53 protein-coding genes (1 of these 53 running past the window's edge) are annotated in these 56863 nt (G+C 73.0%); 7 read left to right on the top strand and 46 right to left on the bottom strand.

All coding sequences use genetic code 11. The features are described from left to right. Window positions 1-795: 795 nt before the first annotated feature. Window positions 796-1197 carry a M23 family metallopeptidase gene (locus BOQ63_RS17875; protein ID WP_232543256.1) on the top strand — a complete coding sequence of 134 codons (402 nt, stop codon included), beginning with the start codon at window positions 796-798 and terminating at the stop codon, window positions 1195-1197. Window positions 1198-1285: 88 nt separating this feature from the next. Here BOQ63_RS17875 and BOQ63_RS17880 read toward each other — a convergent pair whose 3' ends face one another. From BOQ63_RS17880 to proS, 18 genes are all read right to left on the bottom strand, one after another. Further along, complete coding sequence (locus tag BOQ63_RS17880; protein WP_030287958.1) at window positions 1286-1870, bottom strand: TetR/AcrR family transcriptional regulator; 585 nt, start codon at window positions 1868-1870, stop codon at window positions 1286-1288. A 112-nt stretch (window positions 1871-1982) separates the two neighbouring features. Then, complete coding sequence (gene whiG, locus BOQ63_RS17885; RefSeq protein WP_046386902.1) at window positions 1983-2825, bottom strand: RNA polymerase sigma factor WhiG; 843 nt, start codon at window positions 2823-2825, stop codon at window positions 1983-1985. A 618-nt stretch (window positions 2826-3443) separates the two neighbouring features. Continuing rightward, window positions 3444-4682, bottom strand: a complete 1239-nt coding sequence (dprA, locus tag BOQ63_RS17890; protein WP_079183654.1) for a DNA-processing protein DprA — start codon at window positions 4680-4682, stop codon at window positions 3444-3446. After that, entirely contained in the window at window positions 4679-6388 is a 1710-nt protein-coding gene (locus BOQ63_RS17895) for a YifB family Mg chelatase-like AAA ATPase (RefSeq protein ID WP_078938976.1), read from the bottom strand. Before BOQ63_RS17895 ends, dprA begins: the two co-directional genes overlap by 4 nt. Before the next feature lies 1 nt (window position 6389). Beyond that, entirely contained in the window at window positions 6390-6893 is a 504-nt protein-coding gene (locus tag BOQ63_RS17900) for a YraN family protein (RefSeq protein WP_370863300.1), read from the bottom strand. 168 nt (window positions 6894-7061) lie between these two features. Further along, window positions 7062-7388 (bottom strand): DUF2469 domain-containing protein, encoded by a 327-nt coding sequence (locus BOQ63_RS17905; protein WP_030056781.1) that lies wholly within the window; start codon window positions 7386-7388, stop codon window positions 7062-7064. Between the two features lie 54 nt (window positions 7389-7442). Further along, window positions 7443-7916, bottom strand: coding sequence for an NUDIX hydrolase (locus BOQ63_RS17910; protein WP_030287965.1), 474 nt, complete (start codon window positions 7914-7916; stop codon window positions 7443-7445). A 112-nt stretch (window positions 7917-8028) separates the two neighbouring features. Next, window positions 8029-8784: a signal peptidase I gene (gene lepB / locus BOQ63_RS17915; RefSeq protein ID WP_078938977.1), complete on the bottom strand. Its 756-nt coding sequence runs from the start codon at window positions 8782-8784 to the stop codon at window positions 8029-8031. 145 nt (window positions 8785-8929) lie between these two features. Beyond that, window positions 8930-9934: a signal peptidase I gene (gene lepB / locus BOQ63_RS17920; RefSeq protein ID WP_072654623.1), complete on the bottom strand. Its 1005-nt coding sequence runs from the start codon at window positions 9932-9934 to the stop codon at window positions 8930-8932. A gap of 242 nt (window positions 9935-10176) precedes the next feature. After that, window positions 10177-10929 (bottom strand): signal peptidase I, encoded by a 753-nt coding sequence (gene lepB / locus BOQ63_RS17925; protein WP_370863299.1) that lies wholly within the window; start codon window positions 10927-10929, stop codon window positions 10177-10179. Window positions 10930-11173: 244 nt separating this feature from the next. Next, window positions 11174-12073, bottom strand: a complete 900-nt coding sequence (gene lepB, locus BOQ63_RS17930) for a signal peptidase I (RefSeq protein WP_043388843.1) — start codon at window positions 12071-12073, stop codon at window positions 11174-11176. Between the two features lie 77 nt (window positions 12074-12150). Further along, entirely contained in the window at window positions 12151-12501 is a 351-nt protein-coding gene (rplS, locus tag BOQ63_RS17935; RefSeq protein ID WP_030056776.1) for a 50S ribosomal protein L19, read from the bottom strand. A gap of 154 nt (window positions 12502-12655) precedes the next feature. After that, window positions 12656-13474 carry a tRNA (guanosine(37)-N1)-methyltransferase TrmD gene (gene trmD, locus BOQ63_RS17940; protein ID WP_030287976.1) on the bottom strand — a complete coding sequence of 273 codons (819 nt, stop codon included), beginning with the start codon at window positions 13472-13474 and terminating at the stop codon, window positions 12656-12658. A 71-nt stretch (window positions 13475-13545) separates the two neighbouring features. Further along, window positions 13546-14106 (bottom strand): ribosome maturation factor RimM, encoded by a 561-nt coding sequence (gene rimM, locus BOQ63_RS17945; protein ID WP_072654624.1) that lies wholly within the window; start codon window positions 14104-14106, stop codon window positions 13546-13548. Between the two features lie 179 nt (window positions 14107-14285). Beyond that, a complete protein-coding gene (locus BOQ63_RS17950; protein ID WP_030056773.1) occupies window positions 14286-14525 on the bottom strand; it encodes an RNA-binding protein in 240 nt (79 codons plus the stop codon). A gap of 2 nt (window positions 14526-14527) precedes the next feature. Beyond that, a complete protein-coding gene (rpsP, locus tag BOQ63_RS17955; protein ID WP_030287982.1) occupies window positions 14528-14956 on the bottom strand; it encodes a 30S ribosomal protein S16 in 429 nt (142 codons plus the stop codon). Between the two features lie 466 nt (window positions 14957-15422). Then, window positions 15423-16001 carry a hypothetical protein gene (locus BOQ63_RS17960; RefSeq protein ID WP_030287984.1) on the bottom strand — a complete coding sequence of 193 codons (579 nt, stop codon included), beginning with the start codon at window positions 15999-16001 and terminating at the stop codon, window positions 15423-15425. A gap of 400 nt (window positions 16002-16401) precedes the next feature. Continuing rightward, window positions 16402-17814, bottom strand: coding sequence for a proline--tRNA ligase (gene proS / locus BOQ63_RS17965; protein ID WP_030287985.1), 1413 nt, complete (start codon window positions 17812-17814; stop codon window positions 16402-16404). Between the two features lie 366 nt (window positions 17815-18180). Between proS and BOQ63_RS17970 the strand changes: the two genes are divergently transcribed. Beyond that, window positions 18181-18885 (top strand): class I SAM-dependent methyltransferase, encoded by a 705-nt coding sequence (locus BOQ63_RS17970; RefSeq protein WP_037830700.1) that lies wholly within the window; start codon window positions 18181-18183, stop codon window positions 18883-18885. 99 nt (window positions 18886-18984) lie between these two features. Here the strand turns inward: BOQ63_RS17970 and ftsH are convergent, their stop codons facing one another. The 7 genes from ftsH to nsdA form a co-directional block, all read right to left on the bottom strand. Further along, a complete protein-coding gene (gene ftsH / locus BOQ63_RS17975; protein ID WP_030287987.1) occupies window positions 18985-20907 on the bottom strand; it encodes an ATP-dependent zinc metalloprotease FtsH in 1923 nt (640 codons plus the stop codon). 112 nt (window positions 20908-21019) lie between these two features. Next, window positions 21020-21544, bottom strand: coding sequence for a GNAT family N-acetyltransferase (locus tag BOQ63_RS17980; RefSeq protein ID WP_079183655.1), 525 nt, complete (start codon window positions 21542-21544; stop codon window positions 21020-21022). Window positions 21545-21682: 138 nt separating this feature from the next. Beyond that, a complete protein-coding gene (ffh, locus tag BOQ63_RS17985; RefSeq protein WP_030287992.1) occupies window positions 21683-23248 on the bottom strand; it encodes a signal recognition particle protein in 1566 nt (521 codons plus the stop codon). 135 nt (window positions 23249-23383) lie between these two features. Further along, on the bottom strand, window positions 23384-25894 hold the full coding sequence (locus tag BOQ63_RS17990) for a [protein-PII] uridylyltransferase (protein ID WP_150475974.1): 2511 nt from the start codon (window positions 25892-25894) through the stop codon (window positions 23384-23386). Between the two features lie 133 nt (window positions 25895-26027). Further along, window positions 26028-26366 carry a P-II family nitrogen regulator gene (locus tag BOQ63_RS17995; protein ID WP_030287996.1) on the bottom strand — a complete coding sequence of 113 codons (339 nt, stop codon included), beginning with the start codon at window positions 26364-26366 and terminating at the stop codon, window positions 26028-26030. Next, window positions 26363-27751, bottom strand: a complete 1389-nt coding sequence (locus BOQ63_RS18000) for an ammonium transporter (RefSeq protein WP_030287998.1) — start codon at window positions 27749-27751, stop codon at window positions 26363-26365. The genes BOQ63_RS17995 and BOQ63_RS18000 overlap by 4 nt, the downstream gene beginning before the upstream one ends. Before the next feature lie 285 nt (window positions 27752-28036). Continuing rightward, window positions 28037-29491, bottom strand: a complete 1455-nt coding sequence (gene nsdA / locus BOQ63_RS18005) for a transcriptional repressor NsdA (RefSeq protein ID WP_030288000.1) — start codon at window positions 29489-29491, stop codon at window positions 28037-28039. Between the two features lie 614 nt (window positions 29492-30105). On the opposite strand from nsdA, the gene BOQ63_RS18010 reads away from it, so the two are divergent. After that, window positions 30106-30795, top strand: a complete 690-nt coding sequence (locus BOQ63_RS18010; RefSeq protein WP_030554869.1) for a bifunctional DNA primase/polymerase — start codon at window positions 30106-30108, stop codon at window positions 30793-30795. A 185-nt stretch (window positions 30796-30980) separates the two neighbouring features. On the opposite strand, the gene ftsY is transcribed toward BOQ63_RS18010, so the two are convergent. The 5 genes from ftsY to BOQ63_RS18035 all read right to left on the bottom strand — a co-directional run bounded on the left by ftsY (window position 30981) and on the right by BOQ63_RS18035 (window position 38438). Next, on the bottom strand, window positions 30981-32189 hold the full coding sequence (gene ftsY / locus BOQ63_RS18015) for a signal recognition particle-docking protein FtsY (protein ID WP_030288004.1): 1209 nt from the start codon (window positions 32187-32189) through the stop codon (window positions 30981-30983). A gap of 48 nt (window positions 32190-32237) precedes the next feature. Next, the gene (smc, locus tag BOQ63_RS18020; RefSeq protein WP_150475976.1) at window positions 32238-35828 is read right to left on the bottom strand and encodes a chromosome segregation protein SMC; all 3591 of its coding nucleotides are present in this window, start codon (window positions 35826-35828) and stop codon (window positions 32238-32240) included. 157 nt (window positions 35829-35985) lie between these two features. After that, complete coding sequence (locus BOQ63_RS18025) at window positions 35986-36189, bottom strand: hypothetical protein (protein ID WP_030288008.1); 204 nt, start codon at window positions 36187-36189, stop codon at window positions 35986-35988. A gap of 411 nt (window positions 36190-36600) precedes the next feature. Further along, window positions 36601-36900 carry an acylphosphatase gene (locus tag BOQ63_RS18030; protein ID WP_030288010.1) on the bottom strand — a complete coding sequence of 100 codons (300 nt, stop codon included), beginning with the start codon at window positions 36898-36900 and terminating at the stop codon, window positions 36601-36603. 185 nt (window positions 36901-37085) lie between these two features. After that, the gene (locus BOQ63_RS18035; RefSeq protein WP_030554873.1) at window positions 37086-38438 is read right to left on the bottom strand and encodes a DUF4381 domain-containing protein; all 1353 of its coding nucleotides are present in this window, start codon (window positions 38436-38438) and stop codon (window positions 37086-37088) included. A gap of 315 nt (window positions 38439-38753) precedes the next feature. Here BOQ63_RS18035 and BOQ63_RS18040 point away from each other — a divergent pair, with 315 nt between their 5' ends. Beyond that, window positions 38754-39674 (top strand): DMT family transporter, encoded by a 921-nt coding sequence (locus BOQ63_RS18040; protein WP_030288013.1) that lies wholly within the window; start codon window positions 38754-38756, stop codon window positions 39672-39674. A gap of 8 nt (window positions 39675-39682) precedes the next feature. Here BOQ63_RS18040 and mutM read toward each other — a convergent pair whose 3' ends face one another. The 10 genes from mutM to BOQ63_RS18090 form a co-directional block, all read right to left on the bottom strand. Continuing rightward, a complete protein-coding gene (mutM, locus tag BOQ63_RS18045) occupies window positions 39683-40561 on the bottom strand; it encodes a bifunctional DNA-formamidopyrimidine glycosylase/DNA-(apurinic or apyrimidinic site) lyase (RefSeq protein ID WP_030288015.1) in 879 nt (292 codons plus the stop codon). Window positions 40562-40616: 55 nt separating this feature from the next. After that, entirely contained in the window at window positions 40617-41405 is a 789-nt protein-coding gene (rnc, locus tag BOQ63_RS18050; protein WP_033354224.1) for a ribonuclease III, read from the bottom strand. A 20-nt stretch (window positions 41406-41425) separates the two neighbouring features. After that, the gene (rpmF, locus tag BOQ63_RS18055; RefSeq protein WP_030056747.1) at window positions 41426-41599 is read right to left on the bottom strand and encodes a 50S ribosomal protein L32; all 174 of its coding nucleotides are present in this window, start codon (window positions 41597-41599) and stop codon (window positions 41426-41428) included. 2 nt (window positions 41600-41601) lie between these two features. Then, window positions 41602-42270: a YceD family protein gene (locus BOQ63_RS18060; RefSeq protein ID WP_030288020.1), complete on the bottom strand. Its 669-nt coding sequence runs from the start codon at window positions 42268-42270 to the stop codon at window positions 41602-41604. 173 nt (window positions 42271-42443) lie between these two features. After that, window positions 42444-43685: a F0F1 ATP synthase subunit B gene (locus tag BOQ63_RS18065; RefSeq protein ID WP_030554875.1), complete on the bottom strand. Its 1242-nt coding sequence runs from the start codon at window positions 43683-43685 to the stop codon at window positions 42444-42446. Between the two features lie 194 nt (window positions 43686-43879). Beyond that, a complete protein-coding gene (gene coaD, locus BOQ63_RS18070; RefSeq protein ID WP_030288023.1) occupies window positions 43880-44371 on the bottom strand; it encodes a pantetheine-phosphate adenylyltransferase in 492 nt (163 codons plus the stop codon). Window positions 44372-44420: 49 nt separating this feature from the next. Then, window positions 44421-45005: a 16S rRNA (guanine(966)-N(2))-methyltransferase RsmD gene (rsmD, locus tag BOQ63_RS18075; RefSeq protein WP_030288024.1), complete on the bottom strand. Its 585-nt coding sequence runs from the start codon at window positions 45003-45005 to the stop codon at window positions 44421-44423. A 124-nt stretch (window positions 45006-45129) separates the two neighbouring features. Then, window positions 45130-45663, bottom strand: coding sequence for a hypothetical protein (locus BOQ63_RS18080; RefSeq protein WP_030288025.1), 534 nt, complete (start codon window positions 45661-45663; stop codon window positions 45130-45132). Between the two features lie 103 nt (window positions 45664-45766). Beyond that, entirely contained in the window at window positions 45767-47992 is a 2226-nt protein-coding gene (recG, locus tag BOQ63_RS18085) for an ATP-dependent DNA helicase RecG (protein WP_030288026.1), read from the bottom strand. Window positions 47993-48052: 60 nt separating this feature from the next. Then, window positions 48053-49684, bottom strand: coding sequence for a DAK2 domain-containing protein (locus BOQ63_RS18090; protein WP_030554877.1), 1632 nt, complete (start codon window positions 49682-49684; stop codon window positions 48053-48055). Window positions 49685-49960: 276 nt separating this feature from the next. Here BOQ63_RS18090 and rpmB point away from each other — a divergent pair, with 276 nt between their 5' ends. Beyond that, window positions 49961-50146, top strand: a complete 186-nt coding sequence (rpmB, locus tag BOQ63_RS18095; RefSeq protein ID WP_014138233.1) for a 50S ribosomal protein L28 — start codon at window positions 49961-49963, stop codon at window positions 50144-50146. A gap of 144 nt (window positions 50147-50290) precedes the next feature. On the opposite strand, the gene thiD is transcribed toward rpmB, so the two are convergent. The 3 genes from thiD to BOQ63_RS18110 form a co-directional block, all read right to left on the bottom strand. After that, window positions 50291-51088 (bottom strand): bifunctional hydroxymethylpyrimidine kinase/phosphomethylpyrimidine kinase, encoded by a 798-nt coding sequence (gene thiD, locus BOQ63_RS18100; RefSeq protein ID WP_030288030.1) that lies wholly within the window; start codon window positions 51086-51088, stop codon window positions 50291-50293. Window positions 51089-51111: 23 nt separating this feature from the next. Then, a complete protein-coding gene (locus BOQ63_RS18105) occupies window positions 51112-52137 on the bottom strand; it encodes an ATP-dependent 6-phosphofructokinase (RefSeq protein ID WP_030288032.1) in 1026 nt (341 codons plus the stop codon). Window positions 52138-52389: 252 nt separating this feature from the next. Continuing rightward, the gene (locus tag BOQ63_RS18110; RefSeq protein ID WP_030288034.1) at window positions 52390-53355 is read right to left on the bottom strand and encodes a thiamine-phosphate kinase; all 966 of its coding nucleotides are present in this window, start codon (window positions 53353-53355) and stop codon (window positions 52390-52392) included. 206 nt (window positions 53356-53561) lie between these two features. Between BOQ63_RS18110 and BOQ63_RS18115 the strand changes: the two genes are divergently transcribed. Both BOQ63_RS18115 and BOQ63_RS18120 read left to right on the top strand, forming a co-directional pair. Continuing rightward, window positions 53562-53795: an Lrp/AsnC family transcriptional regulator gene (locus BOQ63_RS18115; RefSeq protein ID WP_030288036.1), complete on the top strand. Its 234-nt coding sequence runs from the start codon at window positions 53562-53564 to the stop codon at window positions 53793-53795. Between the two features lie 19 nt (window positions 53796-53814). Further along, entirely contained in the window at window positions 53815-54333 is a 519-nt protein-coding gene (locus BOQ63_RS18120) for a DUF3515 domain-containing protein (protein ID WP_078938979.1), read from the top strand. Between the two features lie 88 nt (window positions 54334-54421). Here the strand turns inward: BOQ63_RS18120 and BOQ63_RS18125 are convergent, their stop codons facing one another. From BOQ63_RS18125 to BOQ63_RS18135, 3 genes are all read right to left on the bottom strand, one after another. Then, the gene (locus BOQ63_RS18125) at window positions 54422-55567 is read right to left on the bottom strand and encodes a D-alanine--D-alanine ligase family protein (RefSeq protein WP_030554879.1); all 1146 of its coding nucleotides are present in this window, start codon (window positions 55565-55567) and stop codon (window positions 54422-54424) included. Window positions 55568-55633: 66 nt separating this feature from the next. Next, window positions 55634-56617 (bottom strand): NAD(P)H-dependent glycerol-3-phosphate dehydrogenase, encoded by a 984-nt coding sequence (locus BOQ63_RS18130; protein WP_191093658.1) that lies wholly within the window; start codon window positions 56615-56617, stop codon window positions 55634-55636. 14 nt (window positions 56618-56631) lie between these two features. Continuing rightward, window positions 56632-56863, bottom strand: the end of a protein-coding gene (locus tag BOQ63_RS18135; protein ID WP_046386900.1) for a lysophospholipid acyltransferase family protein. 602 nt of this gene lie beyond the right edge of the window; 232 of the gene's 834 nt are visible here — the last part of the coding sequence; its start codon lies beyond the right edge, outside the window — the gene reads right to left on this strand; the stop codon is at window positions 56632-56634.

A 56863-nucleotide genomic window follows, 5' to 3' on the forward strand; every position in this document is an offset into this window, starting at 1 on the left:
GGGTTCCCCGTCGGGCGGCCGCCTACGGCCGGGTCAGTCTCGGTTGTCCGTGGCGGCCAGGTGACAGCCACGCCTGACGCCCCGATCGTGCCGAGCCGCTTCCACCCGCTCGGTCCGGGGACCGGTCGGGCTCGGCGGACCGAGCGGCACTCGCACCTGGCGGGGCTGCGGACGAACCGCGTCCGACCGCCGGTGGCGGGGCGTGCGAAGTCGACCCGGCGGACCGGGTCGCGTGTGAAGTGTACGGGAAGCGCCGAGCGGCGAGCGACTTCACGGGCGCCGGAGGGCCTGCGGCCGGTCTGCGGCCGGGCTGCGAATGACCGGGGGGGAGCCTGGGGGAACGACTGCGGCGGGTGGGGCCGCGGCGGGTGGAGGAACGGCGGCCGACTGGTCGGCGGTCTGCCCCTGGAGCGGTCCTCGTATGCCGTTTGTACACCGGATGGCGGCGTCCGTACACCCGTCCGAGGGATGGCGCACGGGCGCTGGGGCGGTTTGTCCACAGGTATCCGGAAGTGGGTGGCGTGGGAGGCGGAGTGCCGTCAGCCTCGGGGCATGACTGGGCGAAGTGGGGTCCGACAGGTGTGCACCGGGGTGGTGCTGGGGGTGGCGCTCACCCTGGTGGGTGTCGTTGGGGTGCCGGGGGTGGGGTGGGCGGTCGGGGGCGCGCCGGCCGGGGGTGGGTCGGTCGGAGGTGGGCCGGTCGGGGGTGGGTCGGTCGGGGGCGCTCCGACGGGGGATGACGCCTCTCCTCGGGGCGCGGCGCGGGCCTGGCCGGTGGGCGGCCCGGGCGGGCTGTTGGGGCGTTTCGAGCCACCGGCGAAGCCCTGGGCGGCCGGGCACCGGGGCGTGGACCTCGCGGCCGTGCCCGGGGCGGAGGTGCGGGCGGCGGCGGCCGGGGTGATCGCGTTCTCCGGGCTGGTGGCGGGGCGCCCGGTGGTGACCGTCGCCCATCCGGGGTCCGGGTCTCCCCCGCTGCGCACCACCTATCTGCCCGTCACCGGCACCCTCCCGGTCGGTACCACGGTGGCCGCCGGACAGGTGATCGGCCGACTGGCCCCGGACGGGCGCCACTGCGGCGCGGGCGACTGTCTGCACTGGGGGCTGCTGCGCGGCGGGCGCTACCTCGATCCGCTGGCCCTGCTCGGAGCGGGCCGGGCCCGCCTGCTACCGCTGGGCAGGGGTGGCGCAGGGGTGTAGTCAGGGGGTGAGGATTGGAGCAGACAGGCGAACGGGCGGACGGGCGGACGGGCGGACGGGCGGACGGATCGAGCGTCCGGGCTGCGGTTCAGCCGCGGTCGAGGCCGTGCAGCGCCAGGGAGACGGCGGCGTCGGCGATGGCCTCGGCGGACTCGACCGGGCAGCCCGCGCGGTCCCCCGCGGCGAACTGCTCGGCCCGGCGGACGGCCGCCTCCACCACACCCTGCAGCAGCGCCGCGGCGAGCCGGGGCCGCTCGTGGCCGAGGTCCTCCAAGGCCTGGACGACCAGCCCGGCGAGTCCCGCGTGCGCCGCCCGGATGCGCTCGCGCGCGGCCTCGTCCAGTTCCACCGCCGAGATGGCCATCACCGCACGGTGCCTCGGGTCGCCGGCCAGTGCCAGCTGGCCCCGGACGTACGCCTCGATCCGCCCGGCAGCGGTGTCGCAGCTCGCCATCCCGGCCTCGATCTCGGCCGCCCAGAGCGGGAAGTCCACCTCGCACAGTGCCTCGACCACGGCGGCGCGGGAGCGGAAGTACTCGTAGACCGAGGAGCGCGCCAGCCCGGTGCGGGCCGCGAGGGAGGGGAAGGTCAGGGCTTCCATGCCGCCCTCGATGAGCAGGGTGCGGGCAGCGTCGAGGAGGGCTGCCCGCTGCAGCTGGCGATGCTCGGCCACCGTGGCCGCTCGGATCTTCGGCACGCCCCCACTGTACGGAGCCCTACCTGCGACCGGTACGGCGCCGCGTATTCGGGCGAGGGGCGGGACCGGCGGGCGGTCCGGGCACCGGCTACCGGATGTCCGAGAGCTTGGCGCGCAGCTGGAGGACGGACTTGGTGTGGATCTGGCTCACCCGGCTCTCCGTCACTCCCAGCACCTGTCCGATCTCGGCAAGGGTGAGGCCCTCGTAGTAGTAGAGCGTCACCACGGTCTTCTCCCGCTCGGGGAGGGTGTTGACCGCTTGGGCCAGCAGTCTGCGCAGCTCTCGGTCCTCGGCCACCTCGACCGGGTCGTCCGCGCCGTGGTCCTCCAGGGTGTCCACCAGGCTCAGCCGGTCGCCGCCCTCCCCCACCGGGTGGAGCAGTTCGTCCAGGGCCACCACGTTGGCGAGCGACAGCTGACTGAAGATCGCGTGCAGGTCCTCGATCGCGATGCCCATCTCGGCCGCGACCTCGGGCTCGTGCGGCGTCCGGCGCAGCCGGGCCTCCAGCGTCGCGTACGTCCGTTCGACGGCCTTCGCCTTCTGCCGCACCGAACGGGGGATCCAGTCCAGGGCGCGCAGTTCGTCGATGATCGCGCCGCGGATGCGGCTGATCGCGTAGGTCTCGAACTTGATCGCGCGGTTGACATCGAACTTCTCGATCGCGTCGATCAGCCCGAAGACACCGGAGGAGACGAAGTCGGCCTGCTCCACGTTGGAGGGCAGACCGACCCCGACCCGACCGGCCACGTACTTGACGAGTGGTGAGTAGTGCAGGATCAGCTGCTCCCGCAGCCGCTGGTCACCGGTCTCCTTGTACGAGCGCCAGAGCGCTTCGAGCGCGCTGCGCCCCGGGGCGCCGGCGTCCCGGGCGGGTGAGCCCGCACCCTTGCGCTCGCCCTCGCCGGCCCGTTCCCGGCGGGGCCGGGACACGGGTGGGGAGGTGGCTTCCGGCGCGAGGGCGCTCGACGGCAGCCCGGGGGCGCGTTCGACGGCCGCACCATCGGGCGCGTCCGCCTCGGCGACCGCCCCGGCGTGGTGGCGCGCCCCGGTGCCGTGCGCCGGCTCCGCTCCCGGGGGCACGCCGGCGCTGGAAGCGGCGTCGGTACCGGGCGCGGCATCTGCGTCGGGCACAGCATCGGCGTCCCTGGCCGCGTCGGCCGGCTGTCCAGGCACCACCGTCGGCCGGCCGCCCTGGCGCGACAGGCCTCCCATCGTCCCCGCCGATTTGGGCGGGTACTCGGTCACGGGGCGCCGCTCGGTCCGCGGCCCTCCCGAGGACCGGGCGCCACCGGTCACTCTGTGTCCGGGAATGTGTGTGGGCATACGTTGGTCTGCGCCGTTCTGCCGAGTCATGTGCTGATAGGGAAGGCATGTGGAGCGTAGCGTGACCGACTCACTGCAAAGCGCTACCACCGCTCGGTCGTCCCTCGATCCGGTGGCCTTCGCCCACCGGATCCGGCCGTACGAGCGGGAGAACCGGATCAGCGGGTCAGCAGGACCGTCGCGGGTCGCCTTCCCCGGGCGAACCCATGTTCGCCCTTTCGGCGATCACCTCCTCCTCCGTACCACGCGCCAGTGCGCACCGTGTCGCTCCACGAAGCCGAGTGAGACCAACTCGTAGAGCCGCTGGAGGACTTCGTCCGGCGGAAGTCCGGATTGGCGGGCCAGTCGCTCGACCGGAGCGCCCTCCGCCGTGGCCGGGACGGCCTCCAGCACCCGGGCCACCGCAGGCTCCAGCAGGTCCCGCGGCAGCACCGGGCCGCTGCGCTGCGGAGCCAGGTCGTCCCCGATCGCGCCGACCAGGTCGGTGATCTCGGTGGCGTCGGTGACCAGCGTGGCGCCGCCGCTGCGGATGAGGGCGTGCACCCCGGCGGAGAGCTCCGAGGTGACGGGGCCGGCCACACCCATGGTGTGACGGTTGAGGTCACGCGCCCGTCTGGCCGTACTCAGGGCTCCGCTGCGCAGGGCTGCCTCGACCACCACGGTGCCCCGGGTCAGCGCCGCGATGACGCGGTTGCGGAGCACGAAGCGGAAGCGGTTCGGGTGTTCCCCGGGCGGGAGTTCGCTGACCAACAGCCCCTGGACGCCGATCCGCCGGATCAGTTCGGCGTTCCCCTTCGGATAGGCGACGTCGACCCCACAGGCGAGCACGGCGACGGTCATCCCACCCACTGCCAGCGCCCCGCGGTGGGCCGCCGCGTCGATCCCGTACGCGGCTCCGGACACCACGACCCAGCCGCGCTCGGCCAGTTGTGCCGAGAGCTCACCCGCGACGTGGGCGCCGTAGGCCGTGCAGGCCCGCGAGCCCACCAGCGCGACCGAGCGGAGGGCGAGCAGCCGCAGCGAACCGGTGCCGGTGGTCCAGAGCCCAATCGGGCGTCCGTCGCCGAGGTCGTCCAGTTGACTGGGCCATTCGGTGTCCCCCGGAATGATGAAGCGTCCACCGGCGTCCCGTACCCGTTTCAGGTCGTCCGCCGGGGCCAGGCCGGGGAGCCGCGCCTGGTAGGCGGCCAGCCGGGCGGAGTCCAGCCCTGGGTGGTCGGGGACATCTCCGTCCCGGATCGCCCGGACCACCTCCACCGCCGGGAGTTCGCGGAGCCAGCGGCCGACCACCGCGTCGCCCGGTTCGCTGAGCCGGTTGAGCAGGACCCGGGCGAGGCGCTCCGATTCCTGCGGGGCCGACGGCGGGCCCGCCGCGGCCGCGCGGGGCGCCTGAGATGCCCGGGATGCCTGAGGTGTTTGGGGTGCCTGGGGCGTCTGGGCTGTGTGTCCCAACAGCTGGTTCATACCGCCTCCTCGTCGTTCGCCGCGGGTTCCGTCCGCGTTCCGGGCCAGTCGTCGTCCGGGCCGCGCCGACACTGGGCCGGGAGGCTCCCGAGCCGCCCGTGGACGCGCCCGGAGAGCGGGACCCCCTGCTCGACTCCGGTGCGCAGGACGAGGGCGGTGCGCACGTCCTGTTGGTCCGGCCGGTCACGGCCGGCCAGATCGGCAACCGTCCAGGCGACCCTCAGCACCCGGTCCAGGCCGCGGGCGGTCAGCAGGCCGCGCTCCAACTGGCGCGCGGCGTCGTTGAGAGCGCCGGCGCCGAGCTGCCAGCGGGTCCGCAGTTCGTGGCCGGGCACCTCCGCGTTGGTCCGCCAGGGGGTGTGCTCCAGCCGGGCCGCCGCGCGCTCCCGGGCTGCCAGCACCCGGGCCGCGACGGTCTCGGTGCTCTCCGCCGTGGCGTCCCGCTCCATGAGCTCGATCCTGGTCACCGGGGCGACCTGGACCTGGAGGTCGACCCGGTCCAGCAGCGGCCCGGACAGCCGCCCCTGGTACCGGCTGACCATGGCCGGGGTGCACTCACAGCCCTCGCCCCGCCGCGAGTACCGGCCGCACGGACAGGGGTTCGCGGCCAGGCACAGGAGGAACCGGGCCGGGAGCCGCAGCGATCCGGCCGAGCGGGCGATCACCACCTCGCCCGACTCCAGCGGCTGGCGAAGCGCGTCGAGCACCCGCACGGGGAACTCGGGCGCCTCGTCCAGGAAGAGCACGCCCCGGTGGGCGAGGGACACCGCCCCCGGTCTCGGCAGGCCACTGCCGCCACCGACGATCGCGGGCATCGTGGTGGAGTGGTGCGGGGCGCAGTAGGGCGCGGTGTCGATCAGCGGGCGTCCGACCGGGAGCAGGCCCGCCACCGAATGGACGGCGGTGACCTCCAACGCCTCCTTCTGGGTCAGCGGCGGGAGCAGCGAGGGCAGTCGCTCCGCCAGCATCGTCTTGCCCGCCCCCGGTGGCCCCTTGAGGTAGAGGTGGTGCCCTCCGGCCGCGGCGATCTCCAGGGCTCGCCGGGCCTCGTACTGACCGGCCACGTCGGCCATGTCGAGCCGCAGCGTCCGGTCGTCGGGCAGGCCCCGGACCCCCGCGCTGGGGAGCATGAGTCCGGCCATCAGCGGATCCGGCCGGCCGCCGATCCGCTCGGACGGCTCTTCCGGTTCCACCGCCCCGGTCAGCACGGCGACGAGTTGGCGCAGGCTGCGCACCCCGATCGCCGTCACCCCCGGAACGAGCGAGGCCTCGGGCGCCGTCTGCTCGGCGACCACGACCCGTTCGTACCCGGCGTCGGCGGCGGCCAGCACCGACGGCAGCACCCCGCGGACCGGCCGCACCCGGCCGTCCAGCCCCAGCTCGCCGATGAGCAGCAGGTCGGCGATGGAGGAGGGGTCGAGCCGCTCGGCGGCGGCCAGCACGGCACACGCCACCGCGAGGTCGAAGCCGCTGCCGCTCTTGGGCACCGAGGCGGGGCTGAGGCCGACGGTCAGCTTGCGCTGCGGCCAGGCCTCGCCGCTGTTGCAGACCGCGGCGCGGACCCGGTCCCGGGCCTCGGTGAGCGCCTTGTCGGGCAGACCGACCAGGGTGAACGCGGCCACCCCGGGCTCCAGATCGGCCTGGACCTCGACGATCACCCCGTCGACCCCGACCAGCGCGACGGAACAGGTGCGGGCGAAGGCCATCTCAGACCACCCCCCGCAGGTGGTCGACCACGGCTGCACCCCGCGCCCGGTTGACCACGGCCACCAGATCGATCCGTACCCCTCCCGGTGGGGCGGGCGGCCACTGCGGATCGGACGGCCCGGGGTCGTACCCGGGCCCGGCCAGGCGGGCGAAGTGCCCGGGCCAGCGCTCGGCCAGCCAGCGCTCGGCGAGCCGTTGCAGCCGGGCGGCCTTAGCCCGGTCGATGGCCTCGCTGGGTTGTTGGAAGCCCCGCTCGGAGCGGGTCTTCACCTCGCAGACGGCGACGGTGTCGCCGTCGAGGGCGACGATGTCCAGCTCGCCCTCGGCGCAGCGCCAGTTGCGGTCGAGGATGCGGAGTCCGGACTCCGCGAGGTGACGGGCGGCGACCCGCTCCCCGTAGCGGCCGAGCCCGATCCTGGTGCTGCGGCCCGGCTCGGCTGCGCCGTCCGCCCCGGTTGCGGCCGCATTCGGTACGGCCTGGTCCTGCACGATGGTGTTCTGCACGGTGACCACCTCCGCCGAGGAGGCTGCACCACCGTGCGCACCGGGGCCGGGAAATTCCGTTTCCCTGTGGATAACCCCGACCTGTGGATAACTCTTGTCACCCGCAGGAGTGAGAAGCCCCCGCCTGACGAAATTCGGCTGGACAACGCGGGACGGAGTCGTCCAACGTCAGTTCCCGAAGCCGGACTCGTCCGAGGGCAGCTCCAGATCGCTCTTCGCGAGTTCCTCGATGTTCACGTCCTTGAAGGTCAGCACCCGGACCTTGCGGACGAACCGGGCCGGCCGGTACATGTCCCAGACCCACGCATCCGCCATCGACACCTCGAAGAACACCTCGCCCTGGACCGAGTGCACCTGCAGCTCGTAGTCGTTGGTGAGGTAGAACCGTCGTTCGGTCTCGATCACGTACTTGAACAGGCCGACGACGTCCCGGTACTCCCGGTAGAGCTTGAGCTCCATCTCGGTCTCGTACTTCTCGAGATCTTCGGCACTCATCCAGGCGTCCCCTCAACTTGTCAGTCCACCCATTGTGGACCACCGCACCCACGCTCAGAGCCGTACCGGATCGACCGGCGGGCCCTCTGCCAGCAGTCGTCCCAGGAAGTCCCCCAGTCCGGCCGGGTAGACCGTCTCGGCCGTCCCCCGCAGTTCCTCGACCGTCCACCAGCGCGCCGCGAGCAGCTGGGCGTGCTCGTCCTCGCCCATGCCCGCGTGGTCCAGACCCGTCTCCGCGGTCCGGGCCAGATGGAACCACTGCTCCTGCTCGTAGCGCCGCCCCCGAAAGGAGAACGACACCGTGCCGTACGCCACCAAGGGCCCCAGGTCCACACCCCGCAAGCCGGTCTCCTCCGCGAGCTCCCGCTCGGCCGCCTCGCGCACGTCCTCCCCCGGCTCCAAGCCGCCGCCGGGCGTGAACCACCACGTCTCGCCGGGCACCGCCGGATCGGCGCCCAGGAAGAGGAGGATGCGGTCCAGCCCGTCCAGCAGCAGGATCCGCGCGGCCCTGCGACGCTGTGCAGTCATGGCAGCGCTCCACGCTCCTTCCGTTCGCATCGGTGGCGCTACCGATCCTGCCACCCGGCGCGTCCGTCCGGGGCGATGTTCGGCACAGCGGCCCGGCCGGCAACAGCCGCGGTCAGGAGCTGCGCCCCCGGCGGATCCGGCGTGCCAGGCCCGCCACCCCGCCCACCGCCGAGGTCACGACGATCAGCGCCGCGCCCGCAACGCTCGCGTAGGCGGCCGGCTCCAGCGGCCCGGGCTCGGCGGCCTTCGGGCCCGCGAAGCCGTCGAAGGCCGTGGTCCGGTCCAGCAGGCCGGTCCGGCCGAACGGAAGCAGAGTGGCCTCGACCCTGGCCTCGACCTCGGTGGCCGGGACGGTCCCGCCGTCGGCCTCCAGGTGGGTGCGGGAGTCGAGCGAGCCGACCCGGTTGTCGCCGAGCAGGAACAGCCGCCCCTGCGGCACCGTCACGCTGAACGACTCGCCCTGACGGCCCTGGGTCGCGAGGTACGGCTCGTCCACCGGCTTGCCGTTGACCGTCAGCCGGTGGTCGTCCGCGGTGGTGGCGACGGTGTCGCCGCCGACCGCGACCACCCGCTTGACCATGAGTTCCCCGCCCCAGGCCTGGTCGCGGAAGACCACCACGTCGCCCCGGCCGATGGTGCCGCCGTCGGTCTTGCGGGCGAGCACGGTGTCGCCGGCCTGGAGCGTCGGGTGCATCGAGGTGGTGGGGATCTTGTACGGCCGGTAGTCGACCGCGATGAGGACGAAGCCGCCGATCATCATCAGCAGCCCCAGCGCGAGCGCGATGCCCTGCAGCACCGCGGCGGCCCGGCGACCGGACCGGGCCGGCGTCTCCGGGTGGTCGGCCGACTGTTCCACGACACTGCTCATCGACACCGTCCACCTCTGGCCGACCGGAGAACACCACTGGCACGCCGGTGGCTCGGGCGCGAACGCCGACGGGCCGTGGCACGTCCGAGCAGATTACTCGTCGGTACCACGGCCCGCGCAAGAGTCGGAGACGACTCGGTGGAGCTCAGGACTCCTTCCGGCGCTCCTTCCGGGTCCGCACCCGACGCACCAGCGGCAGCAGGGCGACGGCACCCACCGCGCCGCCCACCGGAGGCGCGGCCGGCAAGACCGCCGACAGGCCCGTCTGGTCGAAGGTGTCCGGCACCGGGAGCGTGGACCAGTGGCTCACCGGCCACGCCACCACGAAGGCCCGCCCGATCACGTTGTCCACCGGCACCGTCCCGCCGCCCGGCTGGTCCATGTGGAAGCGGGAGTCCAGCGAGTCGGCGCGGTGGTCGCCCATCACCCAGATCCGGCCGTTCGGCACCTTCACCGGGCCGAAGGGCTGCGTGCCGCAGGGGGTGTTGCCCTGGTAGACGTACGGCTCGTTGAGGGCGACTCCATTGACCTTGACCGGCCCGTCGTCCTTGCACTCGACGGTGTCGCCGCCGACCGCGATGACCCGCTTGATCAGGTCCTTCTCGTTGGCGGAGGGCATCAACCCGACGAAGCTGAGCACGTCCTGCACGCCGCGGACGAAGGAGTTGGTGCTCTGCTGGGTCGGCTCGTCGTTCAGCCAGCCACCCGGGTCGTGGAACACCACGACGTCCCCGCGCTCGGGTTCGGATCCGAACCAGGGGGTCAGCTTGTCCACCAGGACACGGTCGCCGACCTGCAGCGTGTTCTGCATCGACTCCGACGGAATGGAGAACGCCTGGACGAAGAAGGTCTTGATCACCAGCGCGAGGATCAACGCGATGCCGATCAGGATCGGCAGCTCCTTCAGGAAGGAGCGCTGCTTGCGCGGCTTGGCCGGAGCCTCCGAATCCGACTCGTTCACCTGCTCGCTCTCCGACCGCTGTGGCTCCGGCGGGCCGTCCGCCCCGGTGCCGTGCGCGTCGGCGTTCTGGGCGGCCGCGTCCTCGCCCGCCGTCGACGGTGCCGAGGACTCGGCGGACCGGTTCACCCGGCCGCCCGGGCCCTCGGGTTCCCCGGCGCCTGAGCGGGCACCGATCACCAAATCCCCCACAACGTCTCCTCCCTGCTGTGCGGACGCCCGCGCGCCCGCGCTCAGAGTGCCGCACAGCGGGCACCACGCTCGCCACGACCATGAACGCCTCAGGGCTGCCCACAGCGGACTGCCCTGACACCAACCCGGCCTCGGCGCACGGCCGGGACCACTCCCGGCCGCACCTGCACTTCTCTATCACTCCAGGGCATCCGGCTCGCAGTTCCACACGCGCTGTCCGGCCGTCCAACGGCCGGAGCGGCTCACTTCGGAGGCCGCCCCGGCCGGCGAAAGACAAGCGGAAGGATGCCCAATACACCCATAACGAGCGGAGGTTCTGTTGGAACCGGCCCAATGCCCATCGATTCCGGCGCAGTTCCGCCGGGCTGAGACGCCGCGGCGAGAGAGGAGAGTGAACTCGGTTCATCGAGTTGATGGAAGCGGCCCAGCGGCCAGGCGATCACGAACGCGCGACCGACCACGTCGTTCAGCGGGACGGTGCCCTGCCCCGGATTGCCCATGTGGAAGCGCGAGTCGGCGGAGACGTCCCGGTGGTCCCCCATGACCCACAGGCGCCCCTTGGGCACCGTCACCTTGAACGGCTGCCGGGAGGGCGGGTTGCCCGGCGCGAGGTAGGGCTCCTCCACCGCGTGGCCGTTGACGGTGAGCCGCCCCTGCGGGTCGCAGCACTCGACGGTGTCCCCACCGACGCCGATCACGCGCTTGATCAGGTCCTGCTCGTTGTCGGACGGCAGCAGTCCGACGAAGGTCAGCACCTGCTTGGTGCCGCCCAGTACCGGACCGTCGTGGGACGGCTTGCGATCGTTCTCCAGCCAGCCGCCCGGGTCCTTGAACACCACCACGTCGCCGCGCTGCGGCTCACTGCCGAACCAGGGGGTCAACTTGTCCACCAGCACCCGGTCCCCGACCTGGATGGTCTGCTCCATCGAGCCCGAGGGGATCACGAACACCTGGATCAGGAAGGTCTTCAAGACCAGCGCCACCAGCAGGGCCACCAGGACGATCAGCGGGAACTCACGCAGCAGCGAGCGCTTGCGCCGGCGGGCCGCGCGTCGGGCACTGCGACGGCGCTCGGCCCGGCCGCGGACCGGCGCGGCCGACGCGGCCGGCTCGGCCGGATCCGCGAGTCCTACCGAACGGGCGGAACGGCCCGAACGGACGGAACGCACGGCACCGCCCCCGTCCCGGTCCGCCTCGCCCTCGCCCGGCTTCGGGGCCGAGCGGTCGGCGACCCGACCCCTACCCCTGGTCCCCATGACCACCCGTCCCCGTGACCGCGGTGAAAGCCGAGGGCCGGTCCAGGCCGGTCAGGCGCGAGAACGGGTACACCACCCAGTCCGCCCGCCCGATCACCTTGTCCGCGGGCACGAAGCCACCGCCGGGCTCCCCGAGGTGGTCGCGCGAGTCCCGGGAGGCGCTCCGGTGGTCGCCCAGCACGAACAGCTCGCCAGGCGGCACCACGACGTCGAAGGCCACGTCGGACGGCTGGTCCCCCGGGGCCAGGTAGGAGGTCTCGTCCACCGGTACGCCGTTGACGGTGAGCGGCGCGCCCGGGCCGGTGCTCCTCACCCGGTCGCCGCCGACGCCGATCACTCGCTTGACGTAGACCGTGTTCCCCGCCGGGACCAGCCCGAGGTCCCGGCCGACCGAACGCACGTTGTCCCAGAACCCCGGCTGACCGGCCGGTTCGGGGAGGAAGGAGCCCACCCCGTCGAAGACCACGATGTCGCCGCGCCGGGGGTGGCCGCCGAAGGCGTAGGCGAGCTGGTTGGCGATCAACCGGTCGCCAGGCTGCAGCGTGTCCTCCATCGAGCCGGAGGGCACCGTGAACGGCCGGGCGACGAACGCGTTCACCAGGAGCAGGGCCGCCAGGCAGATCCCGACCAACAGCAGCAGGTCCCGGGACCGCGAACGCCCGGGCTCGGACTCCCCGTCCCCGCCGGACTCCCCGTCCTCGCCGTCCTTCTCCGCCGCCTCGGGCTGGTCCTCGGACTGTTCGGGCACCGGGCCGCCGTCCGGCGCCGCCTGCCGTTCCGGGGACGGCTCCGGCCCGGAGACGACCGCGGACCGCGACAGCGAGTCCGCACCGGTGGGTGCGGGACTGCCGTCGCGGTCCGCGGGTGGTTCGTGCGTGCTCATCGGGCGCTGAGCTTACCTTGCGGTTGCTCAGCCCTTCCGAGCGCTCCGATCCCCCGGCGTGGCCGGGGGCCGGTGGATCAGCGGTCGCGCTTCTCCTTGATCTTCGCGGCCTTGCCGCGGAGGTCACGCAGGTAGTACAGCTTGGCGCGGCGAACCGCACCGCGGGTCACGACCTCGATCTTCTCGACGACCGGGGTGTGGACCGGGAAGGTGCGCTCCACGCCGACGTTGAAGCTGACCTTGCGAACGGTGAAGGTCTCACCGATGCCGGCGCCGTGGCGGCGGATGACGACGCCCTGGAAGACCTGGACACGGGAGCGGTTGCCCTCGATGACCCGGACGTGAACCTTCAGGGTGTCACCGGCGCGGAAGGCCGGGATGTCGGTACGCAGCGAGGCCGCGTCGACAGCAGCGAGCTTGTTGCTCATGTTGCTCTCCATCGCAGGCGCCACGGGCCGCCCACGGAAGTTCGTCACAATGGGGTCTGCTGCGGGCCGCATCGGCTGGCGGCGATCCCCCCGTGGCGGGGGCGCCGGTCCACGTGCTCCCTACGGAAGGGAACCAGCGACAGACAGCAGCGGCCTATTCTTCCACATCACCGGCTGCGGACCGAAATCGGCCGAGCTCCTCGTCCCAGACCAGGCCCAGGACGCTGAGCGCCGCCCGGTCCTTCTTGTCGAAGGCGCCGTACTGCCAGCGCCCGACCAGGTCGGGCCGGTTGGTCAGGGTGCGGGCGAAGGCCTGCTCCCGCCGCCAGCGGGCGATCTTGCCGTGGTTGCCGCTGAGCAGCACGTCCGGCACGGTCCGGCCGCGCCATTCGGCGGGCTTGGTGTAGACCGGGCCCTCCAGCAGGTCGGCCATCGCGCCGGGGGCGAAGGAGTCGTCCCGGTGGGATTCGGCGTTGCCGAGCACGCCGGGCAGCAGCCTGGCGATCGCCTCGACCATCACCAGCACCGCGACCTCACCGCCGGCCAGCACGTAGTCGCCGATCGAGGCCTCGACCACCGGCATGCGGGTGGCCGCCTCCTCGATCACCCGGCGGTCGATGCCCTCGTACCGCGCCGGGGTGAACGCCAGCCAGGGCCGGCCGGCCAGCTCCTGGGCGAGCTCCTGGGTGAACGGGCGCCCACTCGGGGTGGGGACGACCAGGGTCGGCACCTCGCCCGCGGGTCCGCCGGCCACGACGGCGTCCAGCGCCTCGCCCCACGGCTCGGGCTTCATCACCATGCCGGGGCCGCCGCCGTAGGGGGTGTCGTCCACCGTGCGGTGCACGTCGTGGGTCCATTCGCGCAGGTCGTGGAGGTGCACGTCCAGCTGGCCGCGGGCCCTGGCCTTGCCGACCAGCGAGATGTTCAGCGGTTCCAGGTACTCCGGGAAGATCGAGACGACGTCGATCCGCATCCCGGACCGGACACCCGCGCCGGCGTCCTGACCAGCTTCCTGCGCGGCCTCTCCGGGAGTCTGCCCGACGGTCACTCCGACTCCTCCGGCTCCTCCGACCCGGTGCCGACGACCTCGGCCTGGTCGGGGTCGATCAGCCCGGCCGGCGGGGTGATCACGGCCCGCTGGTTCTCCAGGTCGATGGTCGGCACGATCTGGGTCACGAAGGGCACCAGCACCTCCGTCCCGTCGGCCTTCCTCACCGTGAGCAGGTCCTGGTACGGCAGGTGGACGACCTCGGTCAGCTCGCCGACCGGGGTGCCGTCGAGCAGCACCACGTCGAGGCCGATCAGCTGGTGGTCGTAGTACTCCTCCGGGTCCTCCGGACGCTCCTCCGGGTCGACCTCGGAGATGAGCAGGGTGCCCCGCAGCGCCTCCGCAGCGTTGCGGTCCTTGACGCCGGCGAAGCGCAGCAGCAGTCGGCCGCTGTGCACCCGGCCGGATTCGACGGTCAGCGGTCCGGCCGAGGCGGGGTCGGTGAGCAGGACAGCACCGGGACCGAGCCGGAGTTCCGGCTCGTCGGTGCGGACCTCGACACTGACGTCACCCCTGATGCCGTGGGCGCGGCCGATCCTGCCGACGACGAGCTGCACGGTGATCGTTCTCCTGGAGTTGCTGGGCGAAGAAGGCTGAGACGGGTAAGCGCTGAGACGGATATGCGCTGAGACGGGTGCGCGCTGAGGGCCGAGCAGGGACAGCCAGCAAAAAAGGCCGACCGGGACGACATGCGTCCCGGTCGGCCTCAAGCCCGACGGCTGAACGAGCAGCTGCGTCAGCGAATGTTGTCCACGTCGACCAGGTCGACCCGGACGTTGCGACCGCCGAGGGCGCCGACCACGGTGCGCAGTGCGCGCGCCGTGCGGCCGCCCCGGCCGATCACCTTGCCGAGGTCATCGGGGTGCACCCGCACCTCGATGGTGTTGCCCCGACGCAGGTTGCGCGAGCGCACCTGCACCTCGTCGGGGTGCTCGACGATGCCCTTCACCAGATGGTCGAGGGCGTCCTCGATCACGATCAGGCCTCGGCGGCGGCGTCGGCGTCAGCCTCGGCCTTGTCCGACTTCTTGGCCTTCGGGGTGATGGCGACACCGGTGGTGGCGTCCTCGAAGCCGGCGACGGCCTTCGCGAACAGGTGCGAGAAGTCCTCGACCTTGGGCTCGGCGACCTTCAGCGGCTCCGGAGCCGGCAGGCCCTTGAACTTCTGCCAGTCGCCGGTCAGCTTGAGGATGGCGAGCACCGGCTCGGTCGGCTGGGCGCCGACGGACAGCCAGTACTGGGCGCGGTCGCTGTCGACCTCGATCTTCGAGGGGTTGTAGGTCGGCTGGTAGATGCCGATCTCCTCGATCGCGCGACCGTCACGCTTGGTGCGGGCGTCGGCGACGACGATGCGGTAGTGCGGGGAGCGAATCTTGCCGAGACGCTTCAGCTTGATCTTGACTGCCACGGGAGTGGATTCTCCTGGTGTTGACGTGGGTGAGCAGCCTCGCCGTCCGCGTGGGGTTGCGGGGGAGGCCGTTCAAGGGACACGCCAGCCGTAGGAGAGAGGGGTCCTGCCCGGCTGCCGAGTACTCAGCTGTCCATTCTGCCATACCGGCGCGGACGCTCTTCACCCGGCCGTCACGGAGGAAGGCCCGGAGCAGGGCATACGGAAGCCCGAGGGCGATGCAGGGGCGCCCCACGACAGGGCGCGGGGAAGCCCCGAGGCGGAGCGCGAACGGGCGACGGGGCCACGGGGCCGCTCAGGGCCCGACCGGGAGCCCCCGCTCCCGGTCAGCCCACAGACTCACCCGTGTCACCGATGTCACCGTCCAGGTCACCGGCGCCAACGTCACCGACGCCAACGTCACCGGCGCCGGCCACCCCGGCCGTGCCGACTGCCCGCACAGTCGCCGACCGGTCCCGGCCCCGGATTACGCGATCTTGAACGGCTGCTGGCAAGCGCCGCAGACGATGGACGCCTGCGCGAGCACCGACGGCACGACCCGGACGTTGCGTCCGCAGCCGCAGACCGCCTTGACCCGTACGCCGCCCCCGGAGGAGCCGTGCCGGGCGGCCGGCCCGCGGAAGGCGCGGTTGGTGCCGTCGCCGGCCACCGCTTCCTGGTGCGCGCCCAGGGCGCGGTCCAGGCGCTCGATGGTCTCGGCGTAGCGCTCCTGCGTCTCCTTGAGCATGGTCACCTGGGAGAAGCCGCTGCTGGCGTGCGGCTCGACCGGGTGCGCCAGGCCCAGCTCGGAGGCGAGCATCAGGAAGCGCCGGTTGTGGTAGCGGCCGGCCCGCGAGGTGTCCCGGATGTCCCGGGCCGCGGCCAGACCGTGGGCAGCCTCGTGGAGGAGCCGCTCGAAACCGAGCCGCGTGCCACAGGCCGAAGAGGACTCTCCGATCAGCGCCTCGGGCGAGGCGAGGTCGGGGAGGTCCTGGTGGTGGGCCTGGATGTCACTCCAGGCGGCGGCCAGTTCGGCCGCGAGGACGAGGGGCTGTGTCGTGCTCACGCTAGACCAACGATGCAGGGCGAGCCGATGTTCCGCATGTTCCCGTTCTCCGAGAATTCCCAGGGAACTCCCAGGAATGCGCGACTGTGCGCGAATTGCGCGTTCCGGATCTGACGCAAGACCAACCCCCTGCCGGTTTCGGCCCGCCCTAACGTCGGCGGGCCTCGTGAATTCCGCCCGGGGGCGGGCTGTCGCCCCCTGGACGTACGGCCCGAGGACCCGCCGAAGTTGACAGGGCCACGGGCCGTACACCGTACCGCTATTCCGTTAATATCGGCAGTTGACCGGCCAGTAGGGATGTCCGCTTCCCGGACTCCCCCGTCAGAGTTACCGGATTCTTACCCAACCGCATTCCGGGCAAATGTCGCCGGTAACGGTCATTACCTGCCGGCGTCAGACATCAGTACGCACGCGCGACGATCGCGATATTGCCGTCCTGGTCGTCCGCCTGCGGCACCGAGCCGTCGGCCGCGATGATGCAGCGCACCGTGACGCCCTGCTCGGCCAGCTTGGCCTCGCCCTCTGCCCCGAGGTCGGCCCAGGCGATCCGGCCCCAGCCGGTCGCGGCGGCCTCGACGGCCTCGTCCAGGGTCTTGACATCGACGGTGCGGGCCTCGCGGCGCTCGCGGGACTGGCGCAGCAGCAGCGCCTGGTCCTCCTCCAGGACGCCCGGCAGCAGCGCGGCCAGGGCGTCGATGGAGACCGGCTCCTTGCCGCCCGGGATGCGGCGGGCCAGCATCGCGGTGCCGTTCTCCAGGTCGCGCGGGCCGACCTCGATGCGCAGCGGAACGCCCTTGAGCTCCCAGTCGACGGCGCGTCGGCCGAACGGGGTGTCGGTGCGGTCGTCGACCACGACGCGGATGCCGGCGGCCTCCAGCTGGGCACCGATCTCGCGGACCTTGGCGATGACCGCGTCGTCGCCCTTGATGGCCAGCACCACGGCCTGGACGGCGGCCAGGCGCGGGGGCACCCGCAGGCCGTTGTCGTCGCCGTGGGACATGATCAGGCCGCCGACCATGCGGGTCGAGACGCCCCAGGAGGTCTGCCAGACGTACTCGCGCTCGGCGCCCTGCAGCTGGTAGGTGGTGTTGAACGCCTTGGCGAAGTTCTGGCCCAGCTCGTGGCTGGTGCCCATCTGCAGCGCCTTGCCGTCGCCCATCATGCCCTCCAGGGTGAGGGTGTTGATGGCGCCGGCGAAGCGCTCCTTGGCGGTCTTGCGGCCGAGCACGACGTCGATGCCGAGCACGTTGGTCATGAAGTCGCCGTAGACCTGGGTGTGGATCATCGACGCGTAGTCGCGGGCGTCCTCGTAGGTGGCGTGGGCGGTGTGGCCCTCCTGCCAGAGGAACTCGGTGGTGCGCAGGAAGACGCGCGGGCGCAGCTCCCAACGGACCACGTTCGCCCACTGGTTGATCAGCAGCGGCAGGTCGCGGTGGCTCTGCACCCACTTCGAGAAGTACTCGTTGATGATCGTCTCGGAGGTGGGCCGGACGACGACCGGCTCCTCCAGCTGCTTGCCGCCACCGTGGGTGACCACCGCGAGTTCGGGGGCGAAGCCCTCGACGTGCTCGGCCTCCTTGGTCAGGTAGGACTGCGGGATGAACATCGGGAAGTAGGCGTTCTGCGCGCCCGCCTTCTTGATGCGCGCGTCCATCTCCTGCTGCATCCGCTCCCACAGGCCGTAGCCGTACGGTCGGATGACCATGGTGCCGCGGACCGGACCGTTGTCGGCAAGCTCGGCCTTGTTGATGAGGTCCTGGTACCAGCGCGGGAAGTCTTCCGCCTGAGGGGTGAGAACGGGTGCCTTAGCCATGGGCGGAATGGTACGGGGAGCGACGCCCTCACTTCGAATCGCCATCACACCCGCACGGAGGGAGACACGTCCGCGGCCGCGGAACGCCGCCCGCAGGGGGCGCACGACCGCGACACGCGCGCACCACCCTGCACCCCTCTGGACGCCGGGCCCGACCCGCTGTTCGCTGGAGTGGGGCGGGACTTTGGGGGAGCCGTAGCAGCACACCGAAGGACCGGATGGGAGGCCGCGATGGCTTCAGCTCGGACGACCGGCACGACCGCACGACCAGCGGACGCACGACCGACCGGCGCACGACCGCACCACCCGCAGCAGGGGGCCGCCGGGCCCGCGCGGGCGCGTGACTGGGCGGAGATCCAGGAACGCATGCTGGTGCCGCTCTACGAGGCGGTGTACGACCGCCTGGAGGTCGGCCCGGCGAGCAGCGTGCTGGGCCTGGGCTGCCGGTCAGGACTGGCCCTGCTGCTCGCCGCCGGGCGGGGCGCCCAGGTCTCCGGGCAGGAGCCGCGGGAGGAGCTGCGCGAGCTGGCCCGGGACCGTCGGCTGCGGGTGTGCGCGGGGGCCCGGCCGGCCGCCGCCGTCCCCCGCTCGGCCCATTCGCTGGTGACGGTTTTCGACCAGCTCCCCGGCGCCGCCGATCCGGGCCGGGTGGTCGCCGAGGCGGCCCGGCTCACCCTCCCGGGCGGACACGTGGTGCTGGCCGCCTGGGGCCCGCAGGAGCGCTGCGAGAGCGCGCCGGTGCTGGACGCGGCCCGTCGGATGGCGGGGCGGACCACCGCACGCGACCCGTTCGAGCTGAGCGTGCCGGGCGCGCTGGAGGACCTGCTCGCCCCGGTCGGTCTGCGACCGGCCGGCAGCGGCCGGGTCAGCTGCCCGTTCGCCTACCCGGACCTGGACAGCGCGGTGCGGGGCCTGCTCTCCACCGGGCTGTTCGAGCCGGCCGAGGAGTTCTCCGGCGCCCCGCTGGTGGCCAAGGAGTTGGAGGAGGCGCTGCAGCCGTACCTGCGCCCGGACGGCTCGGTCCGGATGGAGAACGTCTTCCGCTATCTGGTCGCCGAGCGACCACGCTGAGGACGGCGACGACACGGAGCCGCGAGGACACCGCGCCGGAAACCCGAAACCGGGGGCGCACGCCACCACGGCGAGCGCCCCCGGCCCCGAACGCACGCCTCACGCCTCCTGGTCGGTCGCCTCCCGCGGCACCCCCGCCGCCCGGTAGGCCGCCTCCTCGTCCAGCGTCTCCGCCTCCAGCAGCGCCGCCGCCAGCGCGTCCAGCCGGGGCCGCTGCTCGGTCAGGATCCGCACCGCGTCCTCGTAGCACTCGGCGACGATCCGCCGGGCCTCCTCGTCGACCGCGTCCAGCGTGGTCGGCGCCGCCGAGAGCCCGTACGCGCCCTGCGCGTCCGAGGGCACCGCGGTGAGTCGGCCGACGCGCTCGCTCATCCCCCAGCGTCCGGCCATCCCGCGGGCGATGCTGGTGACCTGCTCCAGGTCGCTCTCCGCCCCGGTGGTGATCACCCCGTACACCACCTGCTCGGCCGCCATCCCGCCCAGCGCGCCGATGATCCGGCCGCGCAGGTAGGGCTCGGTGTACGAGTAGCGGTCGTTCTCCGGGGTGGAGAGGGTGACGCCGAGGGCGCGGCCGCGCGGCACGATGGTGATCTTGCGGACCGGGTCCGCGCCCGGCTGGAGCATGCCCAGCAGTGCGTGCCCGCTCTCGTGGTACGCCGTCCGCTCGCGCTCCTCCTGCGGCATCACCAGGGGCCGTACGGCGCCGAGTTGGACCTTCTCCAGGGCGTCCGAGAGGTCCCGCTCGCTGACCGCGTCCTGCTCCCGCTTGACGGCCAGCAGGGCGGCCTCGTTGACCAGGTTGGCGAGTTCGGCGCCGGTCATCCCCGGGGTGATCTTGGCCAGCTGCTGCAGGTCGGTGTCGCCGGCCAGCGGGACGGTCCGGGTGTGGATGCGCAGGATGGCCGCTCGGCCCTCCCGGTCGGGCGGGCTGACGGTGATCCGGCGGTCGAAGCGGCCGGGGCGCAGCAGCGCCGGGTCGAGCACGTCGGCCCGGTTGGTGGCGGCGATCACGATGACGCCCTCGGAGCCGGTGAAGCCGTCCATCTCGGTGAGGATCTGGTTGAGCGTCTGCTCGCGCTCGTCGTGCCCGCCCATGCCGCCGCCGGCGCCGCGCTGGCGGCCGATGGTGTCGATCTCGTCGATGAAGATGATCGCCGGGGCGACCTTGCGGGCCTCGGCGAACAGTTCGCGGACCCGGCTGGCGCCGACGCCGACGATCATCTCGATGAACTCGGAGGCGGAGGCGGAGAAGAACGGCACGTCCGCCTCGCCGGCCACGGCCCGGGCCAGCAGGGTCTTGCCCGTGCCGGGCGGGCCGCTGAGCAGCACGCCGCGCGGCATCTTGGCGCCGAGCCTGCGGTACCGCTCGGGGTTCTTCAAGTAGTCGACCACTTCGGTGAGTTCGGCCTCGACCTCGTCGATGCCGGCCACGTCGGCGAAGGTGGTGCGCTTGCCCTGCTCGGCGGTGACCGGCTTGGGCGGGGCCTTGCGGCCGAGCGGTCCGGCGCCGAGGCCGCCGGACATCCGGCGGGCGAGCAGCACCCAGACGAAGACCAGCAGCAGCATCGGCGCGAGCGAGAGCAGCAGGTTGGTGAGGAAGCTGCGCTGCTGGACCGGCGAGGTGGCGGTGACCTCGACGCCCTGCTGCTGCAGGGTGGTCCAGAGGTTGTCGCCCGCGAAGGAGGGGCGCTGGGTGTCGAACTCCGTGTAGTCGCCCTTGCCGCCGTCGGGTTTGGGCTGGGCGCTCTTGAGGGTGCCCTCGATCGCGTCGCCCTTGGAGTAGATCTTGGTGATGTTGCCCTTGTTCAGCTGGTTGTTGAACTCGGTGTAGGAGATCGTGGTGGCGCCCTCGTTGCCGAAGAACGACAGCAGCAGGTCGGAGATCAGGAACACCACGAGTGCGGTGAGGACCAGGCCCGTCCAGCCGCCGGGCATCCGGCGGCGGGGCGGCGGCGGGGGCGGGGCGCCCTCGGACCGCCAGGGCTGGTCGGGGGTCTGGCGCGGCGGCACGGGTTCGGTCACCCACCGGACGATACGGACAGGCGCTCGGGCGGGCCAACCGCAACGCCGCGCCCGCCCGGCCGTACGGCCGCATCTAGGCTCCCGACCAGCGGATATGCCCCGGCGGCACCGGTCAGCCCGCGGCGCCCGGCCACTCCTCGGCGGTCAGCGCGAACCGCTCGTGGTCGCGCCAGTCCCCCTGGAGGAACAGCATCCGCGGCGTGAAGCCCTCATGCCGGAAGCCCAGCCGCTTGGCCAGCGCGATCGAGCGCTCGTTCTCCGGCTGCACGTTGATCTCCAGCCGGTGCAGACCCAGCCCGTCCGCCGACTGCGGGGCGAAGCAGCGGTCCAGGACCAGCCGCACGCCCTCGGTCATCCGCCCGGTGCCGGCGTACGGGAGGTAGGAGTCGTAGCCCAGCGTGGCGTTGCAGAACCTGCCCATCACGATGTTGGCGACGTTCACCTTGCCGACCAGCCCGCCGGTGTCCCGGTCGAAGATCAGGAACGTGCGCAGGCCGGCGCCCTGGCGGCCCAGCAGTTCCGGCAGCCCGTCCGGCTCGACCGGGTTCCACCGCCCGATGTGCTCGGCGGACCGGCGGACCGCCTCCGCGTACAGAACCTCGTCCTCGGCCCTCGGGGCCCTGATCATCACTCGCATGCCGACATCATCGGACACGGCGGCGTTCCCGGACACGGCACCCGCCTCGGACGCACGATCGGCCCGCCGTCCGGAGAGCACCGGACGACGGGCCGATCAGGACCGGACGGAGCCGGTCACCAACGCTCGGGCCAAGGACTACAGCATGTCCTTGAACTCCTTGGGCAGCTCGAAGTCGGCCGGGCCCTTGCCCGCGCCGAGGCCGAACGCGCCGCCGTCGGCCGGACCCTGGCCGCCGCCCGGGCCGAGCGCGCGGCGCTCGGCGGCCGCGGCCTCCTCCTGCGCGCGCTTCAGCGGGTTGCCGCTCTTGCGCTTGCCCTTGGCCTGCGGGGCCTTCTTGGCGGACTTCTTGGCGCCGCCGCCCATGCCCGGGATCCCCGGCATGCCGGGCACGCCCTTGCCGGAGGCCATCGCGGACATCATCTTGCGGGCGTCGAAGAACCGCTCGACCAGGTTCTTGACCTCGCCGACCTGGACGCCCGAACCCTTGGCGATGCGGGCGCGGCGGGAGCCGTTGATCAGCTCCGGCTCGGCGCGCTCGGCCGGGGTCATCGACTTGATGATCGCGCCGACCCGGTTGACGTCCTTGTCGTCGATGTTGTTGATCTGCTCGCGGATCTGGCCCATGCCGGGCAGCATGCCGAGCAGCTTGGAGATCGAGCCCATCTTCTGGACCTGCTCCAGCTGCGACAGGAAGTCGTCCAGGGTGAACGCCTTCGGGCCGCCGCGCAGCTTGGCCGCGATCTTCTCGGCCTCGGCCTGCGAGAAGGTCTGCTCGGCCCTCTCGATCAGCGAGAGGACGTCACCCATGCCCAGGATGCGCGAGGCCATCCGGTCCGGGTGGAAGGCGTCGAAGTCGTCGACCTTCTCGCCGTTGGAGGCGAACATGATCTGCCGGCCGGTGACGTGCGCGACCGACAGGGCGGCGCCACCGCGGGCGTCACCGTCGAGCTTGGAGAGCACCACACCGGTGAAGTCGACGCCGTCGAGGAAGGCCTGCGCGGTGGTGACCGCGTCCTGACCGATCATCGCGTCGACGACGAACAGGACCTCGTCCGGGTCCACCGCGGCGCGGATGTCGGCGGCCTGCTGCATCAGCTCGGCGTCGATGCCGAGGCGGCCGGCGGTGTCGACGATGACGACGTCGTACTGCTTCTGCTTGGCGTACTCGATCGAGTCCTTGGCCACCTGCACCGGGTCGCCGACGCCGTTGCCCGGCTGGGGGCCGTAGAAGGCCACGCCGGCCCGCTCGGCCACCACCTGGAGCTGGTTGACCGCGTTGGGGCGCTGGAGGTCACAGGCGACCAGCAGCGGGGTGTGCTTCTGCTTCTGCAGCCAGTGGCCGAGCTTGCCCGCCAGGGTGGTCTTACCGGCACCCTGCAGACCGGCGAGCATGATGACCGTCGGGCCGTTCTTGGCGAACCGCACCCGGCGGGTCTCGCCGCCGAGGATCGCGATGAGCTCCTCGTTGACGATCTTGATGATCTGCTGCGCCGGGTTCAGCGCGCCGGAGACCTCGGCGCCGAGCGCCCGCTCCTTGACCTGCTTGATGAAGGCCCGGACGACCGGCAGCGCGACGTCCGCCTCCAGCAGCGCGATGCGGATCTCGCGGGCGGTGGCGTCGATGTCCGCCTCGCTCAGGCGGCCCTTGCCCCGGAGGTTCTTGAACGTCGCTGCGAGGCGATCGGAAAGGGTGTCGAACACGTCGTCGCGGGTCCTCTGCGGCATCGGTATCGGTACGGTCGTCGTCCCCCAGGGTATCCGGCCACCCCGGGTACGGTCTCCACCCCCGGGGCGGAATGCCCGGAGCGGCCCGGGGAGCAGCCCCCGCGGAGCCCCTCAGCCCAGTGCCGCCCGGACCGCTGCGGCCACCTCCCCGGCCCGTCCTGCGGTGAGCGGACGGCCCGCCGGATCGGTCAGGTAGAAGGAGTCGACGGCCTCCGCGCCCAGCGTGGACACGTGCGCGGTGCGCACCCGGACGCCCGCCCCGTCCAGCGCCCGGCCGATCCGGTGCAGCAGCCCGGGGGCGTCGTGCGCGCGGACCTCCAGCACGGTCGCGGTCGCCGAGGCCACCGCGGGCGCCACCGCGACCAGCGGCGGCGGGGTGGGGATGCCCCTGCGGCGCGGGGCGGCGGCGTCCCGCTCGGCGAGGCGGCGGGAGACGTCCAGCGAGCCGTCCAGCGCCCGGCGCAGGTCGGCCCGCAGCCGGGCCGCCTCCGGCAGCTCGCCGAACTCGGCGGCCACCCGCCAGGACAGCAGCAGTACCGGGCCGGAGCCGACCGGGTCCAGCTCGCGCAGGCCCGCCGAGCGGACGGTCAGCCGGTGCAGCGCCAGTACTCCGGCCACCGTGCCGAGCAGTCCGGGCCGGTCCGGAACGGCGAGGGTCAGCTCGACGCCCATCGGCCCGCTGCCCGGGTCCGCCCCCTCGGCCCGGGCCAGCAGGGACAGCGCGGGGCCGCCGGTGCGGGCGGCCTCGACCGCGATCCGCTCCTGCTCGGCGCTCGGACGGGCCCAGGGCGCGGCCCCTTCCGGCGCGGCCCCTCCCCCGGCCAGCTGCGCGGCGGCCCGGGCCACCAGGCCGTCCACCAGCGAGGCCCGCCAGCCGCTCCACGCCGCCGGTCCGGTGGCCAGCGCGTCCGCCTCGGTGAGCGCGTGCAGCAGTTCCAGCTCCGACGGGGTGCCGACCGCCTTGGTGATCGCCTCGACGGTGGCCGGGTCGTCCGGATCGCGCCGGGTCGCGGTGTCGACCAGGGTCAGGTGGTGGCGGACCAGCACCGCCAGGGTCTCGGTGTCCTCGGCGGGGAAGCCCATCCGGACGGCGAGGTCGCGGACGATCACCTCGCCGGCCTCGCTGTGGTCCCCGGGCCAGCCCTTGCCGATGTCGTGCAGCAGCGCGGCGACCAGCAGCAGGTCCGGCCGGGCGACCCGGCGGGTCATCGAGGCGGCCCGGACGGCCGTCTCCACCAGGTGCCGGTCGACCGTCCAGCGGTGCACCGCGTTGCGCTGAGGACGGCAGCGCACCCGCTCCCAGTCCGGCAGCAGCTTCGTGATCAGCCCCTCCGCCTCCAGCGCCTCCCACACCGGGACGGCCGCCTCCCCCGCCCCCAGCAGGGTGACCAGCTGCTCGCGCGCCTCGTCCGGCCAGGGCACCGGCAGCGGCCGGCACTCGGCGGCCAGCCGGCGCACCGTCGCGTACGAGACGGTCAGCCCGTTCTGCGCCGCGGCGGCCGCGGCGCGCAGCGGCAGCACCGGGTCGGCGGCCGGGCGGGCGCCCTGGGCGAGCACCGCCTCGCCGTCCTGCTCGACCACTCCCTCGGCGAGCGGGCGGCGGGCGACGGCGCCCCGGGCCACCGCACCCGCGCCGCGCCCGGCGCCGGCGAACCGGAAGACCGGGCGGCCCGTCCGGCGGCCCCGGCCGGACCGGGCGGCGAGCACCCGGTCCACCGCCCGCCAGGTGACGTCGCCCGCGTAGGCGACGGTCCGGGCGGCCTCGTAGACCTGGCGCAGCAGGGTGTCGGCGTCCAGCACGCCGAGCCGCTCGGCGACCTGGTCCTGGTCCTGGAGGCTGAGCCGCTCGGTGGCCCGGCCGGTGGCCAGGTGCAGCGCGTCGCGGACGTCGGCGAGCCGCAGCGCGGCGGCGTCCAGCCCGTCCCTGGGGGCGTCGGCGAGCCAGGTGGCGGCGACGGCGTCGAGCGCGACCAGGTCGCGCAGGCCGCCGCGGGCCTCCTTCAGGTCGGGCTCCAGCAGGAAGGACAGCTCACCGTGCCGTTCGGCGCGCTCCCGGCCCAGCTCGCGCAGCTCGGGCAGTCGCGCGGGGGCGCTCGCGCGCCAGTCGGTGAGCACCGCGGAGCGCAGTGCGGCGGTGAGCGCCCCGTCCCCGGCGAGGTGGCGGGCGTCCAGCAGGCCCAGCTGGGCCTTGAGGTCGGCGGCGGCCACCGCGCGGGCCTCGGCGGGGGTGCGCACCGAGTGGTCGAGCTTGGCGCCCGCGTCCCAGACCGGGTACCAGATCCGCTCGGGCAGTTCGGGGGCGATCGGGCCGTCGTGCAGCAGCAGCACGTCCAGGTCGCTGCGCGGGGACAGCTCTCCCCGGCCGTAGCCGCCGACGGCGACCAGCGCGACGCCGGACGAGGGGGCGCCGGACGACGAGGCACCCGACGACGGGACGCCGGCCGCGGCGAGCAGTCCGGCCAGCCAGTCGTCGGTCAGCCGGGCGAGCGCGGCGCGGCGCGGGCGGCCGGTCAGCCCCGGCCGGTCGAGCAGCGCGGCCCGGGCCGCGGCGTAGGCCGAAGGGTCCGAGGGGTCCGAGGGGCCGGAGGAGGGGCCGGAGGAGGGGCCGGTCTCGATGGTCATGCGCGGAGTCCCGTCCGTCGTGCGGGTTGGTCCTGGGCGCCCGTACGGCCGTAGCGGGGCCCGGGCGCGGGTACGCCGACCGGCGGACCCGCGCCCCGTGGGGGAGGGCGGGCCCGCCGGATCGCTCAGTGCCTCACAGGGCGTCGGGCCCGCGTTCGCCGGTGCGGACCCGGACGGCGGTGTCGACCGGGATGCTCCACACCTTGCCGTCACCGATCTTCCCGGTCCGGGCGGCCTTCACCAGGACGTCGATCAGCTCGTCGGCGTCCTCGTCCTCGACCAGGACCTCGATCCTGACCTTCGGCACCAGGTCCACGGTGTACTCGGCGCCCCGGTAGACCTCGGTGTGGCCGCGCTGGCGGCCGTAGCCGCTGGCCTCGGTGACGGTCAGGCCGTGGATCCCGAAGGCTTGCAGGGCGGCCTTCACCTCGTCCAGGCGGTACGGCTTGATCACGGCGGTGATGAGCTTCATCGGGCGTCGACCTCGGTCTTCTCGGCAGTCTTCTGGGCGGACTTCTCAGCAGCCTTCTCGGCGGCCTTCCCGGCAGGCTTCCCGCCGGGCGCGGCACCGGTGCCCAGGGAGGGGAGCGCCCGGGCCAGGCCCGCGCCGACGGCGCTGAAATCGTAGGCGGACTCGGCGTGTTCCGCCTGGTCGATGCCGGCCACCTCGACCTCCTCGGGGACCCGGAAGCCGACCAGCTTGTCGACCGCCTTGGCCAGCAGCCAGGACAGCACGAAGGAGTACGCCGCGACCACCGCCACGCCCATCGCCTGCTTGCCGAGCTGGGCCGGCCCGCCGCCGTAGAACAGGCCCTTGGCGGTCTGGCCGACCCCGCCGGTGGCGAACAGGCCGATCAGCAGCGAGCCGATCGCCCCGCCCACCGCGTGCACACCCACCACGTCGAGCGAGTCGTCGAAGCCCCAGCGGTACTTGAGCGAGACCGCGGCGGCGCAGACCGCGCCCGCGATCAGGCCGATCGCCACCGCGCCGAGCGGACTCACCGAACCGCAGGCCGGGGTGATCGCGACCAGCCCGGCCACCGCGCCGGAGGCGGCGCCCAGCGTGGTGAACGCGCCGTGCTTGAGCTTCTCGAAGACCAGCCAGCCGACCAGCGCCGCGCCGGTGGCGACCTGGGTGTTGACCATCGCCATCGCGGCGACGCCGTTGGCGGCCAGCGCCGAGCCCGCGTTGAAGCCGAACCAGCCGAACCAGAGCAGCCCGGAGCCGAGCATCACCAGCGGCAGGCTGTGCGGGCGCATCGGGTCCTTCTTGAAGCCGATCCGCTTGCCCAGCACCAGGCAGAGCGCGAGGCCCGCCACACCGGCGTTGATGTGCACGGCCGTACCGCCGGCGAAGTCGATCACGCCGTTCCGGTCGCCCAGCCAGCCGCCGTGGCCGTTGTCGACGAAGAACACCCAGTGTGCGACCGGGAAGTAGACGACCGTCACCCAGAGCGCGATGAACAGGCCCCAGGCGCCGAACTTGGCCCGGTCCGCGATGGCGCCGCTGATCAGGGCCGGGGTGATGATCGCGAACATCAGCTGGAAGATCGCGAAAGCCGTCACCGGGATCGAGCCGCTCAGCTCGTTCAGCCCGATGCCGCGCATCCCGAGGAAGTCCAGGTTTCCGATGAGCCCGGCGAAGGCGTCGGGCCCGAAGCTGAGCGAGTAGCCGTAGAGGACCCACAGCACGCTGACGATGCCGAGCGAGAGGAAGCTCATCGCCAGCATGTTCAGTGTGCTCTTGGCCCTGACCATGCCCCCGTAGAAGAAGGCCAGGCCCGGGGTCATCACCATGACCAGGGCCGCACTGATGAGCACGAAGGCGGTGTCGCCCGCGCTGAAGCCGTCCGGCATCGGCGTCTCCTCTGCGTGAGGGCCGCTCCCCGGGTACCTGTCCCGTGCCACCCGGGGTGGCGGCGATGAACAGGAGAGTGCCGAAGGCTGGTTTCGGCCAGTGCGGCCGGTTGTTTCACGGCCGTGACGCATGCGACGCGCTGGTTACGGGCACGTGAACCACGGCCCTGTCGTTGGGCCGGACGGGTTACCGTGCCGCCGCGCCGCACGGTCCGTCGCCGGAAACGCCACCGACCGTGACGGCGGCGGCCGTCACGGTCGGTGGTGTCCTCGCCCGGGGACCGTTCAGACCACCGAGACGAACTCCGGAATGTCCTGAACCACCCGCTCCTTGAGCCGGCTCACCGCGTCCACGCCCCGGAACCGGGCGGACGCCGCCTCCGTGGTCTTGCGGACCCGGGAGTTCAGCCGCTCCGACCGCACCTTGGTCGCGATGTCCACCGCCTGCTCGGCGTACCGGACGGCCTCCTCGGCCTCCTTCTGCAGCAGGTGCACGCTGGCCATGCCGATCAGGTTGAAGGCGTACGAGCGCACGTGGTCCTCGTCCTGGCGGAACAGGTCGACCGCGCGCTCCATCACCGGCGCCGACAGCGAGGCGTACAGCTGGGCGTTGTCCGAGTGGTACGCCAGGTCGCGGTACGAGTGGGCGTTCTCGGCGTTCAGCTCGGCCGGCGAGAAGAACTTCAGCCAGTCCGGCTCGCCGTCCCCGTCGCGGATGTCGGTGAAGGTGTCCTCGGACAGCCGGATCGCCCGGGCGCAGCGGTTGACCTCGCCGATGGTGGCGTAGGCGCGCGCCTCCATCGCGTACAGCAGGGACTGCTGGCGCGGGGTGGCGGTGTCGCGGCTGCCGTACTGGGCCAGGTGGATCAGCTCCAGGGCGTCCTCGCCCCGGTTAAGGTGGATCATCTGACGGCTCATGTCGGTGAGGATCAGCGCGCCGAACGGGCGGTCGCCGGCCTCCTTGGCCGCGTGCAGGGCCAGCACGTAGTACTTCTGCGCGCTCGGGTGCATCCCGACGTCGTAGGACATCCAGCCGGCCAGGTGGGCGAGTTCGGCGGTGAGCCGGAACAGCCGCTTGGTGGTGTCCTCGCTGTACGTCTCCTGGAGCAGGTCGGTGACCTCGTGGAGCTGGCCGACCACGGCCTTGCGGCGCAGCCCGCCGCCGTTCTGGGCATCCCACTGGCGGAACATGACGGTGGTCTGCTCCAGCAGTTCCAGCTCGGGCTCCGAGAGCCGGCCGGTGAACGCCTCGCCGCCGTTGGCCGCGGTGAGGATCGGGGTGGGCACGCCGGTCGGGCCGGGGGCGAGCCAGCGCTGCATCGGCTCGATCAGCGCGGCGCCGGCGGTCAGCGCCAGCGAGGTGCCGAGGAATCCCCGGCGGTTGAGCATCAGGTCGCTGCGGGAGTAGTCGCTGATCAGCTGGACGGTCTGCGGTCCGCTCCACGGCAGGTCCACGCCGCCGCCGACGGTGGAGACCGGGATCGCGGCGCGCAGGCCGAGGTCCTCGATCGAGACCACCGAGCCGAAGCGCTCCGAGAACAGCTCCGACATGATCTTGGGGATCGGCTCGCGGGGCTGCTCGCCGTCGAGCCAGCGGCGCACCCGGGAGGTGTCGGTGGACACGTGGTGGGCGCCGATCTGCCGGGCCCGGCGGTTGACCTGGCGGGCCAACTCGCCCTTGGACCAGCCGCTGCGGGCGAACCACGTGGTCAGCTTCTCATTGGGTTGCTTCTCTGCCATGGGAACGTCCCCATCCCGCCCGGCCCCTGCGGGGCCCCGATCGTGACCGCCCGACGGTGTGCGGGCTCTTGCCAGACGTGCCGTGCCTGAGGTGCTGCGTACCGCCTCGTCGTACTGGTGTGCCATCGTCGTAGACGGTGCGTCAGATCCCCAACTCCCGTTCCCCGACGGCCCGGAGCAGGAACCCCGGCGACGTCCGTGTGCTGAACGTAGTGCCCCTCGGGGCACCCGTGGGAGCGGCCCTGGCGAAACGCCACCTTTCGCCACCCCCAGGAGTGAACCGAAGCACGGGGGCACAGGCTTCACTAGGTAGTCGCGACGGTCCGGCATATGCGGGCCGCCAAGTCCCCCGGCCAACCCCGGAAGCCCCGGCAGACCTCGCAATCCACCGCTGCCACAAGCGATTTCGCCGTCCACTCGGGACGGCAACCGCCTCACGCACCCGACGATCCGGCATCGGCGCCGCCCCCACAAGGCGGCGCCCGAGGCACACCGTCGCGACAGGCGCGCGCCAAGCGCTGCGCGCCGCCACCGCACCACGCACCACGCAACGGACAATCAACACACAGTCACCATCCCGTAACCATCGGCAACGACAACCTGTTGGGGGAGGCATGGACAACCTGTTCGGCGAACTTCGACTGGGGCACCTGCGGCTGGCACCGCTGGGCGCGCGCCGCCGCACCAAGGTCACCGCGTCCCAGGCCGCCGCGGAGTACACCGGCCGCTGGGGCTGGACGGTCGCCCCCGGCGACCCGGCCACCGGCACCCCGGGCACCGGCGCCACCGCCCCGACCCGCTGTCCCTGCGGCTCCCACCGCTGCGCCGCCCCCGGCCTGCACCCCGTACCGGGCAGCGCGAGCCGGGCCGCCACCGGCGCCGAGGGCTCGGTGCTCTTCCCCACCGGCCGCGCCTTCGACGTGCTGGACGTCCCCGAGCAGGCCGGCCTCCAGGCGCTGGTCCGGCTGGAGCGGATGGGCACCCAGATCGGCCCGGTGCTCGCCCCGCCCACCGGCCGGCTGCAGTTCCTGGTCGCCGCCGGAACCGCCCGCCGCCTGCCCGACCTGCTCTACCGGATGGGCTGGGACGACGCCGCGCTCGACCTCACCTGCCACGGCGAGGGCAGCTACGTCGCCGCCCCGCCCACCGTCCTCGGCGAACTCGGCCCGGTCCGCTGGCTGCGTCGCCCCACCCGCGACAACGCCGGCTGCCCGCCCGAGGCCCGGCTGCTGCTCGGCACCCTCGCCTACGCCTGCCACCGCAGCCGCGAGCGCACCGCCGAGCCGGCCTGGATGGCTTCGTGACTCGCCCGCTCGCCTCCGGGACGCTCTGATCCGGCGCCGACGGTCGTCGCTCCGGCGCTCGCCCCCCGCTCTCGCCGCTCCTCCCTTCCGGCACCGGCGCGCCCCTTCCGCTCGAGGCGGTCGCCCGACACACGCGAAAGGGCCCGCCCCCGAAGGAGCGGACCCTCACCGACGGGAGGCCCCGGTCAGTCCCCGATCAGCGCGTCCACGAACGCACCCGGCTCGAACGGCGCCAGGTCGTCCGCGCCCTCGCCCAGACCGATCAGCTTGACCGGCACGCCCAGCTCGCGCTGCACCGCGACCACGATGCCGCCCTTGGCGGTGCCGTCCAGCTTGGTCAGCACGATGCCGGTGATGTCCACCACCTCGGCGAACACCCGGGCCTGGATCAGGCCGTTCTGACCGGTGGTGGCGTCCAGCACCAGCAGCACCTCGTCCACCGGGCCGTGCTTCTCGACGACCCGCTTGACCTTGCCCAGCTCGTCCATCAGGCCGGTCTTGGTGTGCAGTCGGCCGGCGGTGTCGATCAGCACGGTGTCCACACCCTCGGCGATGCCCTCCTTGACCGCGTCGAAGGCGATCGAGGCCGGGTCGCCGCCCTCCGGGCCGCGCACGGTGCGCGCACCGACCCGCTCGCCCCAGGTCTGCAGCTGGTCCGCGGCGGCGGCCCGGAAGGTGTCGGCCGCGCCGAGCACCACCTTGCGGCCGTCGGCGACCAGCACCCGGGCCAGCTTGCCGGTGGTGGTGGTCTTGCCGACGCCGTTGACGCCGACGACCAGGACCACGGCCGGGCCCTCCTCGTGCTTGGTCGAGCGGACGGTGCGGTCGGCGTCCTTGCCGACCAGCTCGACCAGCTCCTCGCGCAGCAGGCCGCGCAGCTCGTCCGGGGTGCGGGTGCCGAGCACCTTCACCCGGGTGCGCAGCCGCTCGACGAGCTCCTGGGTCGGGGCGACGCCGACGTCCGCGGTGAGCAGGGTCTCCTCGATCTCCTCCCAGGTGTCCTCGTCCAGGTGCTCGCGGGAGAGCAGCGAGAGCAGACCCTTGCCGAGCGAGTTCTGCGAGCGGGAGAGCCGGGAGCGAAGCCGGACCAGCCGGCCGGCGGTGGGCTCGGGAACCTCGATGGCGGGTGCCACCTCGGCCTCGGCCGGAGCCTCGACCTCGACGGCCTCGGGGGCCTCGGGGAGCGGCACCTCCTCGACGGTGCGGCGCGGCTCCTCGGTCGGAGGCGCGGCCTCCTCGCCGACCTGGGGCTCCTGGGGGGTCTTCGGCGCCGTGATGACCGGCGCCTGCGACTTCGGGGGCAGCTGCTGGCGTCGTCTGCCGGAAACGACGAGGCCGGCGATCGCGCCGATGGCGACCACGGCGATGACTACGGCAAGGATCACGTATTCCATAACGCCCCCAGTATCCGTGACCGGAGCCGTTCCGGACCGCAGCCCGGCCTAGACCGTCACCCTACGGACGCCTGAAGGACGCCGCTCGCGGTGCTCGTCGCGCAGCCGCTGGCTGATCACCTGGGAGATGCCGTCGCCCTTCATGGTCACGCCGTACAGCGCGTCGGCGGACTCCATGGTCAGCTTCTGGTGGGTGATCACGATCAGCTGGGAGCTCTCCCGCAGCTCCTCCATGATCCCGATCAGCCGGCGCAGGTTGGTCTCGTCCAGCGCCGCCTCCACCTCGTCCATCACGTAGAACGGGCTGGGGCGGGCCTTGAAGATCGCCACCAGCAGGGCCACAGCGGTCAGCGAGCGCTCGCCGCCGGACAGCAGCGACAGCCGTTTGACCTTCTTGCCGGGCGGCCGGGCCTCCACCTCGACCCCGGTGGTGAGCATGTTGTCCGGGTCGGTCAGCACCAGCCGCCCCTCACCGCCCGGGAAGAGCCGGGCGAAGACGCCCTCGAACTGGGCGGCGGTGTCGTGGTACGCCGAGGTGAACAGCTGCTCGACCCGCCGGTCGACGTCCCGGACGATGTCCAGCAGGTCACGCCGGCTGCGCTTGAGGTCGTCCAGCTGCTCGCCGAGGAACTGGTGGCGCTCCTCCAGCGCGGCGAACTCCTCCAGCGCCAGCGGGTTGACCTTGCCCAGCTGCTGATACGCCTTCTCGGCGGCCTTCAACCGCTTCTCCTGCTCGGCCCGGACGTACGGGTACGGCTCCCCCGGCGCCTGCCCGTCCTCGGGCGTTGACGGCGGGACGGGCTGGTCCGGCCCGTACGAGGCCAGCAGCTCGCCCCCGTCGATGCCGAACTCCTCCAGCGCGCGGGCCTCCAGCTGCTCGATCCGCAGCCGCTTCTCCGCCCGCAGCACCTCGTCCCGGTGCCCGGCGTCGACCAGCTTGTCCAGTTCCTCCTTGAGGCCGCGCCCGTGCTCGCGGTGCTCCCGGAGCTCGGCCTCCCGCTCCGCGAGCGCCTGCTCGGCGGCCGCGCGCCCGGCGTCGGCGCGGGCCAGCGACACCTCCAGGCAGGCCAGCAGCTGCCGGGCGCCCGCCGCGACGGCGTTCGCCACCCGGGCGTCGTGCTCGGCGCGCCGGCGGCGCTCGGCGGCCCGGGCGCGCGCCTCGCGTTCGGCGCGGGCGGCCCGGTCCAGCTGGTCGGCCCGGCCGGCCAGGGCGCGGACCCGCTCCTCGTGGGTGCGTACCGCGAGCCGGGCCTCCAGTTCGGCCTGCCGGGCGGCGGAGGCCGCCTCGGCGAGGCGCTGCTGCTCGGCCCGGTCCGGCTCGTCCTCCCCCGCCTCCGCCGACTCCTCGGCCGCGGCCAGCCGTGCGGCCAGTTCCTCGGCGGTGGCGAGCAGTTCGGCCAGGCCCTGCTCGGCCCGGGCGGCGGCGGCCGACAGCCGCTCGGCCTCCCCGGCGGCGGCGCGGGCCTGCCCGCCGAGCCGGCCGAGGGCGCCGGCGACCTGGGCCCGGTCCTTCTCCGCCTGCCGCCGCAGCTCGCCGAGTCGCTCGACCTCGGCCGCCGACTCCCGGCGCTGTTCGGTGAGTTCGGCCAGCCGTTCGGCCGACTCGGCGCAGCGGTGGGCGAGTTCGTCGATCGCCCGGGCCGTCTGGTCCACCGCCGCCCGGGTCTCCAGCAGGCTGGGCGCACCGGCGGAGCCGCCCTGGGCGAAGCCGGCACCGAGCCGGTCGCCATCGGCGGTGACGGCGGACAGTTCGGGGCGTTCGGTGACCAGCCGCAGCGCGTGGGCCAGGTCGGCCACCACCGCCACCCCGGCCAGCCGGTCGCGTACGGCGGCGAGCAACTCGGCCGGGCCGTCCACCAGTTCGGCGGCCCAGCGGGCCCAGTCGGGCAACTGGCGGTCGACGCGGGGGGCTTCCGGGGCGCCTGCGACCAACAGCGCGGCCCGCCCGGCGTCCTGGGCTCGCAGCAGCCGCAGTGCCGCCGCGGCTGCGTCCGGTGAGTCGACGGCCACCGCGTCGGCGGCCGCCCCGAGCGCGGCGGCGAGCGGCACCTCGTAGCCGGTCTCGATCCGCAGCAGCGCGGCGGCCGGGCCGAGCAGCCCGGTCAGCCGTTCCCCGGCGTCCAGCAGCGCGCCGGTGCCGTCCTTGCGGCGCAGCCCGAGCGAGAGCGCCTCGTGCCGCGCGGTCAGTCCGGCCCGCTCGCGCTCGGCCGCCCCGGCCGCGTCCCGGGCGGCGGCCAACTCCCGTTCGACCTCGGCCAGCCGGCCCCGGGCCTGCCGGTGCCCGGCCTCGGCCTGTTCGTCCTCCCCGGCCAGGCCGTCCACCTGCTGCTGGAGCTCGTCCAGTTCGCCCTGCGCGGCCTCGGCGCGCAGCAGCGCCTCGTCCCTGGCGTCGGTGAGCCGGCCGATCTCGGCCTCGGCCGAGCCGGCCCGGAGGCGGGCGGCGGCGGCCTGCCCCTGCAGCCGGGCCAGGCCCTCGCGGCGGTCCGCGATGGCCCGGGCGGCGTCCCGCAGCCGGCGTTCCTCGGCGGCCAGCCCGCGTTCCAGCTCGCTCTTGCGTTCGACCGCCTCGGCCAGCGCGTACTGGGCCTCCTCCAGCGCCTCGGCGAGCGCGGCCTCCTCCTCGCGGACCCGCTCGGCCTCCCGTTCCAGCTCCTCCGGGTCCCGGCCGCGCCGCTCCTCGGCCGCGCCCCCGGCGACGGCGTGCCGGGCCCGGGCCTCGGCGAGACCGATCGTGCCGCGGGTGCGTTCGGCGAGCGCGGAGAGCCGGTACCAGGTCTGCCGGGCGGTCTCCAGGCTCGGGCCGAGCTGCTGGACCTGCGCCTCCAGGACCCGTTCGTGCTGCACCGCGCGGGCCAGTTCCTGTTCGACGGTGGTCCGGCGCAGCCGCAGCGCGAGTTCGTCGGCGACCTCGGCCTCGACGGCCCGGCGGAGGGTGAGCAGGTCGTCGGCGAGCAGCCTCAGCCGGGCGTCGCGCAGGTCGGCCTGGATGCCGGCGGCGCGGCGGGCGATCCGGGCCTGCCGGCCGAGCGGTCCGAGCTGGCGGCGCAGTTCGGCCACCAGGTCCTGGACGCGGTTGAGGTTGGCCTGCATCGCGTCCAGCTTCCGCAGCGCCTTCTCCTTGCGCTTGCGGTGCTTGAGGACGCCGGCCGCCTCCTCGATGAAGGCGCGCCGGCCCATCGGGTCGGCGTGCAGGACGGAGTCGAGCTGGCCCTGTCCGACGATGACGTGCATCTCGCGGCCGATGCCGGAGTCGGAGAGCAGTTCCTGGATGTCCAGCAGTCGGCAGGTCTCGCCGTTGAGCGCGTACTCACTGCCGCCGTTGCGGAACATGGTCCGGGTGATCGTCACCTCGGCGTAGTCGATCGGCAGGGCGCCGTCGCCGTTGTCGATGGTGAGGCTGACCTCGGCCCGGCCGAGCGGGGCGCGCCCGCTGGTCCCGGCGAAGATGACGTCCTCCATCTTGCCGCCGCGCAGCGACTTGGCCCCCTGCTCGCCCATCACCCAGGACAGCGCGTCCACCACGTTGGACTTGCCGGAGCCGTTCGGCCCGACCACGCAGGTGATGCCGGGCTCGAAGCGCAGGGTGGTGCTGGAGGCGAAGGACTTGAATCCGCGCAGCGTCAGACTCTTCAGGTGCACGCGGCCGGTCTCCTCAATCGCTCAGGACGGGAACCGACTGTATCCGGAGTCCGACACGACGAAGGGACGCCACATCAGGGCGTCCCTTGCAAAGCTGCGTCCCTTTCGGGGCGGCTCAGTGCACAGCGGCGTCGATCTGCGAGACCGGGGGTGGGGCTCAGGTGAGAGCCGGCTCCCGGTGATCGAGATCGATGCTGTTGAGCAGCGAGTGCTCGCCAGCGACAGCGGTCAGAGCGTCGTTCTCAGCCTGCATCCGAAGGAGCTCGGCTTCAAGGTCCTGAACGCGCTGCTGAAGCCGTCGCATCTCGGAGAGCATTCGCGGGTCGGGGCCGCCGACGTACCCGAGAAGCGCCTTTGCCATGATGAATGGTCCTCCACGCTGAGTGACCGAACCGGAACGGTACAGGTCTAGGGGGAAGGGGGACGCACGCGCGGCGCGCACCGGAAGTGCTGGCTGGGCACTACGGCACAACCACCGTGAGCTGGGCTCACGAGGGCATGCGCCTACCGGGAAACGCGATCGTGTGCGCGGGCTTCAAGCGTCTCACCAAAGACGGTACGGGTCAACACGATCACCGCACGCTACCGCGCCCCTGTCACCTGCCCGGCGGTGTCGTCACGCCTGGGGGTCTCGGGCCCTGGTCCACCACGTGCTCGTGGATCATCGTTCGATGCGGAGTCAACCACGAGTCTGCCCGAATGGCAACCGTATGACACCGACGGTTGCCGATCATTTCCTCGGGACCGCGGCGCGGGGCCGGGAAACCGGGGCTCAGCGGATCTCGAAGCCCTCGTAACCAGCGCCGACGGCGGTCCAGATCTCGGTCACACCGCTCACCGCACCGGGCGTGTCGGGGCCGCGCAGCAGGGCCAGCAGCAGCTCGCAGTCGGCGGCCAGGCCCTCGGCCACCACCTGCACCCGGCCGTCGCCGAGGTTGCTCGCGTAGCCGGTCAGGCCGATCTCCAGCGCCCGCGCCCTGGTCCACCAGCGGAACCCGACCTGCTGGACCTTCCCCCGGACCCAGGCGGTCACCCGGACCGGTTCATCACTGTGGGCATCGCGACCGTGCATGCCCCCGACCCTAACCGGCCGCGGGACCGGTCACAGCCCCACCGGGCCCTCGACCGTCCGGCCCGGGGTGCGCACCAGGGTCACCGGATCGGCTCCTCGAACCCATCGCCCGGCCCCGCACCGGGGACGCGAACGGCCCCGCCGGAAGAACCGGCGGGGCCGAGGATCAGGCTCGGATCAGCGGATCACCAGTCGTCGCCACCGCCGCCGAAGTCGCCACCGCCACTCCAGTCGCTGCCGCCGAAGTCCGCGGCGTTGAAGTCGGCCCCGGTGTAGTCGCCGCCCTCGTACTGGTCCTGGTAGCCGCCGTGGCCGCCGTGGCCGCCCTCCATCATCGGCGCCGCCGCGTAGGCCGGGCTGCTCATCATCGAACCGAGCACGGTGCCGACCAGCAGGCCCGGGAGCAGACCGCCGCCACCGAAGCCGCTGTAGTAGCCGCCCGCGTACGGCGCGTAGGCCGGGCCGGCGTTCCAGTACGGCTGCGGGCCGTACTCGGTGTCGACGGTGCGCACCGCCGGGTCGAGGCCGGCCGCCACCCGGTCCGCGTCGGCCTGGCAGACCGGGACGGGACGGGCGGAACCGCCGGCCGGGGCCCAGTCGACGTCCTTGACGGACGGGCCGTGGCGCGGGTCCATGAAGCACGGGGGACGTCGCTCGGGCAGCGGGCGCTTCTCGCGCCGGGCCGCCAGGGTGGCCAGCTGGAAGCGGCCGTCCTCGATCGCCTCGGTGACCTGCTTGACGTCCTCGGGCTTCCTGGCCTCGGCCATCAGCCGCTTGGACTTCTCATACGAGTCCAGGGCGTGGCTGTAGTCGGTGCGCTGGGCGTCGTCCGCGTCGGCCGCGCCCGGGTTGAAGTCGAGCCGCTCCAGCTCCACGCCGAACGCGGTGATGTCCTCGTCCACCACGCGGCGCAGCTGCTCCAGCTCGGCGCGGGCCTGCTCCTCCTTGCGCTTCTTGGCGCGGCGGAAGAGGAAGAAGACACCGGCACCGGCCAGCGCCACCAGCACGACCGGGATGATCACCCAGGCGATCGAGGTGCTGTGGTTGACCCCGGTGCCCTTGGTCTGCGGGGCGGCCTGGTCGACGAAGTCGTTCAGGGTGGCGTTGATGTCGCCCTTGTCGGCACGGGCGACGGCGCCCCCGATCCGGTCCGCGGCGCCGGCGGCCATCGCGCCGCGGTCGGAGCGGGCCATGAAGCCGCTGGTGCCCCGCCAGACGCCGTAGACGCCGTCGATGCCCACCAGGGTGCGCAGGTCCGTGAGGACGGTGTCCTTGTTGGCGGCGTCGGGGACGACCGCGATGAAGATCGGCTTGTCGGCCTTCTCGATCTTCTTGGTCAGCGCGTCCGCCTGGGCCTGACTGAACCGGTCCTGCATCGTCGGGGCGACGTAGACCTGGCCCTTCTTTAGCGTGGCCGCCGCGTCGCTCAGGCCGCCGGCGGCGGAGGCCGCGGGCGCCAGGAGGAGCAGCAGCCCGAGCAGCGCCGCCACCAGGGCAAGTGGCCCGGCGCCCCGGGAACGTCGTGCAAGGGTTCTCATAACCCCCGACGCTACCGTGACCGGCCACGGAGCACGGCATACCCTTCGCATACTGGTTATGACAAGATTCCCCGCCGTCCGCCGGGGCGGCTCCCCTTCTCGCGGATGAGATTTCCCCGAGTGGACCCTGAGACCGTCGGACCGCGGGAACCGCGGGTGGCGGCCGGACGTACGTCCCGGCGGGCCCGGGGCGGCCCGGGGCGCGGCGGGGCAGCCCGAGGGGGCGTCCCGACGCTACCGCGAGAACGGGCACACTGGTCCCGGACCGCTGGTCCCATGACCTTTTCTTGACCCAACACCCGATCGGAGCGCTCGGTGATCATCGGCCTCGTCACGGCCGTGGCGGCATCCGCCTGCTACGGCACCGGCTCGGTCCTGCAGGCCGTCGGATCCCGCCGCTCGGCCCGGGAGGAGGAGGCCAGGGGCGCCACCACCTCGACCACCGAGCACGGCGGGCCGAGCCTGTCCTCCACCGCCAAGGCCGCCGTCACCTGGGAGTTCATCCTCGGCACGGTGCTCGACCTGATCGGCTTCGGACTCGGCGCGCTGGCCGCGCGGCTGCTGCCGCTGTTCCTCTCCCAGACCATCATCAGCGCCAACCTGGTGATCACCGCGGTGCTGAGCATCAAGTTGCTGGGCATCCGGCTCAGGCAGCTGGAGTGGGCCTCGATCGGCGTGCTCTGCTCGGCCCTGGTGCTGCTGGCCGTCTCGGCCGGCCCCGAGGGCGGTCACCACGCCTCGACGGCCTTCCACTGGGGCCTGCTGATCATCACCACCGTGCTGCTGGCCGGCGGCAGCCTGCTGGTGCGCCGGATGGGCTCCAAGGGCGCGATCGTCGCCGGTCTGCTCTCCGGCCTCGGCTTCGGCGGCCTGGGCGTCGGCGTGCGGATCCTGAACGGCCTCGACCCGTTCCAGCTCGGCACGCTGCTCTCCGACCCCGCCCTGTACGCGGTCCTGGTCGGCGGCCTCGGCGGCATGTACATCCACACCGTGGCGCTGCAGATCGGCTCGGTCAACGGCGCCACCGCCGCGCTGGTGGTCGGCGAGACGGTGCTTCCCGGCGCGGTCGGCGTGCTCTGGCTCGGCGACTCCTCCAAGGCCGGCCTGGGCTGGCTCGGCGTGGCCGGCTTCCTGCTCGCGGTGGTCTCGGCGGTCGGCGTCGCCTACTTCGGCCAGAGCGAGCACGGCGCCCCGGGCGAGGCCTCCGCCGAACACCCGGAGCTCGCCCGCAAGTAGCGCGGCCCTCAGCCCCCGCTGCGCAGCCGCGGCACGCGCTGGCAGCGGGGGCAGAAGTAGCTGGAACGGTTCATCCAGGCGGCCCGCCGGATCGCGGTTCCGCAGCGGCGGCAGGGCTCGTGCTCCCGGCCGTAGGCGTCGAGGTCCCGGGAGAAGTAGCCGCTCTCGCCGTTCACGTTGACGTACAGGCTGTCGAAGCTGGTGCCGCCCACGGCCAGCGCCGCCGTCATCACGTCCCGGGCGTTGGCCAGCAGCAGCGCTGCCTGCGGGCGGGTGACGGTCGCGGTCGGGCGGTCGTAGTGCAGCCCGGAGCGCCACAGCGCCTCGTCGGCGTAGATGTTGCCGACGCCGCTGATCAGGGTCTGGTCGAGCAGCGCGCGCTTGACGGTGGTGCGCCTGGCGCGCAGCGCGGCCACGAAGGCGGCGTCGTCGAAGCGGGGGTCGAGCGGGTCGCGGGCGATGTGCGCGATGGAGACGGGCGTGCCCTCCGGGTCGCCCTCCTCGGCCTCCTCGACGGCCAGACCGCCGAAGGTCCGCTGGTCGACGAAGCGCAGCTCGCGCCCGCCGTCGGTGAAGCGCAGCCGGACCCGCAGATGGGTCTCGTCCGCCGCCGTCGGGTCCTGGACGAGGAGTTGGCCGCTCATCCCGAGGTGGCCGATCAGCGAGAAGCCCGTGCCGGTGCCGCTCAGCGGCACCCAGAGGTACTTGCCGCGGCGCTGCGCGGTGCCGAGGGTGGTGCCGGTCAGCCGCGCCGTGAAGTCGGCCGCGCCGGCCGGCTGGCGGCGCACCGCGCGCGGGTGCAGCACCTGGACGTCGCCGACGGTCCGCCCGGTGACCCAGTTCGCCAGACCGCGGCGGACGACTTCGACCTCGGGGAGTTCGGGCACGGGAAGGGGCCTCCTGCTTCGAAGGGGATCGGCAGGAGTGAAGGCTACTTCGCCGTCAGGCGCCTGCGGGCAGCCGGTCGGCGTACTTCTCCTTGATCGCACGCCAGGCGCTCTCGGCGGCCTTCTGCTCGGCTTCCTTCTTCGAGCGGCCGACGCCGCTGCCGAAGTCCTCGCCGGCCACCCGGGCAGCTGCGGTGAAGGTCTTCTCGTGGTCCGGACCGGACTCCATGACCACGTACTCGGGCACCCCGATGCCCACCGAGGCGGTGAGCTCCTGGAGGCTGGTCTTCCAGTCCAGGCCGGCGCCCAGCTGAGAGGACTCCTCGATCAGCGGGTCGAACAGCCGGTGGACGAACTCGGTGGCCGCCTCCAGACCGCGGTCCAGGTAGATGGCCCCGATCACGGCCTCGACGGTGTCGGCGAGGATCGACGACTTGTCGCGGCCGCCGGTGCCCTCCTCGCCCTTGCCGAGCCGGATGAACGCGCCGAGGTCCAGGCCCCGGCCGACGTCAGCGAGCGCGCGGGAGTTGACCACCGCGGCGCGCAGCTTGGCGAGCGTGCCCTCCGGGACGTCCGGGTGGACGCGGTAGAGGGTGTCGGTCACCACCAGGCCCAGCACCGAGTCGCCGAGGAACTCCAGGCGCTCGTTGGTGGGCAGACCCCCGTTCTCGTACGCGTACGAGCGGTGGGTCAGGGCACGTACCAGAAGGGCGCGCTCAAGTGTGTACCCGAGGCGCCCTTCCAGGACGTCGTATTCGGTCGAAGCCGGCCCGCCGGCCTTGCCGCTGCCCGAAGAACCCTTCGAGGCAGAGGACGCCTTGCGGGTGGAGTTACCGTCCGACATCGATCCGTGCACCCCGCCGATCAGACCGAGAGGACCTGGCGACGGTTGTACGTGCCGCAGCTCGGGCACGCGATGTGGCCCAGCTTCGGCTCGTGGCAGCGGTCGCACGCCACGAGGGCCGGAACGACGGCCTTCCAGTTGGACCGGCGGTGGCGCGTGTTGCTGCGCGACATCTTCCGCTTCGGAACAGCCACGGCTACTTCTCCTGGTTCTCGGCGAGACCCTCACGGGTGTCGCTGTTCTTGATTCCCCGCCGCAGATCAGCGGCTTCGCCACGGGCCTCGTCGCCGGAATCGGCGGAGAGTCCCTGCAGAGCCGCCCACCGGGGGTCGACGGCGTTGTGGTGGTGCGCCGGGTCGTCACTCAGGCGCGCTCCGCACTCGGAGCACAGACCCAGGCAGTCTTCCTGGCACACCGGCTGCAGCGGCAGTGCGAGCACCACCGCGTCACGCAGCACCGGCTGGAGGTCGAAGAAGTCGCCCTCCAGACGGTAAGTCTCTTCTTCCGAGTCCTCGTCGAGGTCCTCGGTCCCGGAGGTCCGGGCGCGGTGACGCTCGTCGGACTCCGGGTAGTAGTACAGCTCCTGGAAGTCCACGTCGATGTCGAACTCGACGGGCTCCAGGCACCGGACGCACTCGCCCTCGACGTGGGCGTCGGCGGTGCCGGTGACCAGCACGCCCTCGACCACGGACTCCAGGCGGAGCTCCAGCTCGATCGGGCTCTTCTCCGGGACGCCGATCACGTCGATGATCCCGAAGCCCTCGGGGGCCTCCAGGGTCCGGCTCACCTTGCGCATCGCGCCCGGACGACGGCCCAGCTCGTGCGTGTCGAACACGAGGGGGTCGCGGTGGTCGAGGCGGTTCAAGGTGTCCTGACTTCCATAGGAATCAACGCTGTGGCCCCCGTCACCGGTCGACCTGGCGCGGGCAAGCCGACAGCCGGACATGGGGATGCCGGAGTGGTCAGACTACCGGAGTCTCCCGCCAGGCCCAACTTCGGTCCCGTCAGGAGACTCCCGCCCGGTCGTCCCGGGGCTGTTCAGCGGCCGCCGAGCTCCCGCAGCCGGGTCATGTCGATCATGCTGGTGTCGAAGAAGCTGGTCTCGTCCAGACCTTGCTGCTGGTGCGGCACGGCCGGGGGCAGGGCGGGCTGCTGCGGGTAGTGGTAACCGTCGTACGGCTGGGCCGCGTAGCCGTCCTGCTGCTGCTGATAGCCGTAGGCGCCCTGCTGCTGGCCCTGGTGCTGCTGGTGCTGCTGGCCCTCGTAGTGGGGCTGCTGCTGGGGGTAGCCGCCCTGCTGGTGGCCCCACTGGGTGTTGTACGGGTCACTCTGGACGGCCGGGTCGAAGCCGCCGCCGTACACCTCGGCGTACTGTCCGGCCTGGTGCTGCCCGGTCTGGTGCTGCCCGGCGTCGTGGGGCCGGCCGTCCTGGTGCTGGGCGGCCGGCGCGTACTGGTCGGCCCCGGGGGCCTGCCAGCCTGCCGCGGCCGGGGCCTGTTCGGGCCAGGTCTGCTGCTGCGGGACGTCCTCGCGGTACCAGGCGAGGTCGGCGCCGTCGGCGTCGGCCTCCGCGGCGAAGCCGGCGGCCACCGCCTCGGCGCGCTCCTTGGCCTGCTGGGCCTCGTCGGCGGCGGCCAGGTAGGCACCCAGGTCGTCGATGGGCTTCTTGCCGAGCAGCTTGTCGCGGCCCTTGCCGACCGCCTCCAGGGTGGCGCTGAGCACGTTCTCCAGGGTGGCGAGCTTCACGTCGACGTACTCGTCGACCTCGGGGCTCGGGGTGCTCCGCTGCGGCTGGAACTCCTCGCCGTCGGTCTCGCCCTCGGCCTCGAAGGCGCCGGAGTCGCCGCGCAGCTTGGTCCGGCCGCGGCCGACCGCGCCGAGCGTCTTGGTCAGCACGACCTCGAAGTTGGCGAGCTTGCTGTCCACGTAGTCGTCGGCCTCGGCGCGCTGGGCGTCGATCTCGGCGCGGGCCTCGGCCAGGATCCGGTCGGCCTCGGCCTGGGCCCGGCGGACCACCTCGGTGTCGGAGATCAGCGAACCGCGCTCGGCGTGCGCGCCCTGGATGATCCGGTCCGCCTCGGCCTGGGCGCCGGCCACCACCTGCTCGTGGTCGGCCATCACCGACTGGGCCTGGGCGAGTTCGGCGGGCAGGGCCGCCTTGAGGTCGTTGAGCAGGCCGATCAGTTCGGCCCGGTTCACCACGCAGGAGGCCGACATCGGCATCGAGCGGGCGTTCTCGACCGCCGCCACGATCTCGTCGACCTTGTTCTGCACGTCCACGGGGCTTCGTCTTTCCGTGTGCCGCCGACGGTCCGGCGGAGGCAGGCCCGGCGCGGTGGACCTCACCGCAGGGCAGGAATACAGACTGTACGGCCACCCCGGGGCGCGGTCACAACGCCCGAGCCGATCCGGCCTTCGGACATCGGACAAGCCATGACGAACCGGCAGAAAAGGACGAACTCCGCCGCCCGGCCCTACTGCTCGGCCCTGCGCTCCGCGATCCGCTCGACCAGCCGGCGGTGCACCGTCTCGGGCAGCAGGTGCGAGACGTCGCCGCCGTACGAGGCGACCTCCTTGACCAGCGTCGAGGAGAGGAAGCTGTACGTCGGAGAGGTCGGCAGGAACAGCGTCTCCACACCGGTCAGACCGTGGTTCATCTGGGCCATCTGCAGCTCGTAGTCGAAGTCGCTGACCGCGCGCAGGCCCTTGATGATCGCGGGGATGCCGCGCTCCCGGCAGAAGTCCACCAGCAGGCCGTGGTGCGACTCGACCACCACGTTCCCGAACTGGGCGGTGACCTCCTCGATCAGGCCGATCCGCTCCTCGACGGTGAACATGCCCTGCTTGTTCCGGTTGATGAGGACCGCGACATGCACCACGTCGTAGAGCTTCGAGGCCCGCTCGATGATTTCGAGGTGGCCGTTGTGGATCGGGTCGAACGAACCGGGGCAGACGGCTCGGCGCATGGCGTGTGTGCTCCCTCGTGGGGTGACGGCTGCTGCGGGCCGCGGCCCGCTACTCGTGATCGCTGGCCTCGGCGGCGGCGCGACCGTACCAGAGCGTGCCCTCGCCGTAGCGGCGCGAGCGCAGCACCTCGAAGCCCTCGGGCCAGCCGAACTCGCCGCCACGGGTGCTGCGCTCCACGGTGACGAGTGCGTCCTCCGCGAGCCAGCCCCCGGCCGACAGTGTGATCAGCATCTCGCGCAACTCCTCGTCCGTCACGGCGTACGGCGGGTCGAGGAAGACCAGGTCGTAGGGGGTCTGCGGGGGCGGCCCGGCGATCACCTTCTCCGCCTTGGCGGCCCGCACCTCTGCGCCCGGCAGGCCGATCGTCCGGACGTTCTCCCGGATCACCCGGGCCGCCTGGCCGTCCGCCTCGACCAGCAGGACGTGCTCGGCGCCGCGCGACAGCGCCTCCAGCCCGACCGCGCCGGACCCGCCGAACAGGTCCAGCATCCGGGCCCCGTGCAGGGTGCCGCGGAACGCCTCCAGCGTGGAGAACATCGCCTCCCGGGCCTTGTCGGAGGTCGGACGGGTGCCCCGGCCGGGCGGTACGGCCAGCCGGCGGCCGCCGGCCGACCCGGCGATCACGCGGGTCATGGTGGTGGAAGGTCCTTTCGTCGCTGCCCGACCACGCTATCCCGCTCACCGCACCGCGCTCACGCCGAACCCCCGTGGCCCGGCGCAGACGCCCCCGCCGGGCCACGGTCACGCGCTCGGGTGGTCAGCTCGCCTCGGAGCCCGCCTGCTGACCCGGGACCGCCGCGCCGAGCAGGGCCGGCGAGGCGTAGCGGGACCAGGACAGGCAGCCGTCGGGCGGGCAGAACTCGGGGCGGCGCGGGTCGTGCCCGAGCTCGCGCAGCTTGGTCCGGACGGAGTCGGGGGTGCGGCCGAAGCGGGCGGCGATCCGGGCGACGGTCTCGCCGTCGTGGAAGCGCCGGACCAGCTCCTCCTCGTGCTGCGGCACCCAGGGGGCGCCGTGGCCGGGGTACAGCTCGCGCAGCACGTCGCGGTCGGGGATGGGCTCGGAGACGTCGGCGACGATCGCCAGCGCCCGCAGCGCGCGGTTGAGCGCGATCCGCAGCGAGGCGACGTCCTCGACCGGCAGGCGGAGCTTGCCCGAGGCGAGCGGCGCGGCGGCCGCCCCCTCGCGCCAGCCGGTCAGGGTGAGGGTGACCTCGCGGTCGTCGTCGCTGGCGAGTTCGATCCGGAAGACCTTGTCGCCCAGCGGGAGCTCGTTGAGATGACGGAATGCCATGGCAGGACCCCCAAGTGTCGTGCCAGGTACGCACCTTGAGGGTGCGCCCTGAACAACTTCATTCTCTCGCGGGGGTCTGACAGTCCGGGCCCGCGAGGCCCGCTCAGCCCTTCTCCATGTAGGCCGCGCGGTCCTCGTCGAGCAGGCTCTCCAGCGCGGTGCGCAGCTCCGGGTGGGCGGCCAGGTCCGGGTCCTCGGCGACCAGCCGGGTGGCCTCGGTCCGGGCGGTGAGGATGACCTCCTCGTCCTCCAGCACCGAGAGCACCTTGAGCGAGGACTTCACCCCGGACTGCGCCTGGCCCAGCACGTCGCCCTCGCGGCGCTGTTCGAGGTCGATCCGGGAGAGCTCGAAGCCGTCCAGGGTGCCGGCCACCGCGTCCAGCCGGGCTCGGGCGGCGCTGCCGCCGGGCATCTCGCTGACCAGCAGGCACAGGCCCGCCGCGCTGCCCCGGCCGACCCGGCCGCGCAGCTGGTGGAGCTGGGAGACGCCGAAGCGGTCGGCGTCCATGATGACCATCACGGTGGAGTTGGGGACGTTCACGCCGACCTCGATAACGGTGGTGGCGACAAGGACGTCCACCTCCCCCGCGGCGAACCGGCGCATCACCTCGTCCTTGGCCTCCGGAGCGAGCCGGCCGTGCAGGATCTCCACCCGCAGGCCGCTCAGCGGTCCCCGCACCAGCATCTCGGCGGTCTCCACCACGGAGAGCGGGGGCCGCCGTTCGTCGCTCCCGGCGCCGGCGTCCGCGATCTCCTCGAAGTCCTCCTCGGCCGCCCTGCGCTTCTTCTTCGCGCCCTTGGGGTCGGCCGCCGGCTCCTCGTCCCCGATCCGGGGGCAGACCACGTACGCCTGGTGGCCCTTGCCGACCTCCTCGCGGACCCGCTCCCAGGCCCGGGTGAGGAAGTTGGGCTTCTCCAGCGCCGGCACGACGTGGGTGGAGATCGGCGAGCGGCCGGCCGGGAGCTGGTCCAGGACGGAGGTCTCCAGGTCCCCGAAGACGGTCATCGCGACGGTGCGCGGGATCGGGGTGGCGGTCATCACCAGCAGGTGCGGCGGCTGCTCGCCCTTGGCGCGCAGCGCGTCCCGCTGCTCGACGCCGAAGCGGTGCTGCTCGTCCACCACGACCAGGCCGAGGTCCTGGAACTGGACCTTGTCCTCGATCAGCGCGTGGGTGCCGATGGCGATCCCGGCATCCCCGCAGGCCATGTCCAGCAGCGCCTGGCGGCGGGCCGGGGCGCCCATCGAGCCGGTCAGCAGCACCACCCGGGTGCCGAGGTCGGAGCCGCCGAGCATGCCGCCCTCGGCGAGGTCGCCCATCATCTCGACGATCGAGCGGTGGTGCTGCTGGGCGAGCACCTCGGTCGGCGCGAGCAGTACGGCCTGGCCCCCGGCGTCCACCACCGCGAGCATGGCGCGCAGCGCGACCAGGGTCTTGCCCGAACCGACCTCGCCCTGGAGCAGCCGGTGCATCGGGTGCTCGGTCGCCAGGTCGGCGGCGATCTCGGCGGAGACCTTCTGCTGGCCCTCGGTGAGGGTGAACGGCAGCCGGGCGTCGAAGGCGTCCAGCAGTCCGCCCTCACGGGCCTTGCGCGGCTTCGCGGGCAGTGCGGAGTCCGCGGCCCGGCGCTGGGCGAGGGCGACCTGCAGGACGAAGGCCTCGTCCCAGCGCAGCCGGCTCTGGGCGCGTTCGCGGTCGGCCTGGCTGCGCGGGCGGTGGATCAGCTCCAGCGCCTCGGGCAGCGGGATCAGGTCGTGCCGCTCGCGGAGTTCGGCGGGCAGCGGCTCGCCGACGTCGCCGAGGTGTTTGGTGAGGGCGGTCTCGACGCAGATCGACAGCTTCCAGCTGGGCATCTGCGCGCTGGCGCCGTACACCGGGATGAGCCGGCCGGCGAACTGCTCCGCCGCGTCCGACCCGGTGTCCTCGTCGAGCAGCTGGTAGTCGGGCGAGACCAGCTGGCGGGTGCGGTTGAAGACGCCGACCTTGCCCGCGAACAGCCCCTGGGCGCCGGCCCTGAGCTCCTTCTGCCGCCAGCCCTGGTTGAAGAAGACCAGCGAGAGCCGGCTGCGGCCGTCGGTGACGACGACCTCCAGCCGGTCGCCCTTGCGGCCGCGGAACGGGATCAGGGTGACCTTCTCGATCCGGGCCAGCACGGTGACGTGCTCGTCGATCTCCAGCTCGTCCAGGCTGGTGAGCTGGCCGCGTTCGACGTAGCGGCGCGGGTAGTGGTGCAGCAGGTCCCCGACCGTGCGCAGCTTGAGGCTGTCGGCGAGCACCTTCGCGGTGCGGTCGCCGACGAGTTTGGTCAGTGGTTCATCGAGAGCGCCCATCAGGCCCTTGTTTACACCAAGGCACCGACGAATATTCGCCCGCTCGCCGCCCGGGCCGGTTCACTCGACGCCGATGAGCAGCGGTGTGGACTCCTGCCCCCCGTGGAACACCACCGAGTCCACCTCCGGCCGCTGCTGGCGGACGTGCGCCACCAGCCGGTCGGCGAGCGCCCGGTCGGCGCCCTCGCCGAGGATCAGGGTGACGAGTTCGCCGCCCGCTCCGAGCATCCGGTCCAGCACGCTCTCGCCGACCTCGGCCAGCCCGGTGCCGATCACCGCGACGTCGCCGTCGATCAGGCCGAGCACGTCACCGGCCTGGCAGACCCCGGCCATGGTCCAGGACTCCCCCTCGGCGACGGCCAGTTCGGCGTACCGGGTGGCCCCGGCGGCGGAGGTCATGGCGACCACGTCCTCGTCGAAGCGCCGCCCGCCCTCGTGCACCGCGAGCGCGGCGAGGCCCTGCACCGGCGAGCGGGTGGGCAGTACGGCGATCCGCACCCCCTCCTCGCGCAGCTGGTCGGCGGCGGCCCCGGCGGCGGCGCGCAGTTCGGGGTCGTTGAGCAGCAGCACCACCTCGCGGGCGGCCGAGCCGCGTACCGCGTCGGCGAGTTCGGCGCTGGCCGGCCGGCGGTCCGGGTCGGCGTGCAGGACGACGGCGCCGGCCTGCTCGCACAACTCGGCCAGCCCCTCGCCGGAGACCACGGAGAGCACCGCGCGGGCCCGTTCCTCGCGTTCGCCGCGCTCGGCGGCGGTGCCGGCCCGGGCGGCGGCCTCCGCGAAGTGGGTGATCCGGATCTGGTGCGGGCGTCCGGCCTCGACCCCGGCTTCCACGGCGGCGCCCGCGTCGTCCACGTGGACGTGCACGTTCCACAGGCCGTCGCCGCCGCCGATCACCAGCGAGTCGCCGAGCCGGCCGAGCCGCTCGCGCAGCCCGGGCAGTGCCCGGTCGGGTGCGTCCAGCAGGTAGATGACCTCGAAGGCGGGGTGGCCGGGGCCGGGCGGCCGCAGGTGCACCTCGCAGCTCTCCACCACCCGGACGTCGCCGCGCAGCGCGACCGGTCCCATCGGCTGCTGCCCGGCGACGGCGTCGGCGAGCGCGCCGAGGACGGCCACCAGGCCGCGCCCACCGGCGTCCACCACCCCGTTCTCGGCCAGCACGGCGAGCTGCTCGGGAGTCTGCCGCAGCGCGTCCCGGGCCGCCCGGTGGGCGGTGTCGGCGACCTGCGCGAGCCCGTCCCCGGCCCGTACCGCCTCGCGGGCGGCGACCCGGGCGACGGTGAGCAGGGTGCCCTCGACGGGCTCCGCGACGGCCTGGTACGCGGAGTCGGCGGCCCGCTGCAGGGCGGACCGCAGCTGGTCGGCGCCACCGCCCTCGGCGAGCTTCTCCGCGGTGCCGCGCAGCCACTGGGCGAGGATCACGCCGGAGTTGCCGCGGGCGCCGATCAGTGCGCCGCGGGCCATCGCCCGGACGGTCTCGGCCAGTCCGGGAGCCGGGTCGGCGGCGGGGTCGGCGAAGCGGCTCTCCACCTCGGCGGCGGCGGACTCGACGGTCAGGTAGAGGTTGGTGCCGGTGTCGCCGTCCGGGACCGGATAGACGTTGAGCGCGTCGATCTCCTCGCGGGCCTGGCCGAGCGCGCGCAGGGCGAGCTGGCACCAGGTGCGCACGGCCGGGGCGTCGAGCGTGTGCAGCACCAGGTCTCCTCCGGATGGGACGCCGATATGGCCTGAGAGTGAACGGCGGTACCCGCAGGTTATCGGGGCCCGGGGAGGGGTGCCCGGACCGGCGACCGGAGCGATCACTCGGCCGGTCATGGTAGTTTCGTGGGACGGAAGCAAGCGTTGTATGCTCTTCCGGTTGCCTGGAACCGTCCAGGCTCACCCCCCTGGTCCGGTCTGGTTCACGCGAGTGCTCCGGTGGGTGGGCGGGGTTTTCGAAAGTAACTGATCTGAAGTCTTGGAGTGACTCCTGTGGCTGCCAACTGCGACGTCTGCGGCAAGGGGCCGGGCTTCGGCAACAGCATCTCCCACTCTCACCGCCGTACCCCCCGTCGTTGGAACCCCAACATCCAGACGGTGCGCGCTGTGATTGGGCGGACGCCGAAGCGGCTCAACGTCTGCACCTCGTGCATCAAGGCCGGTAAGGTCTCGCGCTGACGCGCAGACCGGCATGCCGGTCCTCCAGTGAGTCGGTTCATCCCCGGGTGAGCCGACTTCGCTGTTTCCGGGACCGGTCACGCTTTCCGGACGCACCAGCGATGGGCGGACCCCCTCGGGGGCCCGCCCATCGCTGCGTTCGACCTAGCGCCAGCGCCAGGCGTGGTCGACCGGGCCGATCCCGGCGCCCAGGGCGAAGCCCCCGGCGATCGCGCCGGTGATGTACTCCTTGGCCGAGCCCACCGCCTCGGGCAGCGACTCGCCCTTGGCCAGGCCGGCCGCGATCGAGCTGGCCAGGGTGCAGCCGGTGCCGTGGGTGTGCCGGTTGTCGTAGCGCGGCGCGCGGTACCAGTGCACCTCGTCGGGCCCGCCGTACAGCAGGTCGGCGGCCTCGCCCTCCAGGTGGCCGCCCTTGACCAGCACCCAGCGCGGCCCGAGGTCCAGCAGCGCCCCGGCGGCGGCCAGCATCTGCGACTCGTCCTCGACGGTCCGGCCGGTGAGCTGCGTCACCTCGTGCAGGTTGGGGGTGACCACGGTGGCGACCGGCAGCAGCTTCTCCCGGACGGTGGCCACCGCCTCGGCGGCCAGCAGCGCGTCCCCGTGCTTGGAGACGCCGACCGGGTCGACCACCACCGGGGCGTCCACCCCGGAGAGCAGGTCGGCGACGGTCTCGACCAGTTCGATGGAGGCGAGCATGCCGGTCTTCACGGCCTGCACCCCGATGTCGTCCACCACACTGCGGAACTGCGCCCGGACGGCCTCGGCGGGCAGTTCCCAGTAGCCCTGGACGCCGAGCGAGTTCTGCGCGGTGACGGCGGTGATCACGCTCATGCCGTGGACGCCGAGGGCGAGCATCGCCTTGAGGTCGGCCTGGATGCCGGCGCCGCCGCCGGAGTCGGAGCCGGCGACGGTGAGCACGCGGGGAGGTGCGGTGGAGGACATGCGCCCAACCTACCTCCGGCGGTTCAGAGCACGGCCTCGGACTCCGCCCAGCGGTTCTCCGGCACGGTCTTCAGCCGGGTCACCGCGTGGCCGATCGGCAGCAGCTCGATGGCGGTCCGGCGCAGTGCGGTGAAGTGCCCGAACTCGCCCCGGTGGACGGCCTCCACCGCGTGCCAGCCGAAGCGGGTGGCGAGCACCCGGTCCCGGGCGGTCGGGGTGCCGCCGCGCTGGGTGTGGCCGAGGATGACCGGGCGGGCCTCCTTGCCGAGCAGGTTCTCCAGCTCGTGGGCTAGCCGGTTGCCGATCCCGCCGAAGGTGCGGTGGCCGTACTGGTCGACCTCGCCGTGGTCGAAGCGCATGGTGCCGGGCATCGGGCCGGCGCCCTCGGCGACGGCGATGATGGCGAACTTCTTGCCGCGGTCGAAGCGGTCCTCGACCATCCGGGCCACCGCCTCGATGTCGAAGGGCTTCTCCGGGATCAGGATGCCGTGGGCGCCGCCGGCCATGCCCGCGGTGAGGGTGATCCAGCCGGTGTGTCGGCCCATCAACTCCACCACCATGACGCGCTGGTGGGACTCGGCGGTGGTCTTCAGCCGGTCGATCGCCTCGGTCGCCACGTGCACCGCGGTGTCGAAGCCGAAGGTGACGTCGGTGGCGTCGATGTCGTTGTCGATGGTCTTGGGCACCGCGACGACCGGCAGCCCGGCGTCGCTGAACAGCTTGGCGGCGGTCAGCGTGCCCTCGCCGCCGATCGCGATCAGCGCGTCGATGCGGATGTCCCGGGCCAGCGTCCTGGCGTTCTCCACCGCCCAGGCGATCCGGTCGCGCCGGACCCGGGCCGAGCCCAGGATGGTGCCGCCGAGGGTGAGCAGACCGGTGACGTCGTCGTGCGAGACCGGGCGGGTGCGGCCCTCGATCAGGCCGAGGAAGCCGTCCTGGATGCCCACGATCTCGTCGCCGTGGACGTCCGTGCCCCGGTGCACGACCGAGCGGATCACCGCGTTGAGGCCTGGGCAGTCGCCGCCGCTGGTCAGTACACCGATGCGCATGTGTGGCGTGCTCCCGCTCGCAGTGGATCGGCCCACCCGCGCCGGACGGCGGGCGGGCCGGGATGCCGCAAGCCTACGCAAAACGCCCCCTCGAAGCCCGCCGCCGCAACGCCCTGAGCGTCACGCGCCGTTCCGGCGTCCACGCCCCGTCAGCCGTACTCCGTAGGTCAATCGGCGAAGTCCGTCACCCCGCCGAGTACGTCACCCGGCGAAGTACGTCACCCGGCGGAGTGCGCCGCTCGGCGACGTGCGTCACTCCGCGAAGTGGTCCCAGCCGCCGACCCGGTCCCAGGGTGCGCCGTCCACCGTCACCCGGCCGCTGCGCGAGCCCCGGGGGCGACCGGTCACCTCGCCCACCACCCGCCAGCGGGAGGGGAGTTGGACCCCGCGCGGGAAGGTCGCCACGATCGCGTGGTCCTCGCCGCCGGACAGCACCCAGACCAACGGGTCCACCCCGACCGCCTGTCCGATGTCGGCCATCTGCGCCGGGACGTCGAAGTCGGCGGCCTTGAGGTCGATGTCCACCTCGCTGGCCCGGGCCACGTGGCCGAGGTCGGCGACCAGCCCGTCGCTCACGTCGATCATCGAGGTCGCGCCCAAGTCGGCCGCGGCCGGGCCCGCGTGGTACGGCGGCTCGGGCCGACGGTGCGCCTCGACGAAGGCGCGCGGGGAACGGAAGCCGCGCTGCAGCACGGTCAGTCCGGCCGCCGACCAGCCCAGCCAGCCACTCACCGCGACCACGTCGCCGACCTGCGCGCCGGAGCGCGTCACCGCCGCGCGCCCCTGGAGGTCGCCGAGCGCCGTGATCGCCAGCGTGACGGTGTCACCGCGCACCACGTCGCCGCCGACCACCGTCGCCCCGGCGACCTGGCACTCGTCGCGCAGCCCGTCCATCAGCTCGGTGGCCCAGGTGGTCGGCAGGTCGGCGGGGGCGACCAGTCCGAGCAGTATCGCGGTCGGCACCGCACCCATAGCGGCCACGTCGGCGAGGTTCTGGGCGGCGGCCTTGCGGCCCACGTCGTAGGCGGTGGACCAGTCCCGGCGGAAGTGCCGGTTCTCGATCAGGACGTCCGTGGTGGCCACCACCCGGCCGTCCGGGGCCTTCACCACCGCGGCGTCGTCCCCGGGGCCGAGGTCGACCGCGTCGGTGAGCGGTACCCGGGCGGTCAGCTCCCTGATGAGGCCGAACTCGCCGAGCTCGCCCACGGTCCCCTGCATCTGCCGTCCTCTCGCGTTTCCAACTTCCAGCCCCCGTCGCGCTCCCCCGCGCGCAGCGTACGCCCTTCGGGGGTGCGGGGGTCTCCCCTCCCCGGCCCGCTGCGCGGTAGCGTGGTGATCAGCCTGCCGGTGAGCCCGCATCCACCCCTGTGCCAGACCGGGCGATCACGGCGGCGATCCCCCAACCGGCCGCCGGGAGGTCACCCGTGGTACAGGCATACATCCTGATCCAGACCGAGGTAGGGAAGGCCACCGCGGTGGCCGAGACCGTCTCGAAGATCCCCGGCGTGATCACCGCCGAGGACGTCACCGGACCGTACGACGTGATCGTCAAGGCCGAGGCCGAGACGGTGGACGACCTGGGCCGCATGGTGGTCGCCAAGGTCCAGAAGGTGGAGGGCATCACCCGCACCCTCACCTGTCCGGTGGTGCACCTGTAGCCCCGGCTACCATCGGCGGGTGGCCAGAGAACTCCGCATCCCCGAGGCGCTGACCGCGCTCCCCGCGCCGGTCCGCTGGCTGGCCGTGCCCGTCGCGCTGACCTGCACCGTGGTGGCGCTGGTCGGCAGTTGGAGCTCGGCCGACCCGGCCGTCGAGGTGCCGCAGCCCTCCGGCCGGGTGGCCGGGTACTGCAAAGCGCTGGCCGCGGCGCTGCCGCAGGAGCTGCTCGGCCACCCCCGCAGGGACCCGTCGCCCGCCTCGCCCTACGTGGCCGCCTGGGGCGGTTCGCCCCGGACGGTGCTCCGCTGCGGTGTCGACCGGCCGGAGGAGCTGAACGGCGAGCACGCCGAGGACTGGTCCCCGACAGTCGACGACGTCACCTGGTGGTCGCAGAAGCTGAGCGACGGCGGCTACCGCTTCGTGACGACCATGCGCGCCGCCTACGTCGAGGTGACCGTCCCGGCCGGAGCGGCGCAGAACGCCTTCGACCCGGCCGCCGCGCTAACCCCGGCGGTCAAGGCCAACATCCCCGGTTGAGCACCCGTCCCGGGCACCGCCTCGGGCCGGAGCCCGAGCGGGCGGGCAGCAGGGCGGACCGGGAGTCCCGGCCCGCCCACTCAGTGCACTACCGCAGGCCGGTCGAGCGGCGCAGCGCGCTCTGCAGCAGCCGGTCGATCAGCTCCGCGTACGAGACCCCGCTGGCCTCCCACATCTTCGGGTAGGCGGAGATCGGGGTGAAGCCCGGCATGGTGTTGATCTCGTTGATCATCCAGGAGCCGTCCTCCAGCAGGAAGAAGTCCACCCGGGCCAGGCCCTCGCAGCCGAAGGCCTCGAACGCGGCCACCGCCTGGCGCCGGATCTCCGCGACCTCCGCGTCGGTCAGCTCGGCCGGGATCCGGACCTCGGAGGAGTCGATGTACTTGGCCTCGAAGTCGTAGAAGTCGAAGCCCTCGCCCACCAGCACCTCGGCCGGGACGCTGGCCCGCGGGCCGTCCTCGAACTCCAGCACGCCGCACTCGATCTCGCGGCCGGAAACGCCCGCCTCGATGATCAGCTTGGGGTCGTGCCGGCGGGCCTCCTCGATCGCGGCGTCCAGCTCGGCCAGGTCCCTGACCTTGGTGATGCCGATGCTGGAACCGGCCCGGCAGGGCTTCACGAACACCGGCAGGCCGAGCTCGGCGACCCGCTCGCGCACCGCGGCGCGGCCCTGCTCGGTCTCCCAGTCGCGCGGCCGCACGACCGTGTAGTGGCCGACGCCCAGGCCGTGCGAGGCCAGGATCCGCTTGGCGAACTCCTTGTCCATGCCGGCCGCGCTGGCCAGCACGCCGTTGCCGACGTACGGGACGCCGGAGAGCTCCAGCAGGCCCTGGAGGGTGCCGTCCTCGCCCCACGGGCCGTGCAGCAGCGGGAAGACCACGTCGACCTCGCCGAGGGCCTTGGGGGCACTGCCCGGCTCGCTCAGCAGGACCTCACGGCTGCCCGGGGAGACCGGCAGCGCGACCTGCCCGTCGACGGCCTCGGCGACGTGCGCCACGTCCGGCAGCCTGCCGTCGGTGATCGCCATCCGGGCCGGCTCGTCGCTGGTCAGCGCCCAGCGGCCCTCGTGGGTGATGCCGATCGGCAGCACGTCGTACTTGTCACGGTCGATCGCCCGGAGAACGCTGCCCGCGGTGGAGACCGAGATCGCGTGCTCGGAGCTGCGCCCGCCGAAGACCAGCGCCACGCGCGGCTTCGGGGCGGACGGGTTCGGGGAGGACTGTTCGATGCTCATATCGGGTTTGAGACTACCGTGCGAGGTGTTTCCGGGGAGTCAACGCCTTCCCGCAGTCCCGTCGCGTCAGCGCCGCTCCGCCTTGGCCGAGCGCGACATCAGCGCCTGCAGCGCCTCCTGGGTCGGCCGCCCGTTGTGCACCACGTCCACCACGGCCTCGACGATCGGCATGTCGACCCCGCTGCGCCGGGCCAGGTCCAGCACCGACTCGCAGGATTTGACGCCCTCCGCGGTCTGCCGGGTGGCCGCGATGGTCTCGGCCAGCGACATGCCCCGGCCCAGGTTCATGCCGAAGGTGTTGTTGCGCGACAGCGGCGAGGAGCAGGTGGCGACGAGGTCGCCCATCCCGGCCAGCCCCGCGAAGGTGTGCGGGTCGGCGCCCAGCACCTCGCCGAGCCGGGTGGTCTCGGCCAGCCCGCGGGTGATCAGGGTCGCCTTGGTGTTGTCGCCGAGCCCCATGCCGGCCGCCATGCCGACGGCCAGGCCGATCACGTTCTTGACCGCGCCGCCGAGTTCGCAGCCGACCACGTCGGTGTTGGTGTACGGCCGGAAGTAGGGCGTGTGGCAGGCCGCCTGGAGCCGCTTGGCGACCGACTCGTCGGTGCAGGCCACCACGCTGGCGGCGGGCTGCCGGTTGGCGATCTCCTTGGCCAGGTTGGGCCCGCTGACCACCGCGACCCGCTCCGGGCCGACCTTGGTGACCTCGTCGATGACCTCGCTCATCCGCTTGGCGGTACCGAGTTCGATGCCCTTCATCAGGCTCACCAGCACGGTCTGCGGCTCGATCAGCGGCGCCCAGGCGGCCAGGTTGTCGCGCAGCGTCTGCGAGGGCACCACGAGCACCGCGAAGTCGGCGCCGGCCAGCGCCTCGGCGGCGTCGGTGGTGGCCCGGACGGCGTCGGGCAGCCGGACGCCCGGCAGGTAGTCCGGGTTCTCGTGGGTGGAGTTGACGGCGTCCACCAGCTCCTGGCGGCGCGCCCACAGCACGACCTCGCAGCCCGCGTCGGCCAGCACCATCGCGAACGCGGTGCCCCAGGAGCCGGTCCCCATCACGGCGCAGCGGGTCACCGGCCCGTCCCCTCACCGTCGTTGTCGTCCGGGCCGCCCTTGGCCCGGCGGCGCTCGGCCAGCGCGGCGGCGGCCCGCTCGCGGGCGGCCCTGCGCATGTCGTAGCGCTCGGCCGGCGGCTGCTCGCCGCGGATCCCCGCCAGCACGGCGGTGATGGCCGCCATGATGTCCTCGGTGGCGTCGTTGAGCACCTGGGCGGTGAGCTCCTGGCCCCGGTACCTGCTCAGG

Origin of the sequence: Streptomyces viridifaciens (genome assembly GCF_001888885.2) — a bacterium.
In the GTDB taxonomy this organism is placed as follows: domain Bacteria; phylum Actinomycetota; class Actinomycetes; order Streptomycetales; family Streptomycetaceae; genus Kitasatospora; species Kitasatospora aureofaciens.

Excerpts from the sequence above, each read along its gene's own strand:
- dprA (WP_079183654.1), bottom strand. The coding sequence starts at position 4,682 with ATGAACCAGCTGTTGGGACACACAGCCCAGACGCCCCAGGCACCCCAA.
- BOQ63_RS17895 (WP_078938976.1), bottom strand. The coding sequence starts at position 6,388 with ATGGCCTTCGCCCGCACCTGTTCCGTCGCGCTGGTCGGGGTCGACGGG.
- BOQ63_RS17905 (WP_030056781.1), bottom strand. The coding sequence starts at position 7,388 with ATGAGTGCCGAAGATCTCGAGAAGTACGAGACCGAGATGGAGCTCAAG.
- BOQ63_RS17910 (WP_030287965.1), bottom strand. The coding sequence starts at position 7,916 with ATGACTGCACAGCGTCGCAGGGCCGCGCGGATCCTGCTGCTGGACGGG.
- lepB (WP_078938977.1), bottom strand. The coding sequence starts at position 8,784 with ATGAGCAGTGTCGTGGAACAGTCGGCCGACCACCCGGAGACGCCGGCC.
- lepB (WP_043388843.1), bottom strand. The coding sequence starts at position 12,073 with ATGAGCACGCACGAACCACCCGCGGACCGCGACGGCAGTCCCGCACCC.
- rplS (WP_030056776.1), bottom strand. The coding sequence starts at position 12,501 with ATGAGCAACAAGCTCGCTGCTGTCGACGCGGCCTCGCTGCGTACCGAC.
- trmD (WP_030287976.1), bottom strand. The coding sequence starts at position 13,474 with ATGCGGATCGACGTCGTCTCGATCTTCCCGGAGTACCTGGAACCGCTG.
- proS (WP_030287985.1), bottom strand. The coding sequence starts at position 17,814 with ATGGCTAAGGCACCCGTTCTCACCCCTCAGGCGGAAGACTTCCCGCGC.
- BOQ63_RS17970 (WP_037830700.1), top strand. The coding sequence starts at position 18,181 with ATGCTGGTGCCGCTCTACGAGGCGGTGTACGACCGCCTGGAGGTCGGC.
- BOQ63_RS17980 (WP_079183655.1), bottom strand. The coding sequence starts at position 21,544 with ATGCGAGTGATGATCAGGGCCCCGAGGGCCGAGGACGAGGTTCTGTAC.
- BOQ63_RS17990 (WP_150475974.1), bottom strand. The coding sequence starts at position 25,894 with ATGACCATCGAGACCGGCCCCTCCTCCGGCCCCTCCTCCGGCCCCTCG.
- BOQ63_RS17995 (WP_030287996.1), bottom strand. The coding sequence starts at position 26,366 with ATGAAGCTCATCACCGCCGTGATCAAGCCGTACCGCCTGGACGAGGTG.
- BOQ63_RS18000 (WP_030287998.1), bottom strand. The coding sequence starts at position 27,751 with ATGCCGGACGGCTTCAGCGCGGGCGACACCGCCTTCGTGCTCATCAGT.
- nsdA (WP_030288000.1), bottom strand. The coding sequence starts at position 29,491 with ATGGCAGAGAAGCAACCCAATGAGAAGCTGACCACGTGGTTCGCCCGC.
- BOQ63_RS18010 (WP_030554869.1), top strand. The coding sequence starts at position 30,106 with ATGGACAACCTGTTCGGCGAACTTCGACTGGGGCACCTGCGGCTGGCA.
- ftsY (WP_030288004.1), bottom strand. The coding sequence starts at position 32,189 with ATGGAATACGTGATCCTTGCCGTAGTCATCGCCGTGGTCGCCATCGGC.
- BOQ63_RS18025 (WP_030288008.1), bottom strand. The coding sequence starts at position 36,189 with ATGGCAAAGGCGCTTCTCGGGTACGTCGGCGGCCCCGACCCGCGAATG.
- BOQ63_RS18030 (WP_030288010.1), bottom strand. The coding sequence starts at position 36,900 with ATGCACGGTCGCGATGCCCACAGTGATGAACCGGTCCGGGTGACCGCC.
- BOQ63_RS18035 (WP_030554873.1), bottom strand. The coding sequence starts at position 38,438 with ATGAGAACCCTTGCACGACGTTCCCGGGGCGCCGGGCCACTTGCCCTG.
- rnc (WP_033354224.1), bottom strand. The coding sequence starts at position 41,405 with ATGTCGGACGGTAACTCCACCCGCAAGGCGTCCTCTGCCTCGAAGGGT.
- coaD (WP_030288023.1), bottom strand. The coding sequence starts at position 44,371 with ATGCGCCGAGCCGTCTGCCCCGGTTCGTTCGACCCGATCCACAACGGC.
- rsmD (WP_030288024.1), bottom strand. The coding sequence starts at position 45,005 with ATGACCCGCGTGATCGCCGGGTCGGCCGGCGGCCGCCGGCTGGCCGTA.
- BOQ63_RS18080 (WP_030288025.1), bottom strand. The coding sequence starts at position 45,663 with ATGGCATTCCGTCATCTCAACGAGCTCCCGCTGGGCGACAAGGTCTTC.
- recG (WP_030288026.1), bottom strand. The coding sequence starts at position 47,992 with ATGGGCGCTCTCGATGAACCACTGACCAAACTCGTCGGCGACCGCACC.
- thiD (WP_030288030.1), bottom strand. The coding sequence starts at position 51,088 with ATGTCCTCCACCGCACCTCCCCGCGTGCTCACCGTCGCCGGCTCCGAC.
- BOQ63_RS18105 (WP_030288032.1), bottom strand. The coding sequence starts at position 52,137 with ATGCGCATCGGTGTACTGACCAGCGGCGGCGACTGCCCAGGCCTCAAC.
- BOQ63_RS18110 (WP_030288034.1), bottom strand. The coding sequence starts at position 53,355 with ATGCAGGGGACCGTGGGCGAGCTCGGCGAGTTCGGCCTCATCAGGGAG.
- BOQ63_RS18125 (WP_030554879.1), bottom strand. The coding sequence starts at position 55,567 with ATGAGCATCGAACAGTCCTCCCCGAACCCGTCCGCCCCGAAGCCGCGC.
- BOQ63_RS18130 (WP_191093658.1), bottom strand. The coding sequence starts at position 56,617 with ATGGGGACCGGCTCCTGGGGCACCGCGTTCGCGATGGTGCTGGCCGAC.